The sequence below is a fragment of the Lonepinella sp. BR2271 genome, assembly GCF_051851515.1.
Lineage (GTDB): Bacteria > Pseudomonadota > Gammaproteobacteria > Enterobacterales > Pasteurellaceae > Lonepinella.
This window is the reverse complement of sequence record NZ_JBPDVF010000004.1, coordinates 115,343-172,362: the sequence shown is the minus strand read 5'-3', so window position 1 is coordinate 172,362 and position 57,020 is coordinate 115,343. Positions and strand designations below refer to the sequence as shown.

At 40.5% G+C, this 57,020-nt stretch carries 61 protein-coding genes and 1 pseudogene (2 of these 62 running past the window's edge); 34 read left to right on the top strand and 28 right to left on the bottom strand.

Annotated features, from left to right (window positions below):
- Positions 1-149, bottom strand: the beginning of a protein-coding gene (locus tag ACTG7X_RS05225; RefSeq protein WP_439257488.1) for an MBOAT family O-acyltransferase. It extends 1,279 nt beyond the left edge of the window; 149 of the gene's 1,428 nt are visible here — the first part of the coding sequence; it begins with the start codon at positions 147-149; the stop codon falls past the left edge of the window.
- 199 nt (positions 150-348) lie between these two features.
- Here ACTG7X_RS05225 and proS point away from each other — a divergent pair, with 199 nt between their 5' ends.
- Complete coding sequence (proS, locus tag ACTG7X_RS05220; protein ID WP_439257486.1) at positions 349-2,064, top strand: proline--tRNA ligase; 1,716 nt, start codon at positions 349-351, stop codon at positions 2,062-2,064.
- Positions 2,065-2,101: 37 nt separating this feature from the next.
- Here proS and ruvX read toward each other — a convergent pair whose 3' ends face one another.
- Genes ruvX through polA form a run of 5 tightly spaced genes read right to left on the bottom strand, consistent with a single transcriptional unit; the run spans position 2,102 to position 7,283 of the window.
- Positions 2,102-2,524: a Holliday junction resolvase RuvX gene (ruvX, locus tag ACTG7X_RS05215; RefSeq protein WP_439257484.1), complete on the bottom strand. Its 423-nt coding sequence runs from the start codon at positions 2,522-2,524 to the stop codon at positions 2,102-2,104.
- On the bottom strand, positions 2,524-3,081 hold the full coding sequence (locus tag ACTG7X_RS05210; RefSeq protein ID WP_386689081.1) for a YqgE/AlgH family protein: 558 nt from the start codon (positions 3,079-3,081) through the stop codon (positions 2,524-2,526). Before ACTG7X_RS05210 ends, ruvX begins: the two co-directional genes overlap by 1 nt.
- Positions 3,078-3,551, bottom strand: coding sequence for a low molecular weight protein-tyrosine-phosphatase (locus tag ACTG7X_RS05205; protein WP_439257482.1), 474 nt, complete (start codon positions 3,549-3,551; stop codon positions 3,078-3,080). Before ACTG7X_RS05205 ends, ACTG7X_RS05210 begins: the two co-directional genes overlap by 4 nt.
- A 34-nt stretch (positions 3,552-3,585) precedes the next feature.
- A complete protein-coding gene (gene nudC, locus ACTG7X_RS05200; protein WP_386689083.1) occupies positions 3,586-4,401 on the bottom strand; it encodes an NAD(+) diphosphatase in 816 nt (271 codons plus the stop codon).
- On the bottom strand, positions 4,401-7,283 hold the full coding sequence (polA, locus tag ACTG7X_RS05195) for a DNA polymerase I (RefSeq protein ID WP_439257481.1): 2,883 nt from the start codon (positions 7,281-7,283) through the stop codon (positions 4,401-4,403). The genes nudC and polA overlap by 1 nt, the downstream gene beginning before the upstream one ends.
- A gap of 490 nt (positions 7,284-7,773) precedes the next feature.
- Between polA and mnmG the strand changes: the two genes are divergently transcribed.
- From mnmG to ACTG7X_RS05140, 11 genes are all read left to right on the top strand, one after another.
- Positions 7,774-9,663 (top strand): tRNA uridine-5-carboxymethylaminomethyl(34) synthesis enzyme MnmG, encoded by a 1,890-nt coding sequence (mnmG, locus tag ACTG7X_RS05190; protein WP_439257480.1) that lies wholly within the window; start codon positions 7,774-7,776, stop codon positions 9,661-9,663.
- Positions 9,653-10,294, top strand: coding sequence for a 16S rRNA (guanine(527)-N(7))-methyltransferase RsmG (rsmG, locus tag ACTG7X_RS05185; protein WP_439257478.1), 642 nt, complete (start codon positions 9,653-9,655; stop codon positions 10,292-10,294). The genes mnmG and rsmG overlap by 11 nt, the downstream gene beginning before the upstream one ends.
- A 231-nt stretch (positions 10,295-10,525) precedes the next feature.
- Positions 10,526-10,918 (top strand): ATP synthase subunit I, encoded by a 393-nt coding sequence (locus tag ACTG7X_RS05180; RefSeq protein WP_439257477.1) that lies wholly within the window; start codon positions 10,526-10,528, stop codon positions 10,916-10,918.
- A gap of 25 nt (positions 10,919-10,943) precedes the next feature.
- Positions 10,944-11,735 carry a F0F1 ATP synthase subunit A gene (gene atpB / locus ACTG7X_RS05175; protein WP_439240444.1) on the top strand — a complete coding sequence of 264 codons (792 nt, stop codon included), beginning with the start codon at positions 10,944-10,946 and terminating at the stop codon, positions 11,733-11,735.
- 67 nt (positions 11,736-11,802) lie between these two features.
- Positions 11,803-12,057, top strand: a complete 255-nt coding sequence (gene atpE, locus ACTG7X_RS05170; protein ID WP_005599073.1) for a F0F1 ATP synthase subunit C — start codon at positions 11,803-11,805, stop codon at positions 12,055-12,057.
- Positions 12,058-12,130: 73 nt separating this feature from the next.
- A complete protein-coding gene (gene atpF, locus ACTG7X_RS05165) occupies positions 12,131-12,601 on the top strand; it encodes a F0F1 ATP synthase subunit B (protein ID WP_439240442.1) in 471 nt (156 codons plus the stop codon).
- A gap of 13 nt (positions 12,602-12,614) precedes the next feature.
- Positions 12,615-13,160 carry a F0F1 ATP synthase subunit delta gene (gene atpH / locus ACTG7X_RS05160; RefSeq protein ID WP_439257475.1) on the top strand — a complete coding sequence of 182 codons (546 nt, stop codon included), beginning with the start codon at positions 12,615-12,617 and terminating at the stop codon, positions 13,158-13,160.
- Between the two features lie 15 nt (positions 13,161-13,175).
- Positions 13,176-14,717, top strand: coding sequence for a F0F1 ATP synthase subunit alpha (gene atpA / locus ACTG7X_RS05155; protein ID WP_439240438.1), 1,542 nt, complete (start codon positions 13,176-13,178; stop codon positions 14,715-14,717).
- A 29-nt stretch (positions 14,718-14,746) separates the two neighbouring features.
- Entirely contained in the window at positions 14,747-15,616 is an 870-nt protein-coding gene (gene atpG, locus ACTG7X_RS05150; protein WP_439240435.1) for a F0F1 ATP synthase subunit gamma, read from the top strand.
- A gap of 13 nt (positions 15,617-15,629) precedes the next feature.
- The gene (gene atpD / locus ACTG7X_RS05145; RefSeq protein ID WP_439240433.1) at positions 15,630-17,003 is read left to right on the top strand and encodes a F0F1 ATP synthase subunit beta; all 1,374 of its coding nucleotides are present in this window, start codon (positions 15,630-15,632) and stop codon (positions 17,001-17,003) included.
- Between the two features lie 36 nt (positions 17,004-17,039).
- Complete coding sequence (locus ACTG7X_RS05140; RefSeq protein ID WP_439257474.1) at positions 17,040-17,468, top strand: F0F1 ATP synthase subunit epsilon; 429 nt, start codon at positions 17,040-17,042, stop codon at positions 17,466-17,468.
- Positions 17,469-17,538: 70 nt separating this feature from the next.
- Here the strand turns inward: ACTG7X_RS05140 and ACTG7X_RS05135 are convergent, their stop codons facing one another.
- Positions 17,539-18,753, bottom strand: a complete 1,215-nt coding sequence (locus ACTG7X_RS05135) for an aromatic amino acid transporter (protein WP_439257534.1) — start codon at positions 18,751-18,753, stop codon at positions 17,539-17,541.
- Between the two features lie 212 nt (positions 18,754-18,965).
- On the opposite strand from ACTG7X_RS05135, the gene ACTG7X_RS05130 reads away from it, so the two are divergent.
- Positions 18,966-20,831 carry a hypothetical protein gene (locus ACTG7X_RS05130; protein ID WP_439257472.1) on the top strand — a complete coding sequence of 622 codons (1,866 nt, stop codon included), beginning with the start codon at positions 18,966-18,968 and terminating at the stop codon, positions 20,829-20,831.
- A 43-nt stretch (positions 20,832-20,874) separates the two neighbouring features.
- Here ACTG7X_RS05130 and ACTG7X_RS05125 read toward each other — a convergent pair whose 3' ends face one another.
- The 5 genes from ACTG7X_RS05125 to aspA form a co-directional block, all read right to left on the bottom strand.
- Entirely contained in the window at positions 20,875-21,432 is a 558-nt protein-coding gene (locus ACTG7X_RS05125; RefSeq protein WP_439257470.1) for a hypothetical protein, read from the bottom strand.
- 240 nt (positions 21,433-21,672) lie between these two features.
- Entirely contained in the window at positions 21,673-22,524 is an 852-nt protein-coding gene (locus ACTG7X_RS05120) for a hypothetical protein (protein ID WP_439257469.1), read from the bottom strand.
- Positions 22,525-22,952: 428 nt separating this feature from the next.
- On the bottom strand, positions 22,953-24,278 hold the full coding sequence (gene hslU / locus ACTG7X_RS05115; RefSeq protein WP_439240644.1) for an HslU--HslV peptidase ATPase subunit: 1,326 nt from the start codon (positions 24,276-24,278) through the stop codon (positions 22,953-22,955).
- A gap of 8 nt (positions 24,279-24,286) precedes the next feature.
- Positions 24,287-24,808 carry an ATP-dependent protease subunit HslV gene (gene hslV / locus ACTG7X_RS05110; RefSeq protein WP_439257468.1) on the bottom strand — a complete coding sequence of 174 codons (522 nt, stop codon included), beginning with the start codon at positions 24,806-24,808 and terminating at the stop codon, positions 24,287-24,289.
- A gap of 128 nt (positions 24,809-24,936) precedes the next feature.
- The gene (aspA, locus tag ACTG7X_RS05105) at positions 24,937-26,364 is read right to left on the bottom strand and encodes an aspartate ammonia-lyase (protein WP_439257466.1); all 1,428 of its coding nucleotides are present in this window, start codon (positions 26,362-26,364) and stop codon (positions 24,937-24,939) included.
- A 312-nt stretch (positions 26,365-26,676) separates the two neighbouring features.
- Between aspA and ACTG7X_RS05100 the strand changes: the two genes are divergently transcribed.
- Both ACTG7X_RS05100 and ACTG7X_RS05095 read left to right on the top strand, forming a co-directional pair.
- Entirely contained in the window at positions 26,677-27,981 is a 1,305-nt protein-coding gene (locus ACTG7X_RS05100) for a dicarboxylate/amino acid:cation symporter (RefSeq protein WP_439257464.1), read from the top strand.
- Between the two features lie 186 nt (positions 27,982-28,167).
- Complete coding sequence (locus tag ACTG7X_RS05095; protein ID WP_439257463.1) at positions 28,168-29,070, top strand: DMT family transporter; 903 nt, start codon at positions 28,168-28,170, stop codon at positions 29,068-29,070.
- A gap of 34 nt (positions 29,071-29,104) precedes the next feature.
- Here ACTG7X_RS05095 and ACTG7X_RS05090 read toward each other — a convergent pair whose 3' ends face one another.
- From ACTG7X_RS05090 to ACTG7X_RS05065, 6 genes are all read right to left on the bottom strand, one after another.
- Positions 29,105-30,157 (bottom strand): NAD(P)-dependent alcohol dehydrogenase, encoded by a 1,053-nt coding sequence (locus tag ACTG7X_RS05090; RefSeq protein ID WP_439257461.1) that lies wholly within the window; start codon positions 30,155-30,157, stop codon positions 29,105-29,107.
- 54 nt (positions 30,158-30,211) lie between these two features.
- Positions 30,212-30,997 (bottom strand): HpcH/HpaI aldolase family protein, encoded by a 786-nt coding sequence (locus ACTG7X_RS05085; protein ID WP_439257459.1) that lies wholly within the window; start codon positions 30,995-30,997, stop codon positions 30,212-30,214.
- Positions 30,998-31,171: 174 nt separating this feature from the next.
- Positions 31,172-31,822 (bottom strand): oxygen-insensitive NAD(P)H nitroreductase, encoded by a 651-nt coding sequence (gene nfsB / locus ACTG7X_RS05080; protein WP_439257457.1) that lies wholly within the window; start codon positions 31,820-31,822, stop codon positions 31,172-31,174.
- 47 nt (positions 31,823-31,869) lie between these two features.
- Positions 31,870-32,874, bottom strand: a complete 1,005-nt coding sequence (locus ACTG7X_RS05075) for an LLM class flavin-dependent oxidoreductase (protein ID WP_439257456.1) — start codon at positions 32,872-32,874, stop codon at positions 31,870-31,872.
- A 159-nt stretch (positions 32,875-33,033) separates the two neighbouring features.
- Complete coding sequence (locus ACTG7X_RS05070) at positions 33,034-33,462, bottom strand: organic hydroperoxide resistance protein (protein WP_439257454.1); 429 nt, start codon at positions 33,460-33,462, stop codon at positions 33,034-33,036.
- A 175-nt stretch (positions 33,463-33,637) separates the two neighbouring features.
- A complete protein-coding gene (locus ACTG7X_RS05065; RefSeq protein ID WP_439257452.1) occupies positions 33,638-34,480 on the bottom strand; it encodes a helix-turn-helix domain-containing protein in 843 nt (280 codons plus the stop codon).
- Positions 34,481-34,631: 151 nt separating this feature from the next.
- On the opposite strand from ACTG7X_RS05065, the gene ACTG7X_RS05060 reads away from it, so the two are divergent.
- From ACTG7X_RS05060 to ACTG7X_RS05050, 3 genes are all read left to right on the top strand, one after another.
- Positions 34,632-35,945, top strand: a complete 1,314-nt coding sequence (locus tag ACTG7X_RS05060) for an aldehyde dehydrogenase family protein (protein WP_439257450.1) — start codon at positions 34,632-34,634, stop codon at positions 35,943-35,945.
- Between the two features lie 185 nt (positions 35,946-36,130).
- Entirely contained in the window at positions 36,131-36,682 is a 552-nt protein-coding gene (locus ACTG7X_RS05055) for an NAD(P)H-dependent oxidoreductase (protein WP_439257449.1), read from the top strand.
- Positions 36,683-36,845: 163 nt separating this feature from the next.
- Entirely contained in the window at positions 36,846-37,721 is an 876-nt protein-coding gene (locus ACTG7X_RS05050) for an AraC family transcriptional regulator N-terminal domain-containing protein (RefSeq protein ID WP_439257447.1), read from the top strand.
- A 196-nt stretch (positions 37,722-37,917) separates the two neighbouring features.
- Here the strand turns inward: ACTG7X_RS05050 and ACTG7X_RS05045 are convergent, their stop codons facing one another.
- Positions 37,918-38,133: a YdcH family protein gene (locus ACTG7X_RS05045; RefSeq protein ID WP_439240140.1), complete on the bottom strand. Its 216-nt coding sequence runs from the start codon at positions 38,131-38,133 to the stop codon at positions 37,918-37,920.
- 81 nt (positions 38,134-38,214) lie between these two features.
- Positions 38,215-38,439 carry a SlyX family protein gene (locus tag ACTG7X_RS05040; protein WP_439240142.1) on the bottom strand — a complete coding sequence of 75 codons (225 nt, stop codon included), beginning with the start codon at positions 38,437-38,439 and terminating at the stop codon, positions 38,215-38,217.
- Between the two features lie 86 nt (positions 38,440-38,525).
- On the opposite strand from ACTG7X_RS05040, the gene fkpA reads away from it, so the two are divergent.
- From fkpA to ACTG7X_RS05015, 5 genes are all read left to right on the top strand, one after another.
- Positions 38,526-39,296, top strand: coding sequence for an FKBP-type peptidyl-prolyl cis-trans isomerase (gene fkpA, locus ACTG7X_RS05035; RefSeq protein ID WP_439257446.1), 771 nt, complete (start codon positions 38,526-38,528; stop codon positions 39,294-39,296).
- Between the two features lie 67 nt (positions 39,297-39,363).
- A complete protein-coding gene (locus ACTG7X_RS05030; RefSeq protein ID WP_439240146.1) occupies positions 39,364-40,029 on the top strand; it encodes a helix-turn-helix transcriptional regulator in 666 nt (221 codons plus the stop codon).
- 1 nt (position 40,030) lies between these two features.
- Positions 40,031-40,384 (top strand): sulfurtransferase complex subunit TusD, encoded by a 354-nt coding sequence (gene tusD, locus ACTG7X_RS05025; protein ID WP_439257444.1) that lies wholly within the window; start codon positions 40,031-40,033, stop codon positions 40,382-40,384.
- On the top strand, positions 40,384-40,743 hold the full coding sequence (gene tusC / locus ACTG7X_RS05020; RefSeq protein WP_439257533.1) for a sulfurtransferase complex subunit TusC: 360 nt from the start codon (positions 40,384-40,386) through the stop codon (positions 40,741-40,743). The genes tusD and tusC overlap by 1 nt, the downstream gene beginning before the upstream one ends.
- A gap of 9 nt (positions 40,744-40,752) precedes the next feature.
- Positions 40,753-41,046, top strand: a complete 294-nt coding sequence (locus ACTG7X_RS05015; RefSeq protein ID WP_439257442.1) for a DsrH/TusB family sulfur relay protein — start codon at positions 40,753-40,755, stop codon at positions 41,044-41,046.
- A gap of 1 nt (position 41,047) precedes the next feature.
- On the opposite strand, the gene ACTG7X_RS05010 is transcribed toward ACTG7X_RS05015, so the two are convergent.
- A complete protein-coding gene (locus tag ACTG7X_RS05010) occupies positions 41,048-41,602 on the bottom strand; it encodes a topoisomerase DNA-binding C4 zinc finger domain-containing protein (RefSeq protein WP_439257440.1) in 555 nt (184 codons plus the stop codon).
- Positions 41,603-41,683: 81 nt separating this feature from the next.
- Between ACTG7X_RS05010 and rmuC the strand changes: the two genes are divergently transcribed.
- Both rmuC and glpE read left to right on the top strand, forming a co-directional pair.
- A complete protein-coding gene (rmuC, locus tag ACTG7X_RS05005; RefSeq protein ID WP_439257439.1) occupies positions 41,684-43,165 on the top strand; it encodes a DNA recombination protein RmuC in 1,482 nt (493 codons plus the stop codon).
- Positions 43,149-43,475, top strand: a complete 327-nt coding sequence (gene glpE, locus ACTG7X_RS05000; RefSeq protein WP_439257438.1) for a thiosulfate sulfurtransferase GlpE — start codon at positions 43,149-43,151, stop codon at positions 43,473-43,475. The genes rmuC and glpE overlap by 17 nt, the downstream gene beginning before the upstream one ends.
- Here glpE and ACTG7X_RS04995 read toward each other — a convergent pair.
- Complete coding sequence (locus ACTG7X_RS04995; RefSeq protein ID WP_439257436.1) at positions 43,468-43,782, bottom strand: DUF5389 family protein; 315 nt, start codon at positions 43,780-43,782, stop codon at positions 43,468-43,470. The two genes, glpE and ACTG7X_RS04995, sit on opposite strands and share 8 nt — an antisense overlap.
- 50 nt (positions 43,783-43,832) lie before the next feature.
- Between ACTG7X_RS04995 and ACTG7X_RS04990 the strand changes: the two genes are divergently transcribed.
- Positions 43,833-44,411: a rhomboid family intramembrane serine protease gene (locus ACTG7X_RS04990; protein ID WP_439257434.1), complete on the top strand. Its 579-nt coding sequence runs from the start codon at positions 43,833-43,835 to the stop codon at positions 44,409-44,411.
- 30 nt (positions 44,412-44,441) lie between these two features.
- Positions 44,442-45,197, top strand: coding sequence for a DeoR/GlpR family transcriptional regulator (locus tag ACTG7X_RS04985; RefSeq protein WP_439257432.1), 756 nt, complete (start codon positions 44,442-44,444; stop codon positions 45,195-45,197).
- 72 nt (positions 45,198-45,269) lie between these two features.
- On the opposite strand, the gene ACTG7X_RS04980 is transcribed toward ACTG7X_RS04985, so the two are convergent.
- A complete protein-coding gene (locus tag ACTG7X_RS04980; RefSeq protein ID WP_439240348.1) occupies positions 45,270-45,524 on the bottom strand; it encodes a DinI-like family protein in 255 nt (84 codons plus the stop codon).
- A gap of 255 nt (positions 45,525-45,779) precedes the next feature.
- On the opposite strand from ACTG7X_RS04980, the gene rpsL reads away from it, so the two are divergent.
- The 4 genes from rpsL to tuf all read left to right on the top strand — a co-directional run bounded on the left by rpsL (position 45,780) and on the right by tuf (position 50,202).
- On the top strand, positions 45,780-46,154 hold the full coding sequence (gene rpsL, locus ACTG7X_RS04975; RefSeq protein WP_034616415.1) for a 30S ribosomal protein S12: 375 nt from the start codon (positions 45,780-45,782) through the stop codon (positions 46,152-46,154).
- Between the two features lie 123 nt (positions 46,155-46,277).
- Positions 46,278-46,748 carry a 30S ribosomal protein S7 gene (gene rpsG / locus ACTG7X_RS04970; RefSeq protein ID WP_439240344.1) on the top strand — a complete coding sequence of 157 codons (471 nt, stop codon included), beginning with the start codon at positions 46,278-46,280 and terminating at the stop codon, positions 46,746-46,748.
- 97 nt (positions 46,749-46,845) lie between these two features.
- Positions 46,846-48,948, top strand: coding sequence for an elongation factor G (fusA, locus tag ACTG7X_RS04965; RefSeq protein WP_439257430.1), 2,103 nt, complete (start codon positions 46,846-46,848; stop codon positions 48,946-48,948).
- Positions 48,949-49,017: 69 nt separating this feature from the next.
- Positions 49,018-50,202: an elongation factor Tu gene (gene tuf, locus ACTG7X_RS04960; protein WP_439257405.1), complete on the top strand. Its 1,185-nt coding sequence runs from the start codon at positions 49,018-49,020 to the stop codon at positions 50,200-50,202.
- 126 nt (positions 50,203-50,328) lie between these two features.
- Here tuf and ACTG7X_RS04955 read toward each other — a convergent pair.
- Positions 50,329-50,415 (bottom strand): annotated as a pseudogene (locus ACTG7X_RS04955) (IS200/IS605 family transposase); the annotation flags it as partial.
- An 86-nt stretch (positions 50,416-50,501) separates the two neighbouring features.
- Here ACTG7X_RS04955 and ACTG7X_RS04950 point away from each other — a divergent pair.
- Together ACTG7X_RS04950 and ACTG7X_RS04945 are read left to right on the top strand one after the other, a co-directional pair.
- Positions 50,502-51,644 (top strand): RNA-guided endonuclease InsQ/TnpB family protein, encoded by a 1,143-nt coding sequence (locus tag ACTG7X_RS04950; protein ID WP_439257429.1) that lies wholly within the window; start codon positions 50,502-50,504, stop codon positions 51,642-51,644.
- Between the two features lie 229 nt (positions 51,645-51,873).
- Positions 51,874-52,833 (top strand): hypothetical protein, encoded by a 960-nt coding sequence (locus ACTG7X_RS04945; protein ID WP_439257427.1) that lies wholly within the window; start codon positions 51,874-51,876, stop codon positions 52,831-52,833.
- A gap of 109 nt (positions 52,834-52,942) precedes the next feature.
- On the opposite strand, the gene ACTG7X_RS04940 is transcribed toward ACTG7X_RS04945, so the two are convergent.
- From ACTG7X_RS04940 to trmA, 3 genes are read right to left on the bottom strand one after another with little or no spacing between them, the layout of a single operon-like run.
- The gene (locus ACTG7X_RS04940) at positions 52,943-53,710 is read right to left on the bottom strand and encodes a class I SAM-dependent methyltransferase (protein ID WP_439257426.1); all 768 of its coding nucleotides are present in this window, start codon (positions 53,708-53,710) and stop codon (positions 52,943-52,945) included.
- Positions 53,707-54,606 (bottom strand): cation diffusion facilitator family transporter, encoded by a 900-nt coding sequence (locus tag ACTG7X_RS04935; RefSeq protein WP_439240252.1) that lies wholly within the window; start codon positions 54,604-54,606, stop codon positions 53,707-53,709. The genes ACTG7X_RS04940 and ACTG7X_RS04935 overlap by 4 nt, the downstream gene beginning before the upstream one ends.
- A 1-nt stretch (position 54,607) precedes the next feature.
- Positions 54,608-55,699: a tRNA (uridine(54)-C5)-methyltransferase TrmA gene (gene trmA, locus ACTG7X_RS04930; RefSeq protein WP_439257424.1), complete on the bottom strand. Its 1,092-nt coding sequence runs from the start codon at positions 55,697-55,699 to the stop codon at positions 54,608-54,610.
- Positions 55,700-55,919: 220 nt separating this feature from the next.
- Between trmA and ACTG7X_RS04925 the strand changes: the two genes are divergently transcribed.
- Positions 55,920-56,738, top strand: a complete 819-nt coding sequence (locus ACTG7X_RS04925; RefSeq protein ID WP_439257422.1) for a BRO family protein — start codon at positions 55,920-55,922, stop codon at positions 56,736-56,738.
- A gap of 40 nt (positions 56,739-56,778) precedes the next feature.
- On the opposite strand, the gene ACTG7X_RS04920 is transcribed toward ACTG7X_RS04925, so the two are convergent.
- Positions 56,779-57,020: the end of a GNAT family N-acetyltransferase gene (locus tag ACTG7X_RS04920; protein ID WP_439257532.1), read on the bottom strand. Its footprint extends 280 nt past the window's final position; only the last 242 of its 522 coding nucleotides appear in the window; the start codon falls outside the window, past its right edge — the gene reads right to left on this strand; the stop codon is at positions 56,779-56,781.

Here is a 57,020-nt window from a genome sequence, read left to right as displayed (position 1 = left end):
GACAGTATGGTCACATCAATCACATACAGCCATGCCAAACTTGCCATTAATAAAAGTAGATTTTGAACTCGAGGCGTGGCTCGAAATAGCCAATAAAAAGGAAGAAATATCAGAAAAAAAACGGCAAACTCTATCGAAAGTAAAGGCATACTCTTGTTCCATTATGCAGGATGATTAAAGCGCTAATTCAGCGCGCGATTGTAGCAAAAACGCATATTTTAGTCAAAAATACTAGGAATATATATGTAAGATTCATGAAAATAGAGAACGGCAAATATCGTGCCAATATTTAGATTTAGTGGTAGAATAGCGCCCAAATTTAACTAAATAAAATAATTAGGAATACCAATGCGTACAAGTCAATATTTATTTTCAACGCTAAAAGAAACCCCGAATGATGCTCAAGTGGTGAGCCATCAGTTAATGCTAAGAGCAGGTATGATTCGCCCGATGGCATCTGGCTTATATAACTGGTTGCCAACAGGTGTTAAAGTATTGAAAAAAGTTGAAAATATTATTCGTGAAGAAATGAACAAAGGTGGTGCCATTGAAGTATTAATGCCTGTGGTGCAACCTGCCGAACTTTGGCAGGAATCAGGGCGTTGGCAGGATTATGGTGCGGAGTTATTGCGTTTTACCGATCGTGGCAAACGTGATTTTGTGTTAGGACCAACTCACGAAGAAGTGATCACCGATTTAGTTCGCCGTGAAATCAGTTCTTACAAACAGTTACCGTTGAATTTATATCAAATTCAAACCAAATTCCGTGACGAAGTTCGCCCACGTTTTGGCGTAATGCGTTCCCGTGAATTTGTGATGAAAGACGCTTATTCTTTCCACACCACGAAAGAAAGTTTACAACAAACTTATGATGTGATGTATCAGGTTTATAGCAACATTTTCAATCGGTTAAACTTAGATTTCCGTGCAGTACAAGCGGATACAGGTTCAATCGGTGGTTCTGCCTCACATGAGTTTCAAGTGTTGGCTCAAAGCGGTGAAGATGATGTGGTATTTTCTACCGAAAGTGATTTTGCCGCCAATATTGAATTAGCGGAAGCGGTGGCAGTAGGTGAACGTTCACAACCAACTAAAGCGATGGAATTAGTGGATACGCCAAATGCCAAAACCATTGCGGAATTGGTAGAACAGTTTAATCTGCCGATTGAGAAAACCGCCAAAACCTTGATTGTAAAAGGGGCTACAGAAGAACAGCCGTTAATCGCCTTAATCTTACGTGGTGATCATGAATTAAATGAAGTTAAAGCTCAAAAACACCCGTTAGTCGCTGATCCATTAGAATTTGCTGACGAAGCAACAATTAAAGCCAAAATTGGGGCAGGTGTGGGTTCACTTGGAGTGGTGAATTTACCGATTCCAGCAGTGATTGATCGCTCAGTGGCATTAATGTCTGATTTTACGGTGGGGGCAAATATTGATGGTAAACATTATTTCAATGTGAACTGGGAACGTGATGTGGCGTTACCTGAGATTTTTGATTTGCGTAACGTCGTCGAGGGTGATCCAAGTCCAGATGGAAAAGGCACGTTGCAAATTAAACGGGGCATTGAGGTGGGGCATATTTTCCAACTGGGGACGAAATATTCCGAAGCTATGAAAGCCACTGTGCAAGGCGAAGACGGTAAACCATTGGTGATGACGATGGGTTGCTATGGTGTCGGTGTGACTCGTGTGGTGGCAGCTGCCATTGAACAACATCATGATGAGCGTGGGATTATTTGGTCAAGTGATGAAATTGCCCCATTCACCGTGGCGATTGTGCCAATGAATATGCACAAATCCGACACAGTGCAACAATTCTCCGAAGATTTATACCGCACTTTACAATCGCAAGGTGTCGATGTGATTTTTGACGATCGCAAAGAACGCCCTGGTGTTATGTTTGCAGATATGGAGTTAATCGGTGTACCGCACATGGTCGTGATTGGTGAGAAAAATCTAGCGAATGGCGAAATTGAATATAAAAATCGCCGTACGGGTGAAAAACAGATGATTGCCAAAGATCAGTTGTTGGATTTTTTACGTGCAAATGTAAACGCTTAATTTATAGATTGGGGCATAGATTATGCCCCTGTATTTTTTATGCCATAGAATGTAATTCAAACCAACTTTCTAAAATTAAACAAGCCGAAATACCATCTACTTTACCTTTATCTAAAGCTCTAAAACCGCCACGTTGAAAAATTTCTGCTCTCGCGTCCACGGTAGTAAGGCGTTCATCTTGTAATTCCACAGGTAAACCAAAACGCCCGTGTAAACGGTTGGCAAATTTTTTGGCTCGTAAGGTGAGAGCCTGTTCGGTGCCATCCATATTGAGTGGTAAACCGACCACAAGGCGATCGGGTTGCCATTCTTTGAGTAATTTTTCAATAGCGTCCCAATTTGGAATACCATCTTGTGCTTTAAAGGCGGTCAAGGCTTGTGCGGTGCCAGTAATAGATTGTCCCACTGCACAACCGATACTTTTGGTGCCAAAATCAAAGGCGAGAACAGTGATCCCCATTAACAATATCCTGCCTTACCACTTAAATTATGGCTATCAATCCCCAATAATTTTAGCGATTCTGTCCAACGATCTTGATAAGCTACATCAAAAATAATTCGCTCATCTGCTGGCATAACTAACCACATATTTTGAGCGATTTCTTGTTCTAACTGACCGTTCACCCAGCTGGCACAACCTAAGCCAACCAAATATTTTTCAGGGGCATTTGGTGTACCGAAAGTATCAATTACATCGGCAGAGGTAGTAAGCTGTAAACGGTCACTAATTTTATAACTATGTAGAAAAGATTGTGTTGTTGGGGTGTGTAAAATAAAACCACGCTCAATACTAACAGGTCCACCAGCCACCACATAATCCTGTGGATAAACTTTGTCATCAGACATCATAAAACGCAATTTTGCCACCATTTCGGTAAGGCTTAAATCTGTTGGTTGATTTAAGACTAATCCCATGGCACCTTTGTCATTATGTTCACACATAAAAATCACCGCACGATGAAAATAATCATCGTCCATGGTCGGCATTGCGATTAATAAGTGATTTTGCAAATTCATGGTAATTTATGTTCTCGTTTGATTTTAATTAATAGGGCATTGCAACATTGCTCAAGTAATTGATAGGTTTCATCAAAACGTCCAGTGTACCAAGGATCAGGAATATGATCATAAGCTAAATCAGGACAAAGGCTGGCGATAGCAAAAATATTTTGTTGTTTGCCAAATAAGCGGTGTAAATCGTATAAATTATGGTTATCCATGGCGATGATATAATCAAAATTCTCTCGATCTTTTAACCGCACTTTGCGGCTAACAAAATCATGACTTTTAATCTTTAAGCGATCTAATACATCGGCGGTTCCACAGTGCATATCATCACCATCATTTTCGCCTGATGTACCAGCACTATCCGTTTCAATAAAATAGGATAAACCTGCTTTTTGAATTTTATCTCGCATTAAATATTCAGCCATAGGGGAACGGCAAATATTGCCAAGACATACAAAGAGAATTTTGATTTTTTGCATATTTTCTTATGTTTTTGTTAATTAAGTTATAGGGTTAATTTGGGGATTGCTCGCAAATTTTCAATGTGGCTTTAATCAACTCCAACGCAATCGTCCCTTGTGGTGGTAATTCAGGCATGGGTTCATTATATTTGAACCATCTGGCATCCACAATTTCGGCTTCTTGCAACTGAATTTCGCCACTGTCGTAATCGGCTAAGAATCCGACCATTTGGGAATTGGGAAACGCCCAAGGTTGGCTACCAAAATAACGGATATTTTTCACTTTAATCCCTGTTTCTTCAAACACTTCACGCTCTACGGTTTGCTCAAAGGTTTCGCCTACTTCCACAAAACCTGCCAGCGTGGTATATAATCCAGCACTCCCATCGCTACGGATATGGCGTTGATGGCATGCCAGTAAAATCTCGTCATGACGGCGAACGGCGACAATAATAGACGGACAAATCACGGGATAGGCTCGATAATGACAAGCAGCATTTTGGCACTGCACCGCCCATTCATCGCAAGTTACTGCGGTTTTTTCACCGCACTTTCCGCAAAATTGATGGGTTTTAAAGAAATGATTGAGTTCAATGCCACGATTGAGCAAATAAAATTGTGTTTTAGGTAAACCTAATAAAGCACGTAAAGTTGTCCATTCTCGTTGTTCATTTGCCGTGTTTTTATTGGTCGTTTCTTCTTGCACCAAATACAGTGGTGCATTATGCCATTCGCCAATTTGGGTGGCTTGCTTACCGATTAAGCCTAATTGTTTCGCACTGCCAAAAGGCAATTCATGGTTGGGGAAATAAATTTGTTGGGCTTGGTGAATTAACCAGTAGCCCGTTTCATTGCTGATCGTTTTCATTAGTGTGCTTCGTCCCAGTTATTGCCTACACCCACATCCACGATTAATGGCACGCTTAATTGAGCCGCATTTTCCATTTCGGTTTTAATCAGTTGGCTAAATTCTTCGATTTTTTCCGACCGCACTTCAAATACCAATTCATCGTGTACTTGCATAATCATCACAATATCTGGATTGTGTTGAATTTTGTTATCTAAGGCAATCATGGCTTTTTTAATGATATCCGCAGCCGTCCCTTGCATTGGTGCATTAATCGCCACACGCTCCGCCCCTTTTCTTCGCATGGCGTTGCTGGAATGAATGTCAGGCAAATATAAACGGCGACCGAATAGGGTTTCCACATAGCCTTGAGCTTTTGCCTTGGCTTGAATATCCGTCATAAAGGTTTGTACATTTGGGTAGCGTTGGAAATACAAATCGATATATTTTTGTGCTTCACCCCGAGCAATACCAAGCTGACGAGCAAGACCAAACGCTGACATGCCATAAATCAAACCAAAGTTAATCGCTTTGGCACTACGCCGTTGTTCACTGCTAACATTGTCTAGTGGCAAGCCAAAAATTTCCGCTGCGGTGGCACGGTGAATATCCTTGCCTTGTTGGAATGCGTTGGTTAAACCTTGATCGCCTGATAAATGTGCCATAATGCGTAATTCAATTTGTGAATAATCCGCTGCCACGATTTTAAAGCCCTCTCTGGCAATAAAGGCTTGGCGAATTTTACGTCCCTCTTCATTGCGAATAGGAATATTCTGTAAATTGGGATCGCTGGATGAAAGCCGTCCTGTGCTAGTCACTGCCTGATGATAAGAGGTATGCACTCGTCCTGTTTTGGGGTTAATCATCAAAGGTAATTTATCGGTGTAAGTGGACTTTAACTTGGCTAAACCACGATGTTCAATCAGCAATTTTGGCACAATATGCCCTTGTTGAGCTAACGCTTCCAACGCCTCTTCATTGGTGGATGGCGAACCTTTCGGGGTTTTGGCAATGACTGGCAAAGCGAGCTTTTCAAACAGAATTTCTTGTAATTGCTTGGTGGATGCCAAATTAAAGGTTTCGCCTGCTTCTTGATGCACCTGCTGTTCTAGCTCATTCAATCGCAAGGTAATTTCCGCAGATTGTGTTGCCAACGCTTGCTTATCAATTAACACACCGTGCCGTTCAATGCGAGAAAGCACCGTGACTAACGGCAATTCAATTTGTTCAAATAACGTAATCAGCTCAGGTGTCGCCTGTAATTCTTGCCATAAGGTTTGATGCAACTTCATGGTCACATCGGCATCTTCTGCCGCATATTCGGCGGCTTTATCTAACTCAATCTGATCAAAGGTGAGTTGGTTTTTGCCTTTACCCGCTAAGGTTTCAAACGCAATGGTTTGATGCCCGAGATAACGTTCGGCTAAATCGTCCATATTATGTCGCCCTGTACTGTTTAACACATAGCTTTCTAACATGGTATCAAATTGCACCCCTTGCACGGCAATGCCATGGTTAGCAAAAATTGTTAAATCATATTTAATATTTTGTCCGATTTTTTTGATGTTAGCGTTCTCTAACAAGGGTTTTAATTGGTTTAAACAATATTGTTTGTCTAATTGATTTTCAATTAATTTCCATTGCATTTCAGGGCTTTCGGCATCGGCGAATAAATCCCCTTGTCCATTCTCATGATGCACAGCCACTTGCTGACAATGCCCTAAGGGAATATAACAGGCTTTGCCATTTTCTAATCCAAAGGAAATACCAACTAATTCCGCTTGCATGGCATCAAGGGCGTTAGTTTCGGTATCCACCGCCACTAATTTGGCTTGCTCAATTTGTTTAATCCACTGATTTAACTGTGTTTCTGTCGTGATCGTTTCATATAAAGTGCGGTCAATTTTTACCGAATTTTTCACCGCACTTTGCTCAATTTTTTCTTCTTTGGCAATATTAGCTGTCGCCTGATAAGGATTAATCTTTACCGTTTGCTCTGTTGGATTAGTCACGGAACTTTCGCCGTTCAATACTTCATTTAACCAACGTTTAAATTCATATCGCCCAAAATATTCGGCAAGTTGATCGTTATTCGCTGTACCGATTTGGAGTTGATCATGGCTCACTTCTAACGGGACATCGGTTTTAATGGTGGCTAAAATATAAGATAAATCGGCATCCGCTTTGGCGGCCACTAATTTATCACCCAATTTTTTTGCCCCACGAATCGGCAAATCGGCAACTTTATCGATATTAGCATAAATTTCCGTCATTGACCCGATCCCTTGTAATAAGCCCAATGCGGTTTTTTCACCCACGCCAGCGACACCCGGAATATTATCTGCACTGTCGCCCATTAAGGCTAAATAATCAATCATTAATTCCGGCGGAATACCGTATTTTTCCACCACGCCACCCCGATCTAATAGGGTATTATTCATTGTATTAATTAACATAATATGCTGATTCACCAACTGTGCCATATCTTTGTCACCAGTGGAAATTAAGACATCTTTGCCAGCTTTTGAGGCTTGCACAGCTAAGGTACCAATGACATCATCCGCTTCTACGCCTTCAATGGACAGCAACGGAATCCCTAAAGCACGAATAATCTTGTGCAAAGGTTCAATTTGCGACCGCAATTCATCAGGCATCGGTGGACGATGGGATTTGTATTGCTCAAACAGTTCATCACGAAAGGTTTTGCCCTTAGCATCAAACACCACCGCAATATGGCTTGGTTGCACTTGCGAAATCAGGCTTTTGATCATATTCAGCACACCATACATCGCTCCAGTCGGCTCACCTTGTGAATTGGTTAAAGGGGGAAAGGCATGAAAGGCACGATATAAATAAGACGAACCGTCCACGAGGACGAGAGGGTTTGGGGCAATTTGGGTCATAGTATTTCTCGCTAATTTAGTATGAGCTTATTATAGCTTAATTCGAGGGAAAGTGCGGTGGAAAATGATCTAAAACCAATAAGTAGGGATAATTAAAATACATTTTTTATTGTGGATAACTTAAAAAATAACCTATTAAAAAGCTGTATTTATCCTATGAATAAAAATAGAAATTTATTGTATTGTGGATAACTAGAAAAGTTATACATAATAATTCCACTGTAAAGATCTTTATTTTACTAAAATAAAAAAAGATCTAATACTTTCTTTTATAAAAGAAAAAGATCCTTATCAACGATGATCAGTGGATCTAATAATAACAATAATAAGATCTTTATATATAAATAAGATCTCTATTTATTAGCCAGCAGATCTTTTCGGATCAAATAAAAGGGATCTACTTTCCTGTTTATCTAATTTTAGGTAAAATAGTCGCCTATTTTTAAGTAAAGATCGGTGAAAGCGATCATTTTTATCTAATAAGGTTCTTATGTTTTATACAGAAAATTATGATGTGATCGTGATAGGTGGCGGTCACGCCGGTACAGAAGCCGCTCTTGCACCTGCTAGAATGGGGCTTAAAACCCTGTTATTGACCCATAATATTGATACCCTTGGACAAATGTCTTGTAATCCTGCCGTTGGGGGAATAGGTAAAGGGCATTTAGTCAAAGAAATTGATGCCATGGGCGGTCTTATGGCACATGCCACCGATCAAGCAGGGATCCAATTTCGCACCTTAAACAGTTCTAAAGGCCCGGCAGTGCGAGCCACTCGAGCTCAGGCAGATCGGGTGTTATATCGTCAAGCTGTGCGTATAGCCCTTGAAAATCAACCGAATTTAGATATTTTCCAACAAGAAGTGACCGATGTATTGATCGAACAGGATCACGTCACTGGTGTAGAAACCAAAATGGGCTTAAAGTTTCGTGCCAGATCTGTAGTTTTGACGGCTGGTACCTTTTTAGCTGGCAAGATCCATATTGGATTACAAAATTACGAGGGCGGACGAGCAGGCGATCCTGCATCGGTTTCCCTTTCTCATCGTTTACGTGATCTAGGCTTACGTGTTGATCGGCTAAAAACAGGCACACCACCTCGTTTAGATGCTCGTACCATTAATTTTGATGTGTTAGCCAAACAGCATGGTGACGCTGTGTTACCGGTTTTTTCCTTTATGGGATCAGTGGATCAACACCCTCGTCAAATTCCTTGTTTTATTACCCATACCAACGAAAAAACCCACGAAGTGATCCGCCATAATTTGGATCGCAGTCCAATGTACACTGGGGTTATTGAGGGAATCGGCCCACGTTATTGTCCGTCTATTGAAGATAAAGTGATGCGTTTTGCGGATCGCAATTCTCACCAAATTTACCTTGAACCAGAGGGATTAACGTCTAATGAAGTCTATCCAAATGGTATTTCCACCAGTTTGCCCTTTGATGTGCAAATGGGCATTGTAAATTCCATGCAAGGGTTAGAAAAAACTCGCATTGTGAAACCAGGTTACGCCATTGAGTACGATTATTTCGATCCAAGAGATCTTAAACCTACCTTAGAAACCAAAGCTATCAAAGGGTTGTTCTTTGCAGGGCAAATTAATGGCACAACGGGTTATGAAGAAGCCGCTGCACAAGGTTTGTTAGCCGGTATTAACGCAGGGTTATTTGTACAACAAAAAGATCCTTGGTATCCACGCCGAGATCAAGCATACGTTGGTGTATTAGTGGATGATCTTTGTACCCTTGGCACAAAAGAACCTTACCGTGTATTTACTTCTCGAGCGGAATACCGTTTACTATTACGTGAAGATAATGCCGACATTCGTTTAACGCCAATTGCGCATGAATTAGGATTAATAGACGAAAAACGTTGGGCGAGATTTAATCAAAAAATGGACAACATCGCCAAAGAACAAGAACGCCTAAAACAAATTTGGATTCATACTAAATCGGAACATTTAGATGAAATCAATACGTTGGTGAATACCCCGATTGTGCGTGAAGCCAGTGGCATTGATTTATTACGTCGTCCTGAAATGAGCTATGATATTTTAACTAAAACCGCTTTATTTGCACCTGCGTTGGAAGATAAACAAGCTGCGGAACAAGTGGAAATAGCAGTGAAATACCAAGGTTATATTGAACATCAACAAGAAGAAATTGAAAAACAAAAACGCCATGAGAATACGGCGATTCCTGAACGTTTTGATTATAGTCTCGTGGTAGGTTTATCTAATGAAGTGCGAGCCAAATTAGAACAACATCGTCCCGTTTCTATTGGACAAGCGAGCCGAATTTCAGGTATCACCCCAGCGGCCATTTCTATTTTGTTGGTGAACTTAAAAAAACAGGGAATGTTAAAACGTGGCGATTAATTTAGAACAGCAATTAAGCGAAAAGCTGGAAACCTTGCTAAAATCCACCGCACTTTCTATTACCGATCAGCAAAAAAGCCAGTTAGTCCAGTTAGTGTTGTTGTTGCATAAATGGAACAAGGCATATAATCTTACCTCTGTGCGTGATCCACAATATATGTTGGTAAAACATATTTTAGATAGCCTTGTGGTAAGCCCTTACCTACAAGGTTCACGTTTTATTGATGTGGGTACAGGACCGGGTTTACCCGGTTTGCCGTTGGCGATTATCAATCCAGATAAGCAATTTTATTTATTGGACAGTTTAGGCAAACGCATTAGCTTTATTCGCAATGCTGTGCGTGAGTTAGGATTGACTAACGTGGAACCAGTACTTAGCCGAGTGGAAGAATTTACACCCGATCATCTATTTGACGGAGTGTTAAGCCGGGCCTTTGCTAGCCTAAAGGATATGACCGATTGGTGTCATCATTTACCTCATGAAAATGGTTTATTCTACGCCTTAAAAGGCCAATATCATCAAGAGGAAGTGCAACAGCTTTCGGCTGAATTTTCTATTCAACAGGTTATTCCGTTACAAGTGCCAGAGTTGGTGGGAGAAAGGCATTTAGTGTTGTTGAAAAAAGCCTAAAATAATATAAATCGTGGTTAAAAAGTGAATATTTTTTACCGCGATTTTTCTTTAGTTTGTTTTAAAAAAACACAATCTGGATAAAAAACTGTGATCAATCTAACAAAATTTTGATCTCGTTCGATTTTTACTGCGTAATTGATTGCAATAAAAGCCTTTATAGGTGATAATTCAGGAGCTTTCAGGCGTTTGTCTGTTTGAATGTTTTTTAGACTTTACTGGGCGTAAATAATGTCGGCTGTGTTACAACAAGCTCAAAATTTGTATAAAAAAGTATATATTGCAGAATTAACCGTGCTTATGATTGCTTTTTTGCTGTTATGTTATTTTGATAAACCGATGGCTTACGCATTTAGTTTTGGCTATTTGGTTGTTTTGATACCCAGTTTTGTGGTGATGTTTTTGGCGTTATCTTATGCCAAAAAAAACAACAAACCCATAAAAACAACCTTATTTTATAGCCTTGAAGCCATAAAATTCTTGTTTGTTATGCTTTTAATCGTTATATCAATCAAGTATTTAATAACCAATAATCAGTTTACTTTTTTTGTCGGCTTTTTTGTGGCTATTCTCTTAAATAGTCTGCTGCCTTTGGTTTTGAATATATTTAAACAACGTCATTGATCATTTACAGAAAGGTTTTATTGATATGTCAAATTTAACTACTGCTGATTATATTAGTCACCATTTAAGTTTCCTTTCATCTGGGGACGGTTTTTGGGCGGTGCATTTAGATACGCTGCTTTTCTCACTTATTTCGGGTGCGATTTTCCTGTTTGTTTTTTCAAAAGTAGCGAAAAAAGCCACCACAGGCGTGCCGGGTAAATTACAATGTTTTGTGGAAATTGTGATTGAGTGGGTGGACGGTTTAGTCAAAGATAATTTTCATGGTCCACGTAATGCCATTGCCCCACTCGCCTTAACCATTTTCTGTTGGGTATTTATCATGAATGCCATTGACTTAATTCCAGTGGATTTTCTACCGCAGTTTGCTAATTTAGTGGGGGTTCATCATTTACGTGCTGTACCCACTGCCGATATTAGTGCCACTTTGGGAATGTCAATTTGTGTATTCTGTTTAATCCTATTTTATACCGTGAAATCAAAAGGTTTCAATGGGTTAGTCAAGGAATATACACTCCACCCTTTCAATCATTGGGCATTTATTCCGGTTAACTTTATTCTTGAAACCGTTACCTTATTAGCTAAACCGATTTCTTTAGCGTTCCGTTTGTTTGGTAACATGTATGCCGGTGAATTGATCTTTATTTTGATTGCCGTGATGTATATGGCAGATAATTTTGCCTTACAAGCATTAGGCATCCCATTACATTTAGTGTGGGCGATTTTTCATATATTGGTGATTACTTTACAAGCATTCATCTTTATGATGTTAACGATTGTTTATTTGAGTATTGCTTATAATAAAGCGGATCATTAAACGAAAATTTCTTTTTAACTTAACCTAGCCTTCGGGCTTATTTATCAATCTTTTAATGGAGAACATTATGGAATCTGTAATTACAGCAACAATCATTGGTGCATCAATCTTATTAGCTTTTGCTGCACTAGGTACAGCTATTGGCTTTGCGATTTTAGGCGGTAAATTCTTAGAATCTTCTGCTCGTCAGCCTGAATTAGCCAGCAGCTTACAAACGAAAATGTTTATCGTTGCCGGTCTTTTAGATGCGATCGCAATGATTGCTGTGGGTATTTCATTACTTTTCATCTTCGCAAACCCGTTCATTGATTTATTAAAATAAGTCGGGCTTGAAATTTAGGGTTATTTCGGATTTTGACGAAATAACGTAACCGACTTTTTTGTAGGAGGGCGTTGTGAATTTAAATGCAACATTAATTGGTCAACTTATTGCGTTCGCACTTTTTGTGATGTTCTGCATGAAATATGTTTGGCCACCGCTCATTAAAGCGATTGAAGATCGTCAGGCGAGTATTGCTAATGCGTTAGCGTCTGCCGAGGCCGCTAAAAAAGAGCAAGCCGATACGAAAGTATTAGCGGAAGAAGAAATTTCTAAAGCCAAGTTACAAGCACAAGAAATTATCGATTTAGCCAATAAACGCCGTAATGAAGTGCTAGAAGAAGTGAAAGCAGAAGCGGAAACTTTGAAAGCCAAAATTATTGAACAAGGTTATGCAGAAGTGGAATCTGAGCGTAAACGTGTACAAGAAGAATTACGTGTGAAAGTGGCTTCACTTGCCATTGCAGGTGCAGAGAAAATTGTCGGTCGTACCATTGATGAGGCGGCCAACAGTGACATTATTGATAAGTTAGTTGCAGAATTATAGGAAGGTTGAGCTTATGTCAGAATTAACTACGATAGCTCGCCCTTATGCCAAAGCAGCATTTTATTTTGCCGTTGAACAATCAGCAATTGATAAAAGTGCGGTGCAAAAATGGGCAGAAATGCTCGGTTTTGCGGCACAGGTGGCTGAAAATGAACAGGTGCAATCTTTTTTAAGCAGTTCTTTTTCTGCCAAAAAAGTCGCTGATACGGTGATTTCAATTTGTGGCGAACAACTTGATCAATATGGGCAAAATCTGATTCGGTTAATGGCTGAAAATAAGCGATTAACGGCACTTCCAGCTGTATTTGATGAATTTCAACATTATGTGGAAGAACATAATGCAACCACGGAAGTTCAAGCCATTTCGGCTCAACCATTAAGTGCAACGCAACAACAAAAAATTGTCGCCGCAATGGAAAAAAGACTGGCTCGTAAAGTGAAATTAAATTGCAGTGTGGATAGCTCACTGATTGCAGGGGTTATCATTCGTACTGACGATTTTGTGATTGACGGTTCAAGTCGTGGTCAGCTAGATCGTTTAGCTAACGAATTGCAATGATAAGAGGAATTCAAAATGCAACTAAATTCAACAGAAATTAGTGAATTGATTAAAAAACGTATTGCCCAATTTGATGTGGTGAGCGAGGCTCGCAACACTGGGACAATCGTTTCCGTGAGTGATGGGATTATCCGTATTCACGGTTTAAGTGATGTAATGCAAGGTGAGATGATTGCCTTACCTGATAACCGTTTTGCGATGGCATTAAACTTGGAACGTGATTCCGTTGGTGCGGTGGTGATGGGGCCTTATGCGGATTTAGCCGAAGGTGTGGAAGTGCAATGTACTGGCCGTATCCTTGAAGTACCCGTAGGTCGTGGTTTATTAGGTCGTGTGGTCAACACCTTAGGTGAACCGATTGACGGTAAAGGTGAAATCGAAAATGACGGTTTCTCACCAGTGGAAGTGATTGCACCAGGGGTTATCGACCGCCAATCGGTTGATCAACCTGTTCAAACCGGTTATAAAGCGGTGGACTCTATGGTGCCAATCGGTCGTGGTCAACGTGAGTTGATTATCGGTGACCGTCAAACCGGTAAAACCGCTTTGGCGATTGATGCGATCATTAACCAACGTGATTCAGGCATTAAATGTATCTATGTGGCCATTGGTCAAAAAGCCTCTACTATTGCCAATGTGGTGCGTAAATTAGAAGAACATGGTGCGTTAGCCAACACTATCGTGGTTGTTGCATCGGCTTCTGAATCTGCGGCGTTACAATATTTAGCCCCTTATGCCGGTTGTGCCATGGGGGAATATTTCCGTGATCGTGGTGAAGATGCGTTAATCATTTATGATGATTTATCCAAACAAGCGGTAGCCTATCGTCAAATTTCGTTATTACTTCGTCGTCCGCCAGGCCGTGAGGCCTATCCGGGTGACGTGTTCTATTTGCACAGCCGTTTATTAGAGCGTGCCTCTCGTGTCAATGCCGATTATGTAGAACGTTTCACTAAGGGCGAAGTGAAAGGAAAAACCGGTTCTTTAACCGCACTTCCAATCATTGAAACCCAAGCAGGGGACGTGTCAGCGTTCGTACCAACTAACGTGATTTCCATTACCGATGGTCAGATTTTCTTAGAATCTAACTTGTTTAACTCAGGGATTCGCCCTGCGGTCAACCCGGGTATTTCGGTTTCTCGTGTGGGGGGTGCAGCTCAAACCAAAGTGGTGAAAAAATTGGCTGGGGGTATTCGTACCGCACTAGCACAATACCGTGAATTAGCGGCGTTTGCACAGTTTGCATCAGATTTAGATGATGCCACTCGTAAACAATTATCCCACGGTGAAAAAGTCACTGAATTATTGAAACAAAAACAATATGCACCGTTAAGCGTAGCGGAACAAGCATTAGTGTTATTTGCCGTTGAATTTGGTTATTTAGAAGATGTGGAACTCAATAAAATTGCCAGTTTTGAAACCGCACTTTTAGATTATGCTCATCGTCAATATGCCGACTTTATGCAAGAGTTGAATAAATCAGGCAACTATAATGATGAAATTAAAGACCAGTTAAAAGGCATTTTAGATAGTTTCAAAGCAAATAATGCGTGGTAATAGCTTAAAGACGGAAACGGAGAATTAACATGGCTGGTGGAAAAGAGATAAAAACCAAAATTGCCAGTGTACAAAGTACACAAAAAATTACCAAGGCAATGGAAATGGTCGCCACATCGAAAATGCGTAAAACGCAAGATCGGATGGCAGCATCTCGCCCTTATTCTGAAACCATTAGAAATGTTATCAGTCACGTGTCTAAAGCAACCGTTGGTTATAAACACCCTTTCTTAAGTCAGCGTGACATTAAGAAAGTCGGTATCCTTGTGATTTCAACCGATCGTGGTATGTGCGGTGGCTTAAATATTAATTTATTTAAGACCGCACTTAACGAAATCAAACAATGGAAAGAAAAAGGCGTTACCGTTGAGCTCGGTTTAATCGGCTCAAAAGGGATTGGCTTTTTCCGTTCTCTTGGGTTGAAAGTGCGAGGACAACATTCTGGTTTGGGCGATAACCCTGTATTAGAAGATTTATTGGGCGTGGTAAACGGTATGATTGATGCCTACCGTAATGGCGAACTTGATGCTATTTATATAGCCTACAATAAGTTTGTTAATACCATGTCGCAAAAACCGGTTTACCAACAGCTTGTGCCATTACCAGAATTAGAAACTGATAAATTAGGCGAAAGACAGAATGTTTGGGATTATATTTACGAACCGGATCCAAAAGTGCTATTAGATAGCTTATTGGTGCGTTATTTAGAATCTCAAGTATATCAAGCAGTGGTTGATAATTTAGCTTCAGAACAAGCGGCTCGAATGGTGGCGATGAAAGCAGCAACAGACAATGCAGGGAATTTAATCAATGACTTGCAGTTGGTGTATAACAAAGCTCGCCAAGCAAGTATCACAAATGAATTAAATGAAATTGTTGCTGGTGCAGCAGCGATTTAATGGAGAACAGGTAATGTCAGCAGGAAAAATTGTACAAATTATCGGTGCGGTAATTGACGTTGAATTCCCACAAGACGGCGTACCAAAGGTTTATGATGCCTTAAAAGTGGAATCAGGTTTAACCCTTGAAGTACAACAACAATTAGGTGGCGGCGTGGTACGTTGTATCGCATTGGGTTCATCTGATGGTTTAAAACGTGGTTTAAAAGTAGAAAACACAGGTCACCCAATTTCTGTGCCTGTGGGCGTGAAAACCTTAGGACGTATTATGAACGTGCTGGGTGAGCCGATTGATGAAAAAGGTGACATTGGTGCGGAAGAAAACTGGGCCATCCACCGTGCGGCACCAAGTTACGAAGACCAATCTAACAGTACAGAATTGTTAGAAACAGGGATCAAGGTTATCGACTTAATTTGTCCATTCGCTAAGGGTGGTAAAGTAGGTTTATTCGGTGGTGCGGGTGTAGGTAAAACCGTGAATATGATGGAATTAATCCGTAATATTGCGATTGAACACTCAGGTTACTCCGTATTCGCAGGGGTAGGTGAACGGACGCGTGAAGGGAACGACTTCTACCACGAAATGACCGAATCTAACGTATTGGATAAAGTATCACTCGTTTATGGTCAAATGAATGAGCCACCAGGCAACCGTCTGCGTGTGGCATTAACCGGTTTAACCATGGCGGAAAAATTCCGTGATGAGGGGCGTGATGTATTATTCTTCGTGGATAACATCTATCGTTATACCCTTGCAGGGACAGAAGTATCTGCGTTGTTAGGTCGTATGCCGTCTGCGGTAGGTTATCAGCCAACTTTGGCGGAAGAAATGGGGGTGTTGCAAGAACGTATTACCTCCACCAAAACAGGGTCTATCACCTCTGTGCAAGCGGTTTACGTACCAGCCGATGACTTAACTGACCCATCACCAGCAACTACGTTCGCTCACTTAGACTCTACCGTGGTATTAAGCCGTAATATCGCCTCTTTAGGTATTTACCCTGCGGTTGACCCATTAGATTCTACTTCTCGTCAATTAGATCCATTGGTGGTCGGTGAAGAACACTACAACGTGGCTCGTGGCGTGCAAGGTATCTTACAACGTTACAAAGAATTGAAAGATATCATTGCGATTCTTGGTATGGACGAACTTTCCGAAGATGATAAATTAGTGGTAGCACGTGCGCGTAAAATCGAACGTTTCTTATCACAACCTTTCTTCGTAGCGGAAGTATTTACCGGTTCACCTGGTAAATATGTGTCATTAAAAGATACCATTCGTGGCTTCAAAGGTATTCTTGACGGTGAATACGACCATATTCCAGAACAAGCGTTCTATATGGTGGGTTCAATCGATGAAGTTGTTGAAAAAGCGAAAAATATGTAATCACTTCAACTGATTACCAGATTGAAGGAGATCAAAATGGCAACATTTAACTTAATTATCGTCAGTGCGGAGAAAAAAATCTTCGAGGGTGCGGTAAAAAGCGTTCAAGCAAGTGGTATTGAGGGGGAATTAGGGATTTTAGCCAATCACACTCCTTTAATGACAGCGATTAAACCAGGGATTGTGAAATTCACCCTTGAAAATGATAGCGAAGATGTTATCTATGTGTCTGGGGGATTTTTAGAAGTTCAACCTAATATCGTCACTGTGTTAGCAGATGTCGCTATTCGTGGTGATGAGTTAGACCAAGATCGTATCTTGAATGCGAAACGCAAAGCAGAAGAAAATATTGTGGCAAAATCAGGGGATGCCAACCACGAATTACTCGTGGCAAAACTTTCCCAAGAATTAGCCAAATTACGTGCTTACGAATTAACGGAAAAATTAGTCAAGAAAAGCCGTTAATCATGGATAAAAATGTAAAAACCGCCGAAAGGCGGTTTTTGTTTGGCTAAAAATGAAATAAGAATAATGTTTACCCAACAACATTTGGCAATAATCCCGCTTGAATGAGGAACGGAATAGAGGTAATGATCACGCCCAACAGGGAAACAATAATTAACAGTATATTTCCGCCAAATACACGATAGGGTAAATTCGGGTATTTTTGGCGAGCTTTCCACGTTAATACGGCAGGTAGCACAACCGCATAAAAGGCGAACATTTGACCGGCATAGCTTAAGGCTAAAATAAAGCCTTGTGGGTAAAATAACGCAAATAACATCGGGGGTAAAAATGTGAGTAGACCCAACATCACTCGCCCCGCTGAACGATGTAAAGTGCGTTTGAGTAAATCATGAATACAGTCAAATAACCCTAAAGAGACCCCAAGGAAAGACGTAATTAATGCCAGTGCAGAAAAGATTTTAACTGTGTTACTTATGGCCTGACTGCCGGTTATTTCTTTTGTGGCGGTGACCAAGCCATTTAAGGTGGGGTCTTTTTGTAAAATATCTAAGAATAACGACTGACTTAATACCCCATGGGTGGAAAGTTGCCATAAAATATAAATCACCAACGTGATAAAAGAACCGGTTAAAATAGCGATTCGCAAGGATTTAACATTTCCACCTAAATAGGCATTTAAGCTAGGAATGGAGCCGTGAAAACCAAAAGCCGTGAAAAATACTGGGCTAGCAGAAATTAATAAGGCATTATCAATGGGCATGGCCATTAAGTTATCGACGCTTATTTTCGGCGACATTAACATGAGTACAAACACTAATGCAGCCACCATAATATAAAAAAGTAAGCGGTTAATTACATCAACACTTCGGGTGCCAATAACAACAAAGGCTCCAAAAATGAGGGTAAATAGCACAATGGATATTTTCGACGTGCTTTCGCTATCACTGATTTGTGTAAGAAGAGAAGCTAAAATATTTCCCCCACCGGTGACATAAGCAGCTAATAACGCATAAAGGAAAATCATTAAAATCGCTGTAGAAATAATTCGTCCTGCTTTACCAAAATACTGAGCGGACAAGGTTCCAATACCGGCGTCGGGTTCGGCGGTTTGGTAAATTTCGACAAACAATAACGCACTATATGTGAGTAGAAACCATAATGTCCCTAATAATACAAAGGTAAAGGTAAAACCGATCCCCGCGGAAGTTAATGGCATGGCCAACATGCCTGCACCAATCATGGTGCCAGAAACCAGTAAGGTACTGCCGAGCGTTTTATTCATCATGATGTTCCTTTTGTTTTTATAGGCTTTTTAGTATAACAAAAGCCTATTATAAATAAAATGTTTAGATAAAATCTCTTAGCCGTGTTTAACCAATGTGTTGATGAGATTTCCATTTAAATTGATCAAAATTACATCAGTTTATAATAAAAATTTTGTTAATTTTTTACAATAGAAGTAATAATTAATAAACTCCTCAGATAAAAATAATTATGGATAAAAAATTTGACTTGCAAAATTATCTTGCCACCATTCCACAAATAAATGATGAAAAAGATATTGAAAATTTATTTAATGTGATGAATGTGGTGGCTAATTTGTCTATTCCTATTGGTCAAAAAACTGCTTTATTAAATCAGATGGAAAGCAAGTTAAAGGATAATCCTAAATTTCAAGAGATTGCAGATAGCCATAAACCAGAAATAGAGAAAATGCAGAAAATCATGGCAAATTTGGCACATGATCTGGCAGAAAAAAAAGAGCAGGTCAATAAACAACAGCAAGAAATTAAAACTGGTCAGCAGTTTAATTTGCAGCAGTTGAATCTGTTGAAGGGATATGAGTTATATAAGTATGTTATGGATAATATGACTGATATTAGTCAATGGAAGCAAATGAACTCTGCTCAACAAAAAGAAGTTTATAAACAAACTCTTAATGCTTTTAAACAAAATCCATCTGAAGAGAACACAATTAATTTTATTAAAGTTACAGCAGCCACTTCAGACACTCCAGAAGGTTTTAATAACAACCTAAAAACAATTCAAGAAGATCTCTCTGATAAAGAAATTAATACTTTATTGAGAAACCTTAATGGCAAAAAAGGGGATTATTATTTTAAAAAATATTTTGGAATGGAAAATCTCTCACCAAAAGAAAAAGAATTTTATAAGCAAATTCTGATTACTGCAGGAAAAGTTGGCAAACAACATAAAATTTCTATCCAAATAGACAAAAATGGCTTTATAAAAACTGATCCTGATGATGAAGAATCAAGAATAAAATATAAAAAGGCATTAGATGAACAAATTGCAAGAGAAAAAGATCCTAACACTAAAGAAGCATTGCAAAAAGTGTCAGCCAAAATGATTGAGCAAGAAATAAAGCAGAATAAGACATTTGAAGAAAAAAGAGTTAAAAATATTAAAAGCCTAAAAGACTTGTTCTTATATCCTTTTAAAAAGAATGAATTATTTAATAAACCTGCTGATGTTCTTTACCATAATTTAAGTCATAAATTGGATCAGGCTCTTGATATTTATAAAAAGTTTGGTGCAGATTCTGGCTCAAAATGGGACATTATCAATATGGTCAAATCTGAACAAGATACTAGAATTGGGCAGTTATTAAATTCTCAATTAATTCTTTATATGGCTGGTGATAAAGATGCCCAAAAAGATGTGATTAATAATGCCTTTTTTAGGAATTTATATGCCAAAAGCCAAGCCTATGGCAATGATCATTATCTGTTTAAAACAGTGCTTGAGGGTATGAACTTTGATGAAGCAGCCACAGCAAGGATCATCAGCCTATTGGATAAAGACTTGGAAAATAATCCTGCCATCAATCCAGATCACACCAAAATAAACAAGAAATTTTTTAATAATTATCAGGAAAAAAAGGATAATTATTACACTGTTGCAATGGCAGTAGAAAATTATATTAGTAAAGATGAAGGGATTAAATCTCTTGATGTTTATGATATGTTTAATAGATTAAATAAAGGTGAAGAATTAACAGAAAAAGATATAGATATATTAGTACATATTAAAGATTTAAAAAATGAATCTAATGATAAAAATGAGATTTTAATTAATGGTAATCTAGTAAAGATTAAGAATAGTGATATTTTAGATAAATTTTATAATGTAACTCACTTAGACTCAAAAAAAGTTAATCAATTAATACAAAATCATAATCAACCAAAAGAAGTTGAATTTGCACACATGAGTGAAAGTGAAAAGAAAATTTTGGCAGTTGCAGATATTAATAAATCAAAAGAAGCAGTAGAAAGTTATAGTAATAACAATTATAATAAATATGAAGAGGTCAATTATAGTAGTGGCTTTAATAGTTAGAAAATAAAAAGCAATAATTTATTCAATTATTGCTTTTTATTTTTTAATATGTGTTCATTTTTATGTAGTTTGACATAATCTTTAAAGTTTTATGTTTTTCAGCAGACCCTTTTTTAAATAAATTTTGGTTTTCTTTGCTGACATTAAATTTATCAAAAAGAGAAATAATCATTTTATCAATTCCTATTAATGAATTAACTATTCCAATATTATAATATTTATTATCTAATATTTTCTCTAGATAATCCCCTCTAACCTGTAGAACTTGCATAAATTGAGATTCAGTTAGAGTATTTAATTTCCTTTCTAATTCAAGATTAAAATTATTTAGATTTTTTGAAAACTCTTTATACCCTACTAATTCATCAGGATTTAAAGGTTTAATTAAATCTTTATATGTGTAAGTTTTTCCCCTAAATGTGCTTTTAATTTGTTTCATTTCTTTGGTGACTTCACCATAGGAATATAATCTTGAACCATCTGGGGTGCAATATCTTATTTCTTTATCATAAAACATATTTTGGCAACCATAAGCAAAAACATTTTGAGAAATAAAAAGAAAACTTAAAAAAAATCCTAATTTAATTTTATTTTTGAGCATATAAACTCCTTTATTATTATATTTATTTTTATTTGGATGTTATCGTAGATAAAAATAAATACAATAGATTTTTAATTAAAATTTTAGTAAATTTTCTGAATAAAAAATAACAAATTTAAATTCAGAAAACATACAAATTTTGTGTTTTAATTAGTCAATAAGGCTTTGTTTATAAAGCCTTATTTTATGGGTATATCAACACATTGGTTAAACACGGCTAAGAATCTATAAATTATCTAACTACGATTTTCTTTTAAATTTATCTTGATATTTATCAATTATTTCCTTTATTTGTTTATTATTACCTATAATTTTAGGTGATTTTTTCTCTGAAATGATTGTAAGATTGGATATAAATTGATTAACGATATCGTTAAATTTAGATTCGTTATCTGAATCTAGCTTATAAGTGGTGTTTATTTTCTGTACAAGTTTAAATGTTTCGTTGATAACTAAATTAGCTTCGTAGAAAGTGATGATTTCTCGTTGAAATATTGGATCATCTTTTTGTTGAGATATTTGATCATATTTTTGTTGAGATATTTGATCAGATTCTTGTTGAGCAGAATGCTCCTCATTAAGTACAGATATAGCGTTACGATGAGATCTTAAGGCATCGCTAATATAATATTCATTCTTATGTTTTTGGAAAGCCTTTTGTATCCAGTTATCTCCAAATAATGTATAAGCCACACTAATAAGAAAGACAAAGAGACATGTTACCTCAAAACTAACTTTAGTTGTGGTTAATATATCAACAACTACATTATAAAGTACAAATAAAAGAGTAAAAATACCAACAGTGATTCCAGATATTAGAAATATCAGCACATATTTAGAAGTAGCAAGCTTTATGTTCTTATTTCTATTGAGATAGCTACTAACCGTACATTTTATTATACTGGCAAATACAAGTGCGATTAAATTTATACTTATCAGACAAGAATAATAGATATAATCATTTGGTTCTACTATGTTAAGTTTTGTTATTAAAGCAAGGAGGAATAATATTATTCCCAAAATCAAGGGTAACAGCAGTGCAATATGATGAAAAATTTTCCGCATTTTAGAGTCTCCTTCTGGTAAAAACATGATTTTCCGTCACTTTATCATTGTTTTTTTTTTGTACAACATCTGATTGTTTATTCGCCTATTTTTTAACCAAAAGACAAGTAGACATGACTAACTAGTGCTAGGCGATAGCGAAACTGAAATTGGATAAAGGCAGGAAAAAACAGCGTAGGATCGGATCTATGTATCCGCCCGAAAATCACGCTCCGTTTTTAACGGGCGGATACATAGATCCGCCCCTCCATTTTAGTTAAAATATCATCAACATAAAAATGGCATATCCGCTAATTAAAGATCGGATAAAGCGGTCGTTTGGAGATCGCTTTGATCTTAACCTTGAAATAGGTTTTATCAATAAAATCAAATGTTTATTTTTATACCTAAAAAGAGAATTTAGCGATAAAAAAAGTGCGGTGAAAAACACCGCACTTTTTCGTTGAACTTGCAAATTACAAAATAAACCGGCTCAAATCTTCATTATCCACCACGTCATTTAAGGCTGTAGACACATAATGTTCATCAATCACAATTTTCTCGCCAGAACGTTCGCTCGCATCAAAGGAAATGCCGTCCATTAAGCGTTCTAACACGGTATGCAAGCGTCTTGCGCCAATGTTTTCGGTTTTTTCGTTGACACGGAAAGCAGATTCGGCGATTTTGCTGATACCATCTTGGGTAAATTCAATCTCTACTCCCTCGGTTTTCATCAGCTCACGGTATTGTAGCGTTAATGAGGCGTTGGGTTCCGTTAAAATACGCTCAAAATCTTCTTTGGTGAGGGATTTTAATTCTACTCGAATCGGTAAACGACCTTGTAATTCGGGTAATAAATCTGATGGGCGGGCCACTTGGAATGCGCCGGAACAGATAAATAAAATATGGTCGGTTTTTACCATGCCGTGTTTGGTGTTGACGGTGGAACCTTCAATAATAGGCAACAAGTCACGTTGCACCCCCTCACGAGAGACATCCCCGCCACTGTATTCGCCTTTTTTACAGATTTTGTCGATTTCATCAATGAACACAATACCATGCTGTTCCACAGCTTCCACCGCTTGCTGTTTTAAATCTTCAGGATTGACTAATTTTGCCGCCTCCTCGTCGATCATCACTTTCAACGCATCTTTGATTTTCATTTTGCGTTTTTTGCTTTTGCTTGGCGACATGCCCTCAAATAAGGATTGTAATTGTGAGGTCATTTCTTCCATACCCGGTGGGGTCATAATTTCCACACTGACAGGGTGAGACACGTCAATTTCGATTTCCCGATCATCTAATTGCCCCTCACGTAATTTTTTACGGAAGATTTGGCGAGTAGCGTCATTATTGCTTTCTTCGGCATTGCCCCATTGATCTTTAGCGGGGGGCAATAATACATCTAAAATGCGATCTTCCGCCGCATCTTGGGCTTTCATTCGATTTTTTTCGACCGCTTGTTGACGCACTAATTTCATCGACATATCGGTGAGATCACGGATAATGGAATCCACTTCTTTACCTACATAGCCGACTTCGGTGAATTTGGTGGCCTCGACTTTAATAAAGGGCGCATTGGCGAGTTTGGCTAACCGGCGAGCGATTTCAGTTTTCCCGACCCCAGTTGGGCCGATCATTAAAATATTTTTCGGGGTCACTTCTTGGCGCAGCGCTTCGGGTAATTGCATGCGACGCCAACGGTTACGCAAAGCAATGGCAACGGCACGCTTGGCGTCACTTTGCCCGATAATATGCGCATCTAATTCTGAAACGATTTCACGAGGGGTCATTGACATAATTATCTTCCTTATACTTCTTCGATTACATGATTGTGGTTGGTGTAAATATCAATATCACCCGCAATATTTAAGGCTTGTTTGACGATTTCGGCGGCGGTTAAATGGTTCTCCGTGCGAAGTAGGGCTAAGGCAGCCGATTTCGCATAGTTACCACCCGATCCAATGGCCAACACATCAAATTCAGGTTCAATCACATCACCACTGCCTGAAACTAATAAAAATTCGTTTTCGTTGGCCACAATCATCATAGCCTCTAAACGGCGAAGTGAGCGTTCAGTTCGCCATTCTTTGGCTAATTCCACCGCACTTTTGACTAAATGCCCTTGGTGAAGTTCGAGTTTTTTCTCAAATAAATCCCGCAAAATAAAGGCATCCGCAGTAGAACCCGCAAAGCCTGTGACCACTTTGTCTTTATATAAACGGCGCACTTTCCGCACCGTACCTTTCTCGACGCAATTCCCTAAGGTTGCTTGTCCGTCCCCACCAATGGCGACTTTGCCGTCTTTGCGTACACATACTATGGTTGTCATTTTTTGATCCTTTTTATCCAAATTTAAGCAATAGGTGGGGGTGGAATGGGGGATTTCAAGGTAAAATAGCGAAAAAAATCACCGCACTTTTCCATCCCTAAAAAGCGCGGTGAAAATGGAGCTGATTTTTACTCGTCGTCAGTGAAACGTGTGGCCTTATAGGTTGGGTTCATCAAGTTTTCCACTGAAAGAATATCATCTAACTGGGCCTCGGTAAGCAAGCCTTTTTCTAACACCACGTCACGTACACTGCGGCCCGTTGTGGCGCAGATTTTGCCCACAATATCGCCGTTATGGTGGCCAATAAATGGGTTGAGATACGTCACGATACCGATGGAATTAAACACGAAATTCTCACAAATTTCTTTGTTTACCGTGATACCGTCAATACATTTATCCCGTAAATTCACGCAAGCATTGGATAAAATCTGAATAGATTCAAACATAGCTTGACCAATCACGGGTTCCATGACGTTTAATTGTAATTGGCCTGCTTCGGCAGCGAATGTGACCGTGGTGTCGTTACCGATGACTTTAAAACACACTTGATTCACCACTTCTGGCACCACAGGGTTGACTTTGGCTGGCATAATGGAGGAACCCGCTTGTAATTCTGGCAAATTGATTTCATTTAATCCTGCTCTTGGGCCAGAAGAAAGCAAACGTAAGTCATTACAAACTTTGGATAATTTCACCGCAGTACGTTTCAATGCACCATGCACCATCACATAAGCACCGCAGTCGGAAGTAGCTTCAATCAGGTTCTCGGATGGTACGCAAGGCAAACCGCTCACTTCTGCTAAGTATTTGACCGCGAGTTCAGTATAGCCCTCAGGCGTATTTAATCTTGTGCCGATTGCCGTGGCGCCAAGATTGACTTCAAGCAATAATTTGGCGGTATGTTGCAAATTACGCACTTCTTCTTCTAATAATACCGCAAAGGCTTTAAATTCTTGTCCAACAGTCATTGGCACCGCGTCTTGTAATTGGGTACGTCCCATTTTTAACACGTTGGCAAATTCTTCCGCTTTGTTTTCAAAGCCTTGTTGTAAATAATGGATGCGGTCAATTAAGGTGAGAATGCTGTTATACACCGCAATGCGGAAACCCGTTGGATAGGCGTCATTGGTGGATTGGCTAGCGTTGACATGATCCATTGGGTTAATAATATCGTATTGTCCTTTCGGATGACCTAATAATTCCAATGCGAGATTGGCCACTACTTCGTTGGTGTTCATATTGACAGAGGTTCCAGCGCCACCTTGATACACATCAGAAGGGAACTGATCCATACAGCGACCTTTGACTAGAACTTCATCACAGGCTTGTACAATGGCTTTGGCGATTTTTTTTGGAATGGCACCCAATTCACCATTGGCTAATGCGGTGGCTTTTTTCACCATCACCATACCCCGCACAAACTCAGGCACATCAGAAATGGTATTGTTGGAAATGTTAAAATTTTCTACGGCTCTTAAGGTGTGAATTCCCCAATAAACGTCATTTGATACTTCACGTTCACCCAATAAATCCACTTCAATACGTGTATTACGCATAAATTTCTCCTTAATGTTTTTGGTTAGGTTAAATTTGTGTAAATAATACCGAAAATTTGTTAAAAAAAAGTTGATCGAGATCACATAATTCACATTGCGTAGCATATATAAATTTATGTGTCGAATTAGAAATTGTAATCCTAACATTAAGGATCAATAGATCCTAGGTGGTTATTTTATTTAAATTAATCCGCTGTTTTTTCTATAATCTCCAATAAATTTTGTTGGATTTTTGATAAAAAACGAGTATATTTTCACCACGAAGTTTGCAAGACTTCAATAATTTTATCTTTATTACTTACAGGAAAAAATATGAGTTCAACAGCAAAACATCAGAAAGCACCTAACAATGCAAATTCTAAATTGCTTGTGCGTATTATTATTGCATTAGTTTTGGGATCTGCGTTGGGAATGATTCTACCGCAAAATTTTATGATCGGCGATATGTCATTAGTGAGTATCATTACGCCATTCGGTGATTTATTTGTGCGGTTATTAAAAATGATTATGGTGCCGATCATTATTTGTTCATTAATTATTGGCTCAAGCAGTATTTCACCGGATAAATTAGGCCGAGTGGGTGGTAAAGCGATTTTATTTTATGCGATTACCACCTTAATTTCGATTGCGCTTGGATTAGCTTGTGCATCTATTTTCTCCCCTGGGTTAGGTTTGGATTTAAGTGACGCCTCTAAAGCGGTAGAAAAAGCGGCTAACGCACCAAGTATGGGACAAATTTTATTAAATATTATTCCAACCAATCCCTTTGATTCTATTGCGAAAGGCGATATTTTACCGATTATTGCCTTTTGTTTATTCTTTGGTATTGGACTAGCCTATTGTCGAGCAAGTGAAGATGAACGGATTAAAAACTCAGCTAACACGGTATATAGTTTCTTCGATGGCATGAGTGAAATCATGTTTAAAATCGTCCGTTGGGTGATGTTATATGCACCAATTGGGGTTTTTGCCTTAATGTTTGTGGTCTTTAATAAAAGCGGTGCGGCAGCATTTAGTTCATTATTAAATGTGACCGTGACCTATTTCTTAGGGTTAATCGTGATGATTTTGGTGGTGTATTCCGCCGTGTGTATGTTGATCGGATTAAGTCCTTTAACGTTCTTGAAAAAAGTGCGTCCAGCAATGTTGACGGCATTTGTGACCCGTAGTTCTAATGGTACCTTACCCATCACAATGCAATGTGCGGAAAATATGGGGATTCCAAAATCCGTATACGGTTTTGTGTTACCCGTAGGGGCGACCGTGAATATGAACGGCACCACTATCTATTTAGGGGTTTGTACGTTATTTATCGCCAATGCTTGTGGTATACCGTTAACGGGTAGTGATTACTTCACTATTGTTATCACATCCATGTTAGCCGCTATCGGTACCGCTGGTGTACCAGGCGCAGGGGCGTTAATGTTATTATTAGTGCTTGAATCTGTTGGGATTAAAGTGAGCGGTAGCGTGGCGATTGCTTATGGTATGATTTTAGGAATTGACTCTATTTTAGATATGGGCCGAACTTGGATGAATGTGACAGGTGATGCCGTAGCCTCTGTTTATGTGGCGAAAACAGAAAAAGAATTGGATATTGAACAGTGGAATAGTTAATTTTCGTTCTGTTGAATAGGATTTAAAATAGGATTGCGGTTAAAATGGCAATCCTATTTTTTTAAGGCAAAATCCTTGTGATTGTATTTTGGTTAATTTTTCCTGATAATTTAAAAATTAATCTATTGACTAAAAATTTACTGCACTTTTGTGTAAAATAACGTAAAACACATAATAGGAAAATCTATGCGGTACTCATTTCCCAATATTAAACAGTCTTTACCGTTATTACCTTTTTTACTGCTCCCGCCTCTTTTTTGGGCGGGGAATTTTGCCGTAGGGCGTGCAGTGCGGGCGGATATTCCGCCTTATACATTGTCTTTCGGGCGTTGGGTCATTGCGTTGGTGGTGTTGTTGCCTTTTGTGTTCACCACCATGAAACGAGATTGGCAGCAATATCGCCAACATTGGGGTAAGATTATTACCGTCTCAATTTTTGGTGTGGCGGCTTTTAACACCCTTGTTTATAAAGGTTTGCACAGCACCACGACGACTAATGCGATTTTACTTAATTCCTGTATACCGGTGTTAATTATGCTGATTGGTGTGTTATTTTATCGGCAGAAAATTAAAATCACACAAGCCATTGGGTTGGCTGTTTCGCTGTTAGGTGTATTGGTTATTGTGCTACAAGGACAGTGGGCGAATGTGATTGCCTTGTCTTTTAATGTGGGCGATATTATCGTTTTCTCTGCCATGATCTGTTGGGCGATTTATACCCTGTTAATGAAAGATATTCCGGCGAGTATTGATCGTAAAGGCTTGATGGCAATTCAAATTATCATTGCGTTAATCTCCCTTTTCCCTTTATTGCTATGGGAACAATGGCAAGGTTCGCAAGTCATTAGTTGGAATAATTCAACCTTATTGGGTTTGGCGTATGTGGGCATTTTCCCCTCTGTGATTGCGTATATTTTGTATAGCGTAGCCATTCAAAAAGTGGGGCCGGTGATTTCTGGATTGTCTATTCATCTTATGCCGGTATTTGGTGTGTTGCTTTCTGTTTCTTTATTAGGTGAGCATTTTCATTTTTATCATTTATGTGGAATTGGATTGATTGCGACGGGGTTGGTGTTGTCGCAAAAATAACAAAAAAATGACCGCACTTTCGCGGTCATTTTGGTTATAAACTCTTGGCTATATCAATTACAAAACGATATTTCACATCACTTTTGAGCATTCGTTCATAAGCGTTGTTGATGTCTGCCATATTAATCATTTCAATATCTGATACGATATTATGCTCACCGCAGAAATCTAATAACTCTTGGGTTTCTTGAATCCCCCCAATTAACGATCCCGCAATAGAACGTCGCCCCATCACCAACGGCACAGTAGACAATTCAGGGTGTTGACCGATTAATCCCACAAACACTAATGTTCCATCAATGGCAAGCGTTGGCATATAAGGGTTCACATCATGTTGATAGGGTACCGTATCAATAATTAAGTCAAATTGATTATACACGGATTTCATTTGGGCTTTATCCGTGGACACAATAATTTGGCTTGCGCCTAAACGCAGTGCGTCTTGTGATTTTTCAGGTGAGCGCGTGAACAAACTCACTTCTGCACCTAATGCTTTGGCTAACTTTATGGCCATATGCCCTAAACCGCCTAATCCCACCACGGCAACTTTTGAACCTTTACCCACATTCCAACGGCGCAATGGCGACCATGTGGTGATCCCTGCACATAAGATTGGGGGAACAGCTTTGGTATCAAGATTCTCAGGCACGCTTAACACAAAGGCGTCACTGACCACGATTTCCTTAGCATAACCGCCGTAAGTTGGACTATGATTATGGCGATCTTGACCACCATAGGTCATGGTTGCACCCTGTTCGCAAAATTGTTCCAAATGATGTTGGCAGGGTGAACATTCACGGCAAGAATCTACTAAACACCCCACGCCCACAAGGTCGCCGGCTTTAAATTTGCTTACCGCTGATCCAACGGCTTTCACGCGCCCGACAATTTCATGCCCAGGTACAATAGGGAACACTGAATTTCCCCAGTCGTTGCGCGCCATATGTAAATCCGAGTGGCATACGCCTGTGTAGAGAATGTCAATTTGCACATCGTCCGCACGCAAAGCACGGCGTGGCACATTAAAAGGCACAAGTGGCTGGTCAGCTGCGATAGCAGCAAAGCCTTTTACAGTATAAGTCATCATTTTTTCCTGTTTTGTTTAAAAATTAAAGGGATTATAACATTTGTGGATTAAGGCTTATAGCACCGCTTTGTAACTAGCAAGGGTGTTCATCGCCATAGTTTTCAGCAGTCCAGTGTCCGCCCCCACGCCTAAGAAACGCACGCCCATATCCGCATATTTTTTCGCCTGTTCAGGGGTTAAAGCAATCGTCCCCACAATCACGCCAAGCTCTTGGATACGCTTAATCATATAGTCCATTGCGGCTTCCACTTCTGGGTGAAAAATGTTCAAACCGTGCCCCATATCTACAGCCAAATCAATCGGCCCTAGAAAAATCGCCCCCACGCCTTTGGTTGTGGCAATGGCTTCCAGATTTTCCATACCCTTTTTGCTTTCAATTTGCAAAATCATCATTGATTCGGCTTCAATGCGTTCTTGATAATCCATATACGCCCCAAAACGGCTGGCACGCACAGCAGGTGCACCCATTCCACGATTACCCCGCCCTGGATAGCTCGCCCAGTACATAATCTGCTCGGCTTCTTCGCCTGTTTCCACTTTGGGGAAGATGATATTTTGCACGCCGCTGTCCATTAACTGCTTGATAATGCCCGAATTTGCATCAGGCACACGCACCACTGGGGTCATTCCATAAGGGGCAATGGCACGGCACGCATCTAAAATAGTTTGAATGGTATGCGGCCCGTGTTCAGCATCAATAAATAACCAGTCGTAATCCGTGGTCGCCAACACTTCCGCCACATCCGCCGATGTGGTTTCAAAGCCCACACCAAATTGTAATTTGCCTGCTTCTACATTGTGTTTGAAGCTGTTATGAAGATAATCTTGTAAAATTGCCATAGTTAAACTCGCTTGTGTTTGTTGATGTGTGGTATTTTAAGGGGGATGGGGGATTTTGGAGTAGAATGATTGAGTAGGATAGTTGCCTGATTCTCTAAATCTTGCAAAAACATTAAGAAAAAATACCGCACTTTTTTCAAAAAAAGTGCGGCGAAAAATCCAATAATTTTCCAATTATGCTTTAGTAAAAATCACATCATCCGTCAAACGAGATTTTGGTAATTTTGCATTAAAATCATCTTCTGCACGATAGCCAAAAGATACCACAGCCAACGAATGATAACCTTTTTCGCTCAAACCAAATTCCGCATCTAAAGCCACAAAATCAGCGCCTTCCATTGGTACACTATCCACACCTAAGGCCGCAGCTGTCATTAAGGTGAAACCTAAGTTTAAATAAACTTGTTTAGCAAACCAAATTGGCTCATCTTTTAACTGATTGCGGTGAATATTTAAAAATAAACGGCGAACATCATCTCCTGTTTTTTTATCTTCAGCTGTGGCATAGCGACCATCTTTATCTTCTTGTGCTAATACAGTATTTAAAAATTCATCACTGGCTTGGTTTAAACAAGCAAAAACAACCACATGTGAAGCCTCTGTGACTTTGCTTGCGTTAAATGGATAATTGGCAAATGCTTTAGCAATGCGAGCTTTGCCTGCTTCGTCATCCGCTATGATAAAATGCCAAGGTTGGATATTCACACTTGATGGGCTTTGACGTAATGCGTCTTGAATTTCAGCCCAATCTTGGGCCGAAATTTTACGGTTTGCGTCAAATGCTTTGGTTGAATAACGTTGTGCGGTAAAAGTTGAAGTTTTCATTTGCTTTCCTTTTTTAGTGAGTTAATTTATGGCATATTATAAGGGATTTACTCTTTTTGTACCAACTCATTTAACAACGCATAACTTCTATGTTGCTTCACTTCATCAAAAATATAACTCACCGCCATTAACTCTTCAAATTCCACTTGCTTGCGGAAATCTTGCAACTGCTGTTTGACACTGCTCGGACTGCCAATAAATGAACAGCTTGTCATTGATTTGACCGCTTGTTGCTCTTGCCCCATAAATGGCGATTGATGTGCTTGCCAAAAGGCGGCTTCTGATGAGAATGGCGGTTGTAGTTGTTGCATATTGCCTGTAACAATGCCACGGAATAACTGGGTTTGGCTGGTTACAAGGCTTTCGGCTTCGCTGTCGGTATCTGCCAAAATCGCATTTGCCCCGACAATCACATAAGGCTTATCCAACACCGCAGACGGTTTAAATTGTGAGCGATAAATTTCTACTGCCATTTCTAAAAAACGTGGTGCGAAATGTGAAGCAAAAGCATACGGCAAGCCAAGTTCGGCGGCTAAATAAGCACTTTCAGGGCTAGATCCAAGAATAATCAAGGGCACATTTTGCCCGATAGACATATAGGCTTTCACGCTATCATTGCGACTTTCTTCACTAAAATAACGGCGAAGTTCGGCGATGTCTTGGGCAAAATCAGGATTTGTATTGCCACGTCTTAACGCTGCTGCGGTTCGCATATCCGTACCAGGGGCACGTCCTAAACCGATTTGAACACGGTTTGGATAGAGTTGCGACAATGTTCCATATTGTTCCGCCACTTGTAGCGGTGCGTGATTTGGCAACATCACCCCACCAGCCCCTACGCTGATTTTTTGCGTATTTGCTAGCGTGTGTTGAATAAGAAGTTGCGTAGAACTACTCGCCATATTCGGCATATTGTGGTGTTCGGCAATCCAGTAGCGTTGAAAATTCAAGCGTTCGGCAAGCTGAGCAAGACTGGTCATTGAGTCAATGGCTTGGGGAAAGGTTTGCCCTTGACGGATAGGGACGAGATTTAAGATAGAGAGATTAAGCATAGGAATTTCCTTGATGGTTGTATCAAGCTAGTCTAACAGGAAATAGATAGAAATTGTTAGCCTAATAAAAGGGAGTTATTGCCTAATTCTATAATTTTGAAAAATACACAAAAAAACACCGCACATTTCTGCACGGTGATTTTGCCTAATTCGCTAAAATTATAAATCAAACGACTGAATCAAATTAACATGTAAACGCGTTTCTACGTTGCCACGCACGGCGTTTGAGTATGGGCAAACTTGGTGCGTACGTTCAATTAACTGACGTGCTTGCTCTTCGTTAATCCCTGCCACTTCAATAGTAATATCAATATCTAATGAGAATGTGCCGTCTGGTTTTTGACCGATACCAACGCCCACTTTACTTTTTGATGAAGTCGGTTTAATGCCTAATTGTCCAGAAACTAAATTCATCGCACTGTCAAAACATGCGGCATAACCCATTGCAAAAAGCTGTTCTGGGTTTGCACCTTTTTTGTCTGTTTCTTGGAATGATACTAAATCAAAACCAAGTGAACCGTCATCTAATTGTGTACGACCTGAACGACCGCCAACCGCTGTGGCACTGGTGCTGTAAAAAATTTTCATAATGTTACTCCGCTAAATTAAAGGGCGTATTGCCCGTTTGGGTTGAATTTCATATTCCGATGTGGAATGGGTGTATTATAGAGCTTGATGAAAATTTAGGTTAGCCTGTTTCGCTAAGGTATTTGCCTAATTCTATAAATTTGCAAAATAGTCATAAAAAAACACCGCACTTTACCTACCCTAAAAAATTCTGCCGAAACCCCATTGCTGTTTCGCCGCTTTGTTGCTTAAAAAATTTACCGAAATGACTGTTATCGTTAAAGCCGAGTTGGTAGCCGATTTGGTTTACCGACAGGTCGCTGTACGCTAACAGGCGTTTGGCTTCTAGTATAATGCGTTGATTGATTAGGCTTTTGGCGGATTTGCCTGTAATGGTTAAACAGGCGTGCGTTAGGCTTTTTTTGGTGCAGGCGAGTTGTTCGCTGTAAGTGGCAACGTGATGATGCTGCCTGAATTGCTGTTCTAGCAGTTGGCGAAATTGTTTGACGCGTTTTTGGCTGATGCGTTCACGCACAGGGCTTTGGCTTTGTTGTTGCAATAAATGAATTTGCGACAGCAAGGCACACAGCAGATGTTGCTGTATGTTTTGGCTTTGTTTAATGGCTTGATTAAGCAAGGGAATATAATGCAAAAAATAGTCGGTTTGGGTTTCATTTAATGGCAACGCTCCGTGCCACTGCTGAAAATCCTGTAAAAAATCGCTGTCTAGGGGCAATAAAGTCGGCGAAAATTCCAGCAAATAACCTTGCCAGTCCGAGCTAAAATCCAGCTCTATCACTTGCATCGGGTGCAGTAAATTGACCGATGCCCCTTGTTGGCGTTGCGGTTCAAAATCCTGCTTGTAGCGTAACTGCCCCGAGCAGACAAACACCAGCTTATAAAAATCGGCACGATAACGGGCAAGCTCGCCACGATTTGGGCTGATTTGGTTGAGAAAATCGGCAAGTTGCTGTTCATTGAGCAAATTCAGATAAGCCGATTGTGAATCGGGCAGTTGCTTGATATTGATAATACTCATAGTATTTCCTTGTTTTGGCGATATTTTAGCAAAAATGGTCGTTTTGTACCATACAAACGGCATTTTTTGCCTGTTTTATCTACAAAAATCACCTTAAAATACACTCACTTTATAACGAAGTACCTATTTAACCTGACAAGAGAGAAAGAATATGTCAAACATCATTGAAAAAGTTCAAGCTCAACGTAACTATTTTAATACAGGTGCAACCAAACCGATTGCGTTTCGTAAACAACAACTTGTGCAATTAAAAGCACTGTTAGAAGAAAATCAAGAAGTGATTTTTGCCGCCTTGAAAAAAGATTTAAACAAACCACAAAATGAAGTGTTAATGGCAGAAATTGAGCCGTTAATCCACGAAATTGATTATATGTTGGAAAATGTGGAACAGCTTGCCCAGCCTGAAAATGTGGAATCGCCTGAGCTGTTCCAGCAGTTCGGTGCAGGTGTGTATGAAAGCCAAAAAATCTACGAACCTTATGGCGTGGTGCTTAATATTTCGCCTTGGAACTACCCTGTTCAGTTGTCTATTTCCCCAGCAATCGGGGCGATTGCGGCAGGTAATACTGTGGTGCTAAAACCGTCTGAATTGACACCGCATACATCGCAAGCCCTTGATGATTTGATTGCCAAATACTTTTCCCCTGAATATTTCACCGTAATTCAAGGCGAAGTGGCTGAAACCACGGAATTATTGAAACAAAAATTTGATTATATTTTCTTCACAGGCAGCGTGCCAGTGGGCAAAATTATTATGGAAGCGGCAAGCAAACACTTGACCCCTGTAACCCTTGAATTAGGCGGTAAAAGCCCAGTTATCGTGGATAAAACTGCGAACTTAGCTGAAGCAGCAAAATCCTTGGCGTTTGCCAAAACATTTAACAGCGGACAAACGTGTATCGGCCCGGATTATTTATTCGTGCAAGAAGAAGTGAAAGATGAGTTTTTGGCATTGCTTAAAGCGGCAACCGAGCAATTGCAAGGCGAAAATCCATTTGAAAACTGCGTGCAAATCGTGAGCGAACGCCATTATCAACGTATGGCAGGTTTCTTAAACGAAGGCAAAATTGTCATCGGAGGTCAAACCCAGCCTGAACAGCGTAAAATTTTGATGACGGTGTTAGACGACATCACTTGGAACGACAGCGTAATGCAAGATGAAATCTTTGGCCCAGTGTTGCCGATGATGACTTTTAAAAATATTGATGACGTGATTGCCCAAGTTATCAATCGTCCAAAACCGTTGGCATTGTACTACTACACCGAAGATCGCCAAGCAGAAGAAAAAGTGTTGGCACAGGTTTCATTCGGTGGCGGCGGTATCAATGGGGCATTCCTACACGTTTATAACCATCACTTGCCTTTCGGCGGTGTGGGCGATAGCGGTATGGGTAACTACCACGGTGCGCAAAGTTTCTATCAACTTAGCCACGAAAAAGCGGTAGTAAAACGCCGTATTGCTTAATTTGCACTTTGCCCCAAAAAATGACCGCACATTTGCCTAATCCGACAAAGTGCGGTGATAAATAAAGCATTTTTATATTGAGAGAATTGATTATGTCAAACAAAGCAAAAGGCGATGTGAAATATCGTTTTGTGATTGATATGCAAAATAGTTTTTAACTCAAACCTACAATTAAGGACTTCACAATGTCAAACGTACTTATTATTTCAGGACACCCTGACTTACAACAATCTACCGCCAACCGCACCATTTTAGGCGAGCTAAAAAAAGCCCTGCCAAATGCCGAAATCCGTGATTTGGGGGCGTTGTATCCTAATTATCAATTTAATATTGAAGCGGAACAAGCAGCGTTATTAAAGGCTGATGTGATTGTGTGGCAGTTCCCCATTCACTGGTATCACCTGCCTGCGATTTTACAAAAATGGCTGTCGGACGTGTTCACTTTTGGCTTTGCTTACGGGCTCGCTACGCAATTAGCAGGCAAAAAATTGATTATTTCTTGCACCACCGCTGGGGCAGAAGAAGCCTACCAACACGGCGGTGCGCAAAATTACACCATTGAAGAATTGAGCTACGGCTACAAACAAACCGCCACCTTATGCGGATTAGAATTTGGCGAAATCGTGCATTCAGGCGGAATGTTGTATATTCCCGGTGTAAATACCAAAGACGATTTAAAAGCCGTGCAAGCCAAAGCAATAAAACACGCCGAGCGTTTAGTGGCGTTGTTGAAATAATTGCAAAAAGACTAAGAAAAAACACCGCACATTTGCCTAATCCGACAAAGTGCGGTGTTTTTTTTTGCGAGTTTTAACTTTATGTTGCCTGATTATTTACTACACTTGCCTAATCCCCCAAAATATAGCACAATATTCCAAACCCCACGTTAAGGATTATAAAATGCTTTCTACTCAAATCATTCAATCCCTACTTGCCATTTGCCCCAAAAATAGCGTTTGGCAAACACCGATAGACGGCTTGTTTTTGCACCATTTAGACAACCCCACCGCCAGCAATGCTTTTCGTCAGCAACCGAGTTTATGCGTGATGTTAATGGGGGAACGGCAGCTGTGTATCGGTGATGAGTGCAGTCGCTTTAATCAAGACAATATGAGCCTTTGCCCTGTGAATACCCCTGTGATAATGACAGTGGAACACGCCACGCCGAACAAGCCGTATTTTGCCTTGTCGTTACAGTTTGATTTAGCAATGGTTGCCAAAGTGGCTGGGCAATTAGACTTGCATAATCCGCTAAAAAATACTGTTCAACCCAAAGACTTTCTCACCCTATTTAATCCAAATCAAGAACTCATCAACGCCCTAGAACGCTTGCTTGCCTTGCTTTATGCTCCAAACTTTGAGCAAAAAATTGCCATTATCGCCCCTTTATATTTGCAGGAAATTTACTATTATCTACTCACTAGTCCACAAGGCGATAAACTGCGTGAACTGTGCCGACAAGGCAGCCACGCCGAACGTATCAGCAAGGCAACCGCTTGGCTTAATGATCATTTTAGTGAAACCTTGAATATTGCCAAATTAGCCAGTTTATGCGGTATGAGTGAATCGGGGTTTTATCAGCATTTTCGCCAAATTACCCAACAAAGCCCCTTGCAATATCAAAAAAATCTACGGCTGACCGAAGCCCAAAACCAAATCCGCCAAGCTAAAAATTCCATTGCCCAAATTGCCTATAATGTGGGTTATGAAAGCCCAAGTCAGTTTAGCAGGGAGTATAAACGCTATTTTGGTAGAGCGCCGAGTGAAGAGGGCTAATAAAAAAAATGATATCCCAAAAAAAGTTAGATGCTTAGATAAAGGGCTGACAACGATATTGTATCGGACTTGGTCCTTTTAATTTTATACACGGTTTTAAAGATTTTCTCATAAAAATCGGCACCTTACTTAGTTGGTTATTGGTCCAACTAAGTAAGGTGCCGATCAAAAACACCGTACTTTTTACGTTTTAGCACTATTCACTGGCTTTTTTCAAAATCGCATACATTTCATCTTTTAAATGCAATTTCGCTTTTTTCAAATCTTCCACTTCCGTCGGTGTGGCGAGTTCAATATTGCTTTCAATATTTTTAATTCGCTGATCCAACGCATTATGTTCATCAAACAAACGAGCAAAATGGGCATCTTCAGTTTTTAATTGAGTAATTAAATCACGAAATTCTGGAAACATAGTTTTCTCCTTATGATCTGTAACGACTAACGGCATTGTACCCTAAAATAAATAAAAAAAATGTGAGCGAGTTCACATTTTTTAATAATGAGGCGGTGGCGTTTCTTCCGTTCGACTGGCAATGTTGGATGGCTGCATATCTTTTAATTTATTCGCCAAATAACGCAACTGAGTTTGCATTTTATCGATCACAAATTGTTGATCAATCACCGCTTGATTTAACTGTTCGACTAAATTCTCTTGAAACATCAGCTTGGTTTCGAGTTCCGCAAGACGATCTTCCATGTATTCCCTCCTTATTTTCATTTCGCTTAGGCCTGTCAGTAATTGACAAAACGCCCTAAGCACTATAATCTAGCGTAGTTATTTTAACCTATTATAAGGATAGCAGAATGCTAAACATCAAAAAAATTTCAACACTGGCATTATTGATCAGTGCCGCTGTTGCCACCGTTGCTTGTAATGAGAAAGCACAAGCCGATACTAGCAAAACCACCCAAACCCAAGCGGCACAAGCCACCACAGGAGATGTCAAAGACAGTTCTTATGCTGTTGGCGTCTTATTTGGGACCGATTTGAAAGGCGTAATTGACGCACAAAAAGACTTGATTACCTACGATCAAGCCAAATTATTGGCCGGTTTAAACGATGCGTTAAATGGTAAAATTGATTTAAACAACCCAGAATTGGGCAACACCTTAAAATCCCTTGATGAAACCTTAAAAAATGCCTCACAAAAGAAAGCGGCGGAACAAGCACAAAAAGCCCAACAAGAGGGTGAAAAATTTGTGGCTGAATTCAAGCAAAAAGATGGCGTGAAAACCACCGAATCGGGTTTGGTTTATCGTATCGAAAAAGCCGGTGAGGGCGTGGCGATTAAACCGGAAGATACCATCAAAGTGCATTACACCGGTAAATTACCGAATGGCACCGTATTTGACAGTTCCGTTGAGCGTGGTGAGCCGGTTGAATTTGTGTTAAACCAATTAATCCCCGGTTGGATTGAGGGTTTACAATTAATCAAAAAAGGCGGCAAAATTGAATTAGTGGTGCCACCCGCTTTAGGCTATGGCGATCAAGATATGGGCCAAATTCCGGCCAACTCGACACTTCATTTTGAATTGGAAGTGTTAGATGTGACACCTGCAAAAGCCGCAAAATAAGCCAATAATCCACCGCACTTTTTGTCGTTAGCACGACAAGGTGCGGTGATTTATTTGAGATAAAGCCATGCTAAATGAAAAACACCCTTTTACCGATGAAGATCGGACGATTTTGACTTCCTACAAAGCCGTAGTGGAAGGTGTGAGTGCATTAATTGGTAGCCATTGCGAAATTGTATTGCATTCTTTGGAAGATTTTGAACATTCTGCGATTTATATTGCCAATGGTCATAATACCAATCGCCAAGTGGGTTCACCCATGACGGATCGGGCTTTGCAATCGTTGCACAGCATGAAAACCGAAAGCGTGTCAAAACCCTATTTCACCAAAGCCAAAAGCAGTGGCTTGATGAAATCCGTGACCATTGCGATTCGCAATAAAAATCAGCGCATTATTGGTCTATTGTGCATTAATATCAATTTAGATGTGCCCGTTTCGCAATTTTTACAAACCCTTATGCCACTGCCAGAAGATGATGAGGCCTCTGCGGTCAACTTTGCCAGTTCGGTGGAAGATTTGGTGACCCAAACGGTAGAAAAAACCATTGAAGAAATCACCGCCGATCGCCTTGTCGCCAATAATAATAAAAACCGTCAAATTGTGGTTTCTCTCTATGAAAAAGGCATTTTCGATATTAAAGATGCGATTAATTTAGTGGCTGAACGCTTAGATATTTCACGCCACACGGTGTATCTTTATATTCGTCAAATTAAGCAGGATAGCGAGGACTAACATGCGCTATGTGCTTGCCATAAAAAGCCCTGTTTATGGTTCACAAGGGGCATTTTTTGCTTATCAATTCGCCAACACTTTAGTGGAAAAAGGCCATCAAATTAGCCAGATTTTCTTTTTCCAACAAGGTGTGAGCCATGGCAACGCTTGCGTATCGCCCGCCAATGACGAATTTCATTTACAAAAAGCCTGGCAACAACTGAGCCAACAGCATCAAATCCCGTTGCATTTATGTATCAGCGCCAGCCAACGGCGAGGCATTATTGAACAAAACTTGGCGCCACATTTTATCTTAGCTGGCTTAGGCGAGTTTAGCGCAGCCATGTTACAAGCCGACCGAGTGATTACCCTATGATGAAATTGGCCTTTGTGTTTAAAACCGCCCCCCATGGCAATGCCATTAGCCGAGAGGGCTTAGATGCCGTATTGGCGGCCTCGGCTTTTTGTGACGAGGATCAAATCGGGGTATTTTTCCTTGATGACGGTGTTTTCAACCTGTTAGCGGATCAACAACCTGAGTTAATTCTGCAAAAAGATTTTATTAGCGCCTTTAAATTGCTTGATTTATACGACATTGAACAACGTTTTGTCTGCCAACAATCCTTGCAACAATATGGCTTAGATCAGGCTGAATTGGTGATAAATTGCCAAAAAATGGACCGCACTTTGCTGATCGAAACGCTCAAAAGTGCGGAGAAAATTCTCACCTTTTAAGGGATAACCATGCTTTACACGATTTCCAACGCACAATATAGCACCACCGAATTACAACGCTATGTTGCTCAACTCACCGAGCAAGACGCCGTAGTATTGTGGGGAAACGGCGTGTTATTAATGGTGAAACAAGCTGAAGTATTGCAACAGATCCAAAATGGCTACATCATGCAAGATGATCTAACTGCACGGCATTTACAACAGCACCCGAATTTGCGCTTATTACGGAATCATTTCCAACCCATCGACATGGCACAATTTGTCAGCTTAACAGAACAATATTCGCCACAACTGGCGTTGTAGGTTAATCGACAATCTCCATCTCAAAAACATGCTTACACAACCGATTCGCACACATAAAAGTGCGGTGCGTTTCAGTGGATTTTTTTAAACTCGCCACATTTCCACCGCAGTTTGGACAACTGACCTGATAAGGTTGGCTAGCTAAGGTAAATTTACAATGGGGAAATTGATTACAGGCATAAAACGTCTTACCTTGCCGCCCACGCCGAGCTACTAATTCCCCTTTGCCACATTCAGGACAAACAAAAGTGCGTTCAGGCTCATCTGGTTTTTCTTGCACAATAAAATGACAATCAGGATAACCACTACACCCAATGAAAATCCCAAAACTCCCTTGTTTCACTTGCAAAGGACAACCACACTCGGGGCAAATTTCGGTTAATTGTTTTAAGATTTTATGTTCAGATTGAGCCTGCAAAGGTTTTAAATAATCACAGTTTGGATAAGCCGAACAGCCTAAAAACAGCCCTTTTTTACCTTGCCGAATATGCAATGGCGAACCGCATTGCGGGCAGGTTTCTGGCTGTTTGCGATGTGGGAAAAGTGTTTCCGTCATAGGAAATCCTTATATAAAATTATTATGCTGATTTTACCTATTTTCGTTTATACTAGCCATCAGATTTTAAAGGAGCGGATAATGCAAGAATTATTACAATACCCTTATTTTTTTATGGCCTTAATTGGCGTGATTTGTTTTTTATTTTTTGTCATTTTGCTGTGTTTTTTACTCTCACGGCGGAATCGTGATGTGTTGGAATTAAAGCAAGATTTAAACAAAAATATTCAAGATTACAATGTGTTAGTGGATAAGTTTGATTCGCTAAGTGCGGTGAAAAATCAGCAAGATTTGGCGGTGATGCAGTTGCAAACCAAGGAAGAATATTTACATTCAGAAATTGCTGAACGTGATCGGTTGATTACCAAACGTACCGCAGAACTGGAAAAAACTCGGGAAATTCTAACCGCACTTCAACAAGAAGTAGCGAGAGTGAAAGTGAGTTTGGCGGAGAAAGAAAAAAGTTTGGCGGAGCAACAGCAGACCTTTCAACAAAGCCGTCAACAATTAAGTGTAGAATTTCAGAATCTGGCGAATCGCATTTTAGACGAAAAAACGCAATCTTTTAGCCAATCCAATCAACAGGCCTTAGACAGTTTGTTGAAACCGTTCCGTGAGCAAATTGAGAGCTTTCAAAAACGGGTGAATGAGGTGCATTCGGAAAGTGTGAAAGGCAATACCTTGTTAGAAACCGAGCTGAAAAAAGTGTTGGATATTGGACTTTCTATGTCGCAACAGGCCAATAATTTGACCTCGGCGCTAAAAGGCGAAAAGAAAACTTTAGGTAATTGGGGCGAACTGCAATTAGAACGCACCTTACAATTAGCCGGTTTAGTCAATGGCGATCATTATTCCGCTCAGGCCCATTTTAAAGACCAACAAGGCAACCATAATTACCCCGATTTTGTGGTGCATTTGCCCGATCAGAAACACTTGATTATCGACAGCAAAATGTCGCTCGTGGCCTATGAACAAGCGGTCAATGCAGAAGATGAGGTGCAACGTCAACAATTTATGGCAGAGCATATCAAAGCTATTCGTAATCATGTGAACGATTTGTCGAAGAAAGATTACAGCAATCTTATTGGCATGCGTAGCCCGAATTTTGTGTTGATGTTTATTGCGGTGGAACCCGCTTATATTGAGGCCATGAAAGCCGATGTGGAGCTATTTAATTTTGCTTATCAGAAAAATGTGATTTTAGTCTCGCACACCACCTTAATGCCGATTTTACGTACCGTGGCGAATTTGTGGCGAGTGGAACGAGGGAATGCGGAGGCCAAAGAAATCAGCGAAAAAGCGGGCGATATTTATAATCAAATTTGCTTACTGGCTGAACGTTTGGCAAAATTAGGCAATACGTTAAGCACCGCTAGCACCCAATATAACAGCACCGTGACGGCCTTAATGGGGCAACAAGGGCTAGCGGGCAAAGTGGAACGCTTTAAAGATTTATCCGCCAAGGCCACCAAAACCTTGCCGGCGGTGGAATTATTACATCAAGATATTGACACCGAAAAACTGGTGATTTTACAAGGAAATGCAGATGACACAATTAATTGATATTAGCCCACAACAAGCCTGGGACATGCTACAAAACCAAACCTGTGCGTTATTAGATGTACGTGATTGGGCCAATTACAGCCGTAGCCATATTCCCGAGGCGTTTCATTTAACCAATCAAAGTTATGGCGATTTCCAAAACGAATATGACTATGATGAACCGGTGATTTTAGTTTGTTATCATGGCATTAGTAGTCGCAGCGTGGGCACTTATTTAATCGAGCAAGGCTACGAGCAAGTTTATAGCGTGATTGGCGGTTTTGAGGCGTGGGAAAAAGCCGGCCTGCCAACGGAGCAAGGGGTTAGTTAAACCCCACCGCCACCACATAGGCAAAAACGCCCCAAAAAACCACCGCACTCACGTATAAGGCTTTTTCCGCTAATTTTGGCCGACGTTGGTTTAATTTAAATAAAATCCGTGCCATAATCGCCAGGGCAAGAGGGTAAAACCACAGCGTAAATGAGATAAAAGTGCGGTGGAAATTGGCTAAATTTGGGTTATCCACCACCGCCGGTGACAACAACAAGGCCAGTGGCCAAAGCAGAATGGGAAAACAAAATCCCACTAACAGCCAACTAAAACGGCTAAAGCCCTCTGGTAAACGGTTGTTTTCCATTTTGATCTCCCTTGATATGATTATGTAAAAACTAAACAGGAATATAGCAAATGCTTGCGCATTTTAGAAGTCATCCCGCAAAATTTACTTTATTTATCACCGCACTTTGCGTGATTTTATACACCATCAGCAACACCCTTGATATGGAAAGTGAAATCTTATTAAACGCCACGAACTTTCCCGCTGAACCTGTCGAACAGCAAGACTATTGGCGTTATTTAACCCACACCTTAATGCACTTATCCATGGCACATATTGGTTTCAACCTCGCTTGGTGGTGGTTATTTGGCGGGGCGATTGAAAAAACCTTTGGTTCATTGACCCTGATTTTACTCTATCTGATTGCCGGCGTTGGCTCAGGTTTGGCGCAAAACTGGGCCAGTGGTCCTTGGTTCTTCGGCTTGTCGGGTGTCGTTTATGCGGTGATGGGATTTGTGTTCTGCGTGGATAAATTTGACCGACATCGCCAATTTGACTTGCCCGAAGGCTTTTTTAGCATGCTGCTCGTGGGGATTGCGTTTGGTTTTATTAGCCCTTTTATTGGCATTGAAATGGGCAATGCTGCGCATATTTCTGGCTTAATTATCGGATTAATCTTTGGCTTTTTACGTGCAAAAATGGCAAAATAACTCCAATTAAATCGAATAAGGATCACTTTTATGAAACAGTCCATTCGTCATCAAACCATTGTTGAACTCGTGACACAAAACGGCTATCTCAGCACCGAAGAATTAGTCGAACGCCTGAATGTCAGCCCACAAACCATTCGCCGTGATTTAAACACTTTGGCGGAAAAAGATATGATTCGCCGCCACCATGGTGGCGCAGCCTCGCCCTCCTCTTCGGAAAACAGTGATTACGCCTCTCGTAAAGAATTTTTGTTACAAGAAAAAAATCAAATTGCGCAAGCGGCGGCCAAACTTATTCCCAATGGCTCCTCGCTATTTATCGATATCGGCACGACACCCGAGGCGGTCGCCAACGCTTTACTCGACCATAAAGATCTCCGCATTGTCACCAACAACATCAATGCCGCCCATATTCTGATGAAAAATGACAGTTTCCAGATTACCCTTGCTGGCGGTTCATTGCGTCAAGATGGCGGGATTATCGGTGAGGCCACAGTGGCCTTTATTTCGCAATTCCGCTTAGATTACGGCATTTTGGGCATCAGTAGCATTGACCTCGATGGATCATTGTTGGATTATGATTTCCACGAAGTGCAAGTGAAACGTGCCATGATGGAAAATTCACGGCATACATTGTTAGTGTCCGACCATTCCAAATTCCACCGCCGAGCCATGGTGAAATTAGGCAATTTAACCGAATTGGATTATTTTGTTACTGATGACTTACTGCCACAATCCATTTCTGAACGCCTTTCTGAATCCAATGTTCAGGTGGTTTTAGGGTAGAAAGAGAGAGGTTGAGGGAAAAACTGCGGTACAGATCAAAAACAATCAAATTATCCACCGCAGTTTATGTTTCTACATTTCTAAAATAGAATCATCCATCCATAATTCTTCTAAATATTCCGTAAAACGTTGCTTTTCATCAGAATCTCGAAAGCCTGAAATATCTGCACCTGATGAACTGGAAAAACGGATGCGAACGTTAACATCTGAAAATTTTTCCGCAATGCGTTGAGGTAGAACCTGTTGTAAACGTTCAACGAGTGCCATTTGGTATTCTAATTTTTTGTTGTCACGTTCTTTGACGAAACGAATGTCGAGTTGTTTCATAATGTTTCCTTGTATAGTTGTTTTGTTTATTTGTACAGTTATAATATCTGAATTTAATATCAGTGTAAATATGTCAGGTGTAATTTTTTTGAAATTATTTTAAAAAAGAGCGGTGTGCGGAGAATTTCATGGAAAAATGGCTTAATTCTTGACAATGATCCTTTTCAGGATTAGAATTCCACGTCTATTTCTTTATGGAATAGATTTAAACAAAAAACATATTCATTTTGAATTTAATTAAACTGGAGTCTATTAATGGCAACTATCAACCAGCTAGTACGCAAACCGCGTGTGAAAAAGGTTGTGAAAAGTAATGTACCTGCATTAGAGGCTTGCCCACAAAAACGTGGCGTTTGTACTCGTGTGTACACTACTACACCTAAAAAACCGAACTCAGCATTACGTAAAGTATGCCGTATTCGTTTAACTAACGGTTACGAAGTAACCTCTTATATCGGCGGTGAAGGTCATAACCTTCAAGAGCACAGTGTTGTGCTTATCCGTGGTGGTCGTGTTAAAGATTTACCAGGTGTGCGTTATCACACCGTGCGTGGTGCATTAGACTGTGCTGGCGTAAAAGATCGTAAACAAGCACGTTCTAAATACGGCGTTAAACGTCCTAAAGCTTAATGGTTCTCCGTTAAGTAAGGCCAAACGTCTAAATTAAACATTTAAACCATAAACTCCAGTCAACATGCGAAAGCACAAGATGAGTTTTGGGTATCCTGAAGAAAAAACAACGGAGAAATAGCAATGCCACGTCGTCGTCGTATTGAACCACGCAAAATTCTTCCAGATCCGAAGTTCGGTTCAGAATTACTTGCGAAATTTATTAATGTATTAATGGTAGATGGTAAAAAATCTATCGCAGAATCTATCGTTTATGATGCGTTAGACACTTTAGCACAACGTACCGAAAAAGATGCGTTAGAAGCCTTTGAAGTGGCATTAGAAAACGTACGCCCAACCGTCGAGGTTAAATCTCGTCGTGTCGGTGGTTCTACATACCAAGTACCAGTAGAAGTTCGCCCAACTCGTCGTAACGCATTAGGTATGCGTTGGATCGTTGAGGCAGCACGTAAACGTGGAGATAAATCCATGGCATTACGTTTAGCTAACGAACTTTCAGACGCTGCTGACAACAAAGGTGCAGCAGTGAAAAAACGTGAAGATGTTCATCGTATGGCTGAAGCAAACAAAGCGTTTGCTCACTATCGTTGGTAATCAGATCACGGTATTTATTCAAGGCTTCATCAGGCATTTTGGCGGTGAAGCCTTACCCATATAAAGAATTTAATTAAACCAAAACAAGGTAATAATAATGGCTCGTACAACCCCTATATCACTTTACCGTAATATCGGTATCAGTGCGCACATCGATGCGGGTAAAACAACTACTACTGAGCGTATTTTGTTCTATACTGGTGTAAGTCACAAAATCGGTGAAGTACACGACGGTGCCGCCACAATGGACTGGATGGAACAAGAACAAGAACGTGGTATCACCATCACTTCTGCGGCAACTACCGCATTCTGGTCTGGTATGTCACAACAATATCCACAACACCGTATCAACGTAATCGACACTCCGGGACACGTTGACTTCACTATCGAAGTAGAACGTTCAATGCGTGTACTTGATGGTGCGGTAATGGTGTACTGTGCGGTAGGTGGTGTTCAACCACAATCTGAAACCGTATGGCGTCAAGCTAACAAATATAAAGTACCACGTATTGCGTTCGTCAACAAAATGGACCGTACAGGTGCAAACTTCCTACGTGTGGTTGAGCAAATCAAAACTCGCTTAGGTGGTAATGCCGTTCCTTTACAACTTCCAATCGGTGCAGAAGATAACTTCACGGGTGTGGTTGATTTGTTAAAAATGAAAGCCATCAACTGGAACGAAGCTGACCAAGGTATGACATTTACTTATGAAGATATTCCTGCGGATATGGCTGATGCTTGTGAAGAATGGCATCAAAACCTTGTTGAAGCCGCAGCAGAATCTTCAGAAGAGTTAATGGAAAAATACTTAGGTGGTGAAGAATTAACCGAAGAAGAAATCAAAACCGGTTTACGTCAACGTGCCTTAGCCACTGAGATCATCTTAGTGACTTGTGGTTCAGCGTTCAAAAACAAAGGTGTTCAAGCCATGCTTGATGCGGTGATTGATTACTTACCAGCACCAACTGATATCGAATCTATCAAAGGTATCAACCCAGATGAAACCGAAGGTGAACGTCACGCAAGCGATGACGAACCATTTGCGGCATTGGCATTCAAAATTGCCACTGACCCGTTTGTAGGTAACTTAACCTTCTTCCGTGTTTACTCTGGTGTAATTGAGTCTGGTGCAACCGTATTAAACTCAGTGAAAGATAAACGTGAACGTTTTGGTCGTATCGTACAAATGCACGCTAACAAACGTGAAGAAATCAAAGAAGTCCGTGCGGGCGATATCGCCGCAGCAATCGGCTTAAAAGAAGTCGGTACCGGTGATACCTTATGTGATATGAATAAACCAATTATTCTTGAACGTATGGAATTCCCAGAGCCAGTAATCTCTGTAGCGGTTGAACCAAAAACTAAAGCTGACCAAGAAAAAATGGGTCTTGCTTTAGGTCGTTTAGCCCAAGAAGACCCGTCATTCCGTGTTCACACGGATGAAGAGTCTGGCGAAACCATCATTTCAGGTATGGGTGAGTTACACTTAGATATCATCGTTGACCGTATGCGTCGTGAGTTCAAAGTGGAAGCCAATATCGGTAAACCACAAGTATCTTACCGTGAAACTATCCGCACTCGTGTTAACGATGTGGAAGGTAAACACGCAAAACAATCTGGTGGTCGTGGTCAATATGGTCACGTTGTGATCGATATGTACCCATTAGATCCAGAAGGTCCGGGTTATGAATTCGTCAACGAAATCAAAGGTGGTGTAATCCCTGGTGAATACATTCCTGCGGTTGACAAAGGTATCCAAGAACAACTTAAATCAGGTCCATTAGCGGGCTACCCAGTCGTGGATTTAGGTGTTCGTTTACACTTCGGTTCATACCATGATGTTGACTCCTCTGAGTTAGCGTTTAAATTGGCTGCATCATTAGCATTTAAATCTGCATTTAACCGTGCAAACCCAGTGTTACTTGAGCCAATCATGAAAGTTGAAGTGGAAACTCCACCAGACTACGTGGGTGATGTAATCGGTGACTTAAGCCGTCGTCGTGCGATGGTGAACGGTCAAGAGGCTAACGAATTTGTGGTGAAAATCAATGCAGAAGTGCCATTATCCGAAATGTTCGGTTATGCCACTGACTTGCGTTCACAAACCCAAGGTCGTGCATCTTACTCAATGGAACCGTTAAAATATGCTGAAGCACCGAAAAACGTGGCTGAGGCAGTAATTGAATCTCGTCGTAAATAAAACTTTATTTAACAAAAACTCCCTAAAATTGCACCGCAGTTTTAGGGACCAACAAAAGGAAACTGAAAAGTGTCTAAAGAAAAATTTGAACGTACAAAACCACACGTTAACGTGGGTACAATCGGCCACGTTGACCATGGTAAAACAACTTTAACAGCAGCAATTACCACTGTATTAGCAAAAAAATACGGCGGTTCAGCTCGTGCATTCGACCAAATCGATAACGCACCAGAAGAAAAAGCACGTGGTATCACCATCAACACTTCACACGTTGAATACGATACTCCAACTCGCCACTATGCACACGTTGACTGTCCGGGACACGCCGACTATGTTAAAAACATGATTACCGGTGCGGCACAAATGGACGGTGCTATTCTTGTAGTAGCAGCAACTGATGGCCCAATGCCACAAACTCGTGAACACATCTTATTAGGTCGCCAAGTAGGCGTGCCATACATCATCGTATTCTTAAACAAATGCGACATGGTAGATGACGAAGAGTTATTAGAATTAGTCGAAATGGAAGTACGTGAATTACTTTCACAATACGATTTCCCTGGCGATGATACTCCAATCGTACGTGGTTCTGCCTTAAAAGCCCTTGAAGGCGAAGCAGAATGGGAAGAAAAAATCGTTGAGTTAGCGAACCACTTAGATACTTACATCCCAGAACCAGAACGTGCAATCGATCAACCGTTCTTATTACCAATTGAAGATGTATTCTCAATCTCTGGTCGTGGTACCGTTGTTACTGGTCGTGTAGAACGTGGTATCGTACGTACTGGTGATGAAGTTGAAATCGTGGGTATCAAAGATACTGCGAAAACAACTGTAACTGGTGTTGAAATGTTCCGTAAATTACTTGACGAAGGTCGTGCAGGTGAAAACATCGGTGCATTATTACGTGGTACAAAACGTGAAGAAATCGAACGTGGTCAAGTGCTTGCTAAACCAGGTTCAATCACTCCACACACTGATTTCGAATCAGAAGTTTACGTATTATCAAAAGAAGAAGGCGGACGTCATACTCCATTCTTCAAAGGTTACCGTCCACAGTTCTACTTCCGTACAACTGACGTAACAGGTACTATCGAATTACCAGAAGGCGTGGAAATGGTTATGCCAGGCGACAACATCAAAATGACTGTGAGCCTAATCCACCCAATCGCCATGGACCAAGGTTTACGTTTCGCTATCCGTGAGGGTGGCCGTACCGTAGGTGCTGGTGTGGTAGCAAAAATTGTTAAATAATTAACGATTTCAGCAAGATTTTAGGGGGGTATTGAATACGCCCCTTTTTTATCTGATCGTGCCGTAAAACACTGCCCTTTAGGGCGGTGATATAAGGCACAAACGGCGAAGCCGTTTCCAACCTAACTAATCGGGCGTTTGTTGTTGCTCGATATATTGGCGAATAATTGATATTGGCGCACCACCGCAACTACCAGCAAAATAAGACGGTGATCAAAGCTGATTGCCCCAGAGTTTTTTCTATACTTGGAAATAAAAACAGTATAGAATAAGGGGAAATCCTGAACCAACCTAAGCCTATGTTAATTCGCAAAGCCTTTAAATTTGAAATCAGACCAAACGGCGAACAAATCCGCAAAATCAAACAGTTTTGTGGTTGTTCTCGCTTTGTGTTTAATCAGGCGTTAGCGTGGCAAAATGAGCAGTACGAGCAGGATAATCAATTCAAATTTAGCTACACCAAAATCGCCAATCTGTTACCAAGCTGGAAAAAACAATGGGAATGGCTGAAAGATTGCCATAGTCAAGTGTTGCAACAGTCATTAAAAGACCTTGAAGCAGCGTTTAAAAACTTTTTTCAAAAGCGAGCAGATTTTCCTAAATTCAAGAAAAAAGGCTTAAAAGACAGCTTTCGCTTTCCGCAAGGTTGCAAGCTGGAACAAGGAAATAGCCGCTTGTATTTGCCCAAAATCGGCTGGGTTCGCTATTTCAATAGCCAAAAAGTCATCGGTGAGATTAAAAATGTCACGGTCAGTCAAAAGTGCGGTCATTTTTTTGTGAGTATTCAAACGGAATTTGAACAGAAAATTCCAACGCACAAAGGCGGAGAAATTGGCATTGATATGGGTATTGCTCGTTTTGCCACCCTTTCCAATGGCGTATTTTTTGCCCCACTCAATGCGTTCAAAACCTATAAAGGCAAACTAGCGAAGCTACAAAAACAGCTCAAAAACAAAGTTAAATTCAGCCAAAACTGGCAGAAATTAAAGGCGGAAATCGCCAAACTACACCATAAAATCGCCAATTGTCGCAAAGACTTCTTGCATCAAACTTCAAACCAAATCAGCAAAAACCACGCCATGATCTACGTTGAAGATTTGCAAGTTGCCAACATGTCAAAATCGGCAAAAGGCACAGTGGAAGAGCCAGGTAAAAATGTGAGCCAAAAATCGGGGCTAAATCGTTCGATATTGGATCAATCTTGGTTCGAGTTTCGCCGACAACTGGACTATAAAACGCAATGGCGTGGCGGATTTTTGGTTGCTGTTCCGCCACAAAATACCAGCCGAACTTGCCCTTGTTGCGGACTGGTCGCCAAAGAAAATCGGGAAACCCAATCGCATTTTGAGTGCATTGAATGTGGCTACAGCGAAAATGCCGATGTAGTTGGAGCGATAAATATATTAACCAAAGGCAGAACTGGGTTAAATGCTGTCATCTGACCTCTGTCATCTGAACAGGGTAGGACATACCCGTAGAGCTTGTGAAGTGAATCTCATTAGAGATCAGCAACAAGAACCCACCGAGAGTAGCCCCCGAAAGGGGGAGCTAGTAGGAATCCCCGTCCTTTAGGGCGGGGGAGGATGTCAAATTCGTGGTAACTACACTAACCAAAATAACGGTGGTACAGACTTTTATGTCGGTAATACGAAGTACTATAACCGTGGTTTGATGATGTATTTTAACGATGGTGATGATGCACTAATCGTTAATGGTTCAATCGGTAGCTGGGGTGACTCAACACTAGAGAAGTACAACGTCGGGGCTGATATGGGCGATGGTAATGATTTAGTTTATATTGGTGCAGCAGGTAGCAACTCGTTATACCAAAATAAGGAGACTGGTTTATATAGCTGGACTGATGATGGCAATAGTACCCAAGTTAATATTAACGGTAATGATGCTGGTTATGGTGGCGACAATAAGAGCGGTGGTCAAATGGTCGGAGCGGAGATTTATCTCGGCGCTGGTGATGACGTATTAGCCGTTGAAGGTCGTAAAGATAATACAAACTGGGAAAGTGCAGCGATTGCACACAGTGAAGTTTACTTAGGTACAGGTCACGATCAGATTCTTATCGGTAATGGTAATGACTGGCGTGGTATGATCTACGAATCACAGATCTACGGTGACGGTGGTAAGAAAGAAATTACCACCCAAGCAATCCAGAAAAGTACGATTAAATTGGCAGGAGAAGGTGATGATATCTTAACTGTTGAATATGGTACAGAAGGCGGTACTTACGGTAGTTATGATAATACCATTGATCTTGGTGCAGGTTACGATACTGTGATCTTTACAGGCAATAACTCAAGCTACAAGTTAACCAGTGCGGGCAACAATCAGAGCGGTTTATCTAATACGGCAATGTCAGTTGAAGAAGTTCAATTAAACGGAACGGGTCAAAAACTTTCCGTAAGTTTAAGTGATTTGGTTGATTCAAATAATCAATCTGTTGTGGATGGCGGTATTCTACGCATTAACACAAACGGCACGGGTAACTCTGTAACCTTAAGCAGTGACTTCACGGCAACAGATAAAACTGTGACTGAAAACGATAACACCTACAAAGTGTACTCTGTGAACGGACATAGTGAGTTACAGGTTTACGTTGAGAATACGTTAATCTAATCCGTTGTTCAACCTATCGTAGGGAAAATAGGATGTTTTCCCTAGCGTAATAAAAAACAAACCTGCCAGTGTAAATTGGCAGGTTTTTTTGTAGCTGATGTGATTCAGATTAGCCGTCAATAAATAACGACGTAAGATACACATCAAAGCGATGATTTTTGGTTTCTCGGCTAAACTGCGGTGCTTTTTGGGCGAGAAATTCAGCGTAGTCAGGGCGTTTCACCACTACACGTTTTTGTGCTAATTGCAAGGCGGGGGCTAGCAACTGGTCGGCATCTTCATCCGCCCCCACAAGGTGTTGAAACAGACGCATTTCTTTTTTGACCAAAGCGGATTTCTGTTTATGGGGATACATGGGATCGAGATAAACCACATCAGCCTTGTGTTGTTTGGGATCCAGTTCGTGAATACTCGACACTGGCAAAAGCTGCAAATTCTGCTGTAATAGATTGCCAATTTCAGGATCAAGATAGGCACGACGTAAACCATCTTGTAACAATAAGCGTACCACAGGATGACGTTCTACCAGACGAACTTGACAGCCAACACAAGCTAACACAAAGGCATCACGCCCCAAGCCTGCAGTCGCATCAATGACCGTAGGCAATTCACTGCCTTTAACACCAACCGCTTTCGCCACGGCTTCACCACGCCCACCACCAAATTTACGGCGGTGTGCCATGGAGCCATTCACAAAATCCACAAATACCGCTCCCAGTTTAGGTTCGTCTAACTTGCGTAATTCTAACCGCACGTCGTCCCCGACAGCCGTTTGTACCAGTGCTAATGGGCTGTCTGGCGTATGGATTAACCCTTGCTCCGCACAAAGTGCGGTGAAAAATTCGGAATTTTCAGTTTCACAAATCAGTTGAATCATATCAAACCTTGGGCTCTTTCTAAATCCACCACGGATTTGGGCTCTTGATGAATCATAATATCCGCATTGGGAAATAGGGCATGAATTTTATCTTCCAGTTCATCGGTAATGCGATGGGCTTGATATAAAGTTAAACTGTCGTCTAATTCTAAATGCAGTTGAATAAACCGCACCGCACCGGCACGGCGAGTACAAATACTATGAATGCCGAGAATATTACGGTGTTGTTCTGCCATGACTTTAATCTGGTCGATTTCGTCCTGTGGCAACGCCTTATCCAGTAAAATTTGCAACGCATCCCACGCCATTTTAAAGGCGTTATAGGCAATATAAAGTGCAATGCCGATAGCAAAAATCGCATCCGCATAAATAAAACCATACATATTTAACAACATCGCGACTAAAATTGCGACGTTCATTAATAAGTCCGTTTGATAATGCAAACAGTCCGCTTGAATGGCGGGGCTTTCGGTCAGTTTAATCACTTTTTTCTGATAGCCCACTAAGGCAGCAGTAAAGGCAATGGAGATAACACTGACACAAATCCCCATTTCTGAATTGTCGATTAATTGCGGATTGGTTAATTTATGGATGCCTTGCAACAGCAAAAATACCGCTGAACCGGCAATAAATGCACTTTGTGCCAAAGCGGCCAACGATTCCGCTTTACCATGTCCAAACGCATGATTATGATCGGGCGGTAACAGGGCAAAACGCAATACCAAAATGCTGGTAATCGACGCAAATAAATCCACCACGGAATCCGTCATGGCAGCGAGAATCGCAATGGATCCCGTTTGCCACCAAGCAAAGGCTTTAATTAAAATCAGCATACTCGCCACAGCAATGGCAAGCTGGCTAGCACGTTTCACAAATTTAGCGTAATTTTCTTCCATGTTATTTTCTCACTAACCACACACCCGATTCCATATGCTCGGTGTAAGGGAATTGATCGAACAAGGCGGCTCGCTCAATACGATGGGTTTGGCTTAAGGTTTGCAAATTATCGCATAAGGTATGCGGATTGCATGAAATATATAAAATCCGATCATAATGTTGCACCAATTTTAGGGTATCTGCATCAAGCCCAGCACGTGGTGGATCCACAAAAATTGTATTACATTGGTAGGCATTCAAATCAATACCTTTCAAGCGGTTAAATTCACGTACACCATTCATAGCTTGGGTAAATTCTTCTGCTGACATACGGATAATCTGCAGATTATCAATGTGATTAGCCACAATATTAAACTGTGCCGCATTCACTGATGGCTTGGCAATTTCAGTAGCTAATACTTTACGAAAATTTTGAGCCAACGCCACGGAAAAATTGCCGTTACCACAATAGAGTTCAAGCAAATCCCCTTGGCTGTTTTGTGTACAATCCACTGCCCATTCCAACATCTTACAATTCACTTTCGCATTCGGCTGGGTAAAACTGTTTTCCACCTGACGATACACATAATGTTTACCGTTAATTGGTAAAATTTCATCCACATAATCTTGGTCTAAACAAATTTTTTGCTTGGACGCTCGCCCAATAATTTGTACCGAAAACCCTTGATTTTTCAACCGCAGTTTGAGCTGTTTAGCTTGTTCAACCCAGTATTCATCAAGGTTCTTGTGATACAACAGGCTCACGATAATCTGTCCACTTAAAGTGCTTAAATAATCAATTTGAAACAACCTATTTCGCAACACATCTTGCTGTTTTAATAACGGCAATAGGCTTTGCATCATCTGATTAATCAGCTCACTGGCAATCGGAAAACTGTCCACCCGATAACGTTTTTTGCTTTCTTGATCGAACATAATATGATAAAGATCATCCCCATCATGCCACACCCGAAACTCTGCCCGCATACGAAAATGTTGCGTAGGCGAAGCAAAGATCTCTAATTGGGGGGCATGAAAAGGGGCAAAAAGTGCGGTGAGTTTTTCGCACTTTTCAGCGAGTAAATTATCGTATTGTTCAGTGGGCAAGTTCATTTATCGGTTAATTAAATAGCGTAAAAATCTTAGCAAGATTCTAGCACAAAATAACCTTTAAATATATTGTATCAGCACGTTCACCAGATTTTCTGTTTATCCAAAACCTATTTATCAAAGGGAAAAATTGATTAATAAAAACAAATTATACAGTATTGACTGATTAAAAATTTAGTGTTAATTTAATCAGTATATTAATTGAGATAGAATGAGAAAAACAATGAACCTACAAGTTTTTGAGCAACAAGAAATCCGTTCTCACTGGGACGAAAATCAAGAAAAATGGTACTTTTCCGTGATTGATGTGGTGGCGGTTTTAACTGAAAGCCAAAATCCAAGACGTTATTGGAGCGACCTGAAAATCAAGCTACAAAAAGAAGGGAGCGAACTGTACGAAAAAATCGTACAGTTGAAAATGCCATCCCCGGACGGCAAAATGCGTTTAACCGATGTCGCCGACACGGAGCAAGTATTCCGCTTGATTCAGTCCATTCCATCCCCTAAAGCCGAGCCATTTAAGTTGTGGTTAGCCCAAGTGGGGCGTGAACGATTAGATGAACTGCAAGATCCTGAACTCACCATTGAACGAGCGTTGCGAGATTACCAACGACTAGGCTATTCAGATGATTGGATTAACCAACGCCTAAAAAGCATTGAAATCCGAAAAGAACTTACGGATGAATGGAAACGCACTGGCGTGCAAGAAGGGCAACAGTTCGCCGTTCTCACCAATATTTTAACCAAGGCATGGAGCGGTAAAACAGTGAAAGAATACAAACAGCACAAGGGGCTAAAAAAAGAAAACTTGCGTGATAATATGACCAATACCGAACTGATTTTAAATATGCTTGCCGAAGCGTCCACCAAAGATATTTCACATGCAATCAACCCTGAAAATTTTGAGCAAAATAAACAAGTGGCTCAACAAGGTGGCGAAGTGGCACATACCGCTAGAGTGGCATTGGAACAACGCACCGGGCAAAAAGTGGTGAGTGAGCTATCAGCGAAACAGTTGAGAATTGGTAAGAAAAAAGCGTAAAAAGTACCGCGCATTTATGTTTTGTTGTACGGGCGTATGGTTAAATTTCAGTCTGAAACCCATACACCAAAAACGTCTGTAAGCTATCGCCCATATTGGCGATATTGGGATAACGTCCCCATTGTGCAAAATGGTTTTTCTCAAATAAACGGCGGCTAACATGATTTTCTTCAATCACATAAGCCATTAGCGTGTTGATACCACAAGCGACCATTTGGCTTTGCATAAATTGCAGGGCTTGGCTGCCGTAGCCTTTGCCACGAGCGGTTTGATCTAAATAAA

Bases quoted from the DNA above. Each gene is read 5' to 3' on its own strand.
- proS (WP_439257486.1), top strand. From the start codon at position 349: ATGCGTACAAGTCAATATTTATTTTCAACGCTAAAAGAAACCCCGAAT.
- ruvX (WP_439257484.1), bottom strand. From the start codon at position 2,524: ATGGGGATCACTGTTCTCGCCTTTGATTTTGGCACCAAAAGTATCGGT.
- ACTG7X_RS05210 (WP_386689081.1), bottom strand. From the start codon at position 3,081: ATGAATTTGCAAAATCACTTATTAATCGCAATGCCGACCATGGACGAT.
- ACTG7X_RS05205 (WP_439257482.1), bottom strand. From the start codon at position 3,551: ATGCAAAAAATCAAAATTCTCTTTGTATGTCTTGGCAATATTTGCCGT.
- nudC (WP_386689083.1), bottom strand. From the start codon at position 4,401: ATGAAAACGATCAGCAATGAAACGGGCTACTGGTTAATTCACCAAGCC.
- polA (WP_439257481.1), bottom strand. From the start codon at position 7,283: ATGACCCAAATTGCCCCAAACCCTCTCGTCCTCGTGGACGGTTCGTCT.
- mnmG (WP_439257480.1), top strand. From the start codon at position 7,774: ATGTTTTATACAGAAAATTATGATGTGATCGTGATAGGTGGCGGTCAC.
- ACTG7X_RS05180 (WP_439257477.1), top strand. From the start codon at position 10,526: ATGTCGGCTGTGTTACAACAAGCTCAAAATTTGTATAAAAAAGTATAT.
- atpB (WP_439240444.1), top strand. From the start codon at position 10,944: ATGTCAAATTTAACTACTGCTGATTATATTAGTCACCATTTAAGTTTC.
- atpE (WP_005599073.1), top strand. From the start codon at position 11,803: ATGGAATCTGTAATTACAGCAACAATCATTGGTGCATCAATCTTATTA.
- atpH (WP_439257475.1), top strand. From the start codon at position 12,615: ATGTCAGAATTAACTACGATAGCTCGCCCTTATGCCAAAGCAGCATTT.
- atpA (WP_439240438.1), top strand. From the start codon at position 13,176: ATGCAACTAAATTCAACAGAAATTAGTGAATTGATTAAAAAACGTATT.
- atpG (WP_439240435.1), top strand. From the start codon at position 14,747: ATGGCTGGTGGAAAAGAGATAAAAACCAAAATTGCCAGTGTACAAAGT.
- atpD (WP_439240433.1), top strand. From the start codon at position 15,630: ATGTCAGCAGGAAAAATTGTACAAATTATCGGTGCGGTAATTGACGTT.
- ACTG7X_RS05140 (WP_439257474.1), top strand. From the start codon at position 17,040: ATGGCAACATTTAACTTAATTATCGTCAGTGCGGAGAAAAAAATCTTC.
- ACTG7X_RS05135 (WP_439257534.1), bottom strand. From the start codon at position 18,753: ATGAATAAAACGCTCGGCAGTACCTTACTGGTTTCTGGCACCATGATT.
- ACTG7X_RS05130 (WP_439257472.1), top strand. From the start codon at position 18,966: ATGGATAAAAAATTTGACTTGCAAAATTATCTTGCCACCATTCCACAA.
- ACTG7X_RS05125 (WP_439257470.1), bottom strand. From the start codon at position 21,432: ATGCTCAAAAATAAAATTAAATTAGGATTTTTTTTAAGTTTTCTTTTT.
- ACTG7X_RS05120 (WP_439257469.1), bottom strand. From the start codon at position 22,524: ATGTTTTTACCAGAAGGAGACTCTAAAATGCGGAAAATTTTTCATCAT.
- hslV (WP_439257468.1), bottom strand. From the start codon at position 24,808: ATGACAACCATAGTATGTGTACGCAAAGACGGCAAAGTCGCCATTGGT.
- aspA (WP_439257466.1), bottom strand. From the start codon at position 26,364: ATGCGTAATACACGTATTGAAGTGGATTTATTGGGTGAACGTGAAGTA.
- ACTG7X_RS05100 (WP_439257464.1), top strand. From the start codon at position 26,677: ATGAGTTCAACAGCAAAACATCAGAAAGCACCTAACAATGCAAATTCT.
- ACTG7X_RS05095 (WP_439257463.1), top strand. From the start codon at position 28,168: ATGCGGTACTCATTTCCCAATATTAAACAGTCTTTACCGTTATTACCT.
- ACTG7X_RS05090 (WP_439257461.1), bottom strand. From the start codon at position 30,157: ATGATGACTTATACTGTAAAAGGCTTTGCTGCTATCGCAGCTGACCAG.
- ACTG7X_RS05085 (WP_439257459.1), bottom strand. From the start codon at position 30,997: ATGGCAATTTTACAAGATTATCTTCATAACAGCTTCAAACACAATGTA.
- nfsB (WP_439257457.1), bottom strand. From the start codon at position 31,822: ATGAAAACTTCAACTTTTACCGCACAACGTTATTCAACCAAAGCATTT.
- ACTG7X_RS05075 (WP_439257456.1), bottom strand. From the start codon at position 32,874: ATGCTTAATCTCTCTATCTTAAATCTCGTCCCTATCCGTCAAGGGCAA.
- ACTG7X_RS05070 (WP_439257454.1), bottom strand. From the start codon at position 33,462: ATGAAAATTTTTTACAGCACCAGTGCCACAGCGGTTGGCGGTCGTTCA.
- ACTG7X_RS05065 (WP_439257452.1), bottom strand. From the start codon at position 34,480: ATGAGTATTATCAATATCAAGCAACTGCCCGATTCACAATCGGCTTAT.
- ACTG7X_RS05060 (WP_439257450.1), top strand. From the start codon at position 34,632: ATGTCAAACATCATTGAAAAAGTTCAAGCTCAACGTAACTATTTTAAT.
- ACTG7X_RS05055 (WP_439257449.1), top strand. From the start codon at position 36,131: ATGTCAAACGTACTTATTATTTCAGGACACCCTGACTTACAACAATCT.
- ACTG7X_RS05050 (WP_439257447.1), top strand. From the start codon at position 36,846: ATGCTTTCTACTCAAATCATTCAATCCCTACTTGCCATTTGCCCCAAA.
- ACTG7X_RS05045 (WP_439240140.1), bottom strand. From the start codon at position 38,133: ATGTTTCCAGAATTTCGTGATTTAATTACTCAATTAAAAACTGAAGAT.
- ACTG7X_RS05040 (WP_439240142.1), bottom strand. From the start codon at position 38,439: ATGAAAATAAGGAGGGAATACATGGAAGATCGTCTTGCGGAACTCGAA.
- fkpA (WP_439257446.1), top strand. From the start codon at position 38,526: ATGCTAAACATCAAAAAAATTTCAACACTGGCATTATTGATCAGTGCC.
- ACTG7X_RS05030 (WP_439240146.1), top strand. From the start codon at position 39,364: ATGCTAAATGAAAAACACCCTTTTACCGATGAAGATCGGACGATTTTG.
- tusD (WP_439257444.1), top strand. From the start codon at position 40,031: ATGCGCTATGTGCTTGCCATAAAAAGCCCTGTTTATGGTTCACAAGGG.
- tusC (WP_439257533.1), top strand. From the start codon at position 40,384: ATGAAATTGGCCTTTGTGTTTAAAACCGCCCCCCATGGCAATGCCATT.
- ACTG7X_RS05015 (WP_439257442.1), top strand. From the start codon at position 40,753: ATGCTTTACACGATTTCCAACGCACAATATAGCACCACCGAATTACAA.
- ACTG7X_RS05010 (WP_439257440.1), bottom strand. From the start codon at position 41,602: ATGACGGAAACACTTTTCCCACATCGCAAACAGCCAGAAACCTGCCCG.
- rmuC (WP_439257439.1), top strand. From the start codon at position 41,684: ATGCAAGAATTATTACAATACCCTTATTTTTTTATGGCCTTAATTGGC.
- glpE (WP_439257438.1), top strand. From the start codon at position 43,149: ATGACACAATTAATTGATATTAGCCCACAACAAGCCTGGGACATGCTA.
- ACTG7X_RS04995 (WP_439257436.1), bottom strand. From the start codon at position 43,782: ATGGAAAACAACCGTTTACCAGAGGGCTTTAGCCGTTTTAGTTGGCTG.
- ACTG7X_RS04990 (WP_439257434.1), top strand. From the start codon at position 43,833: ATGCTTGCGCATTTTAGAAGTCATCCCGCAAAATTTACTTTATTTATC.
- ACTG7X_RS04985 (WP_439257432.1), top strand. From the start codon at position 44,442: ATGAAACAGTCCATTCGTCATCAAACCATTGTTGAACTCGTGACACAA.
- ACTG7X_RS04980 (WP_439240348.1), bottom strand. From the start codon at position 45,524: ATGAAACAACTCGACATTCGTTTCGTCAAAGAACGTGACAACAAAAAA.
- rpsL (WP_034616415.1), top strand. From the start codon at position 45,780: ATGGCAACTATCAACCAGCTAGTACGCAAACCGCGTGTGAAAAAGGTT.
- rpsG (WP_439240344.1), top strand. From the start codon at position 46,278: ATGCCACGTCGTCGTCGTATTGAACCACGCAAAATTCTTCCAGATCCG.
- fusA (WP_439257430.1), top strand. From the start codon at position 46,846: ATGGCTCGTACAACCCCTATATCACTTTACCGTAATATCGGTATCAGT.
- ACTG7X_RS04950 (WP_439257429.1), top strand. From the start codon at position 50,502: ATGTTAATTCGCAAAGCCTTTAAATTTGAAATCAGACCAAACGGCGAA.
- ACTG7X_RS04945 (WP_439257427.1), top strand. From the start codon at position 51,874: ATGATGTATTTTAACGATGGTGATGATGCACTAATCGTTAATGGTTCA.
- ACTG7X_RS04940 (WP_439257426.1), bottom strand. From the start codon at position 53,710: ATGATTCAACTGATTTGTGAAACTGAAAATTCCGAATTTTTCACCGCA.
- ACTG7X_RS04935 (WP_439240252.1), bottom strand. From the start codon at position 54,606: ATGGAAGAAAATTACGCTAAATTTGTGAAACGTGCTAGCCAGCTTGCC.
- trmA (WP_439257424.1), bottom strand. From the start codon at position 55,699: ATGAACTTGCCCACTGAACAATACGATAATTTACTCGCTGAAAAGTGC.
- ACTG7X_RS04925 (WP_439257422.1), top strand. From the start codon at position 55,920: ATGAACCTACAAGTTTTTGAGCAACAAGAAATCCGTTCTCACTGGGAC.